At 56.1% G+C, this 56,504-nt stretch carries 57 protein-coding genes and 1 pseudogene (1 of these 58 only partly in view); 30 read left to right on the top strand and 28 right to left on the bottom strand.

Features of this window, described 5'->3' with window-relative positions:
- The first annotated feature begins 116 nt into the window (after window positions 1–116).
- The 5 genes from SERAS12_RS08295 to ltaE all read left to right on the top strand — a co-directional run bounded on the left by SERAS12_RS08295 (window position 117) and on the right by ltaE (window position 6,939).
- Window positions 117–1,013, top strand: coding sequence for a lysine exporter LysO family protein (locus tag SERAS12_RS08295; protein ID WP_013812270.1), 897 nt, complete (start codon window positions 117–119; stop codon window positions 1,011–1,013).
- 172 nt (window positions 1,014–1,185) lie between these two features.
- Window positions 1,186–2,835, top strand: a complete 1,650-nt coding sequence (gene hcp / locus SERAS12_RS08290) for a hydroxylamine reductase (RefSeq protein WP_013812269.1) — start codon at window positions 1,186–1,188, stop codon at window positions 2,833–2,835.
- A gap of 56 nt (window positions 2,836–2,891) precedes the next feature.
- The gene (gene hcr / locus SERAS12_RS08285; protein WP_013812268.1) at window positions 2,892–3,896 is read left to right on the top strand and encodes an NADH oxidoreductase; all 1,005 of its coding nucleotides are present in this window, start codon (window positions 2,892–2,894) and stop codon (window positions 3,894–3,896) included.
- 199 nt (window positions 3,897–4,095) lie between these two features.
- Window positions 4,096–5,817 (top strand): ubiquinone-dependent pyruvate dehydrogenase, encoded by a 1,722-nt coding sequence (gene poxB / locus SERAS12_RS08280; protein ID WP_013812267.1) that lies wholly within the window; start codon window positions 4,096–4,098, stop codon window positions 5,815–5,817.
- A 105-nt stretch (window positions 5,818–5,922) separates the two neighbouring features.
- Window positions 5,923–6,939, top strand: coding sequence for a low-specificity L-threonine aldolase (gene ltaE, locus SERAS12_RS08275; RefSeq protein ID WP_013812266.1), 1,017 nt, complete (start codon window positions 5,923–5,925; stop codon window positions 6,937–6,939).
- Window positions 6,940–6,975: 36 nt separating this feature from the next.
- On the opposite strand, the gene SERAS12_RS08270 is transcribed toward ltaE, so the two are convergent.
- On the bottom strand, window positions 6,976–7,323 hold the full coding sequence (locus SERAS12_RS08270) for a DUF1294 domain-containing protein (RefSeq protein ID WP_013812265.1): 348 nt from the start codon (window positions 7,321–7,323) through the stop codon (window positions 6,976–6,978).
- Between the two features lie 144 nt (window positions 7,324–7,467).
- On the opposite strand from SERAS12_RS08270, the gene SERAS12_RS08265 reads away from it, so the two are divergent.
- Both SERAS12_RS08265 and SERAS12_RS08260 read left to right on the top strand, forming a co-directional pair.
- Window positions 7,468–8,907, top strand: coding sequence for a DUF2867 domain-containing protein (locus SERAS12_RS08265; RefSeq protein WP_013812264.1), 1,440 nt, complete (start codon window positions 7,468–7,470; stop codon window positions 8,905–8,907).
- Between the two features lie 170 nt (window positions 8,908–9,077).
- Window positions 9,078–10,088, top strand: a complete 1,011-nt coding sequence (locus SERAS12_RS08260) for an NAD(P)-dependent oxidoreductase (RefSeq protein ID WP_013812263.1) — start codon at window positions 9,078–9,080, stop codon at window positions 10,086–10,088.
- Here SERAS12_RS08260 and SERAS12_RS08255 read toward each other — a convergent pair whose 3' ends face one another.
- A complete protein-coding gene (locus SERAS12_RS08255; protein ID WP_013812262.1) occupies window positions 10,089–10,925 on the bottom strand; it encodes an N-acetylmuramoyl-L-alanine amidase in 837 nt (278 codons plus the stop codon). It lies immediately after the preceding gene.
- Window positions 10,926–11,114: 189 nt separating this feature from the next.
- Between SERAS12_RS08255 and SERAS12_RS08250 the strand changes: the two genes are divergently transcribed.
- A complete protein-coding gene (locus tag SERAS12_RS08250; protein WP_013812261.1) occupies window positions 11,115–12,644 on the top strand; it encodes a DUF3300 domain-containing protein in 1,530 nt (509 codons plus the stop codon).
- A gap of 46 nt (window positions 12,645–12,690) precedes the next feature.
- On the opposite strand, the gene SERAS12_RS08245 is transcribed toward SERAS12_RS08250, so the two are convergent.
- Window positions 12,691–13,014, bottom strand: coding sequence for a heavy metal-binding domain-containing protein (locus SERAS12_RS08245; protein WP_004942542.1), 324 nt, complete (start codon window positions 13,012–13,014; stop codon window positions 12,691–12,693).
- 111 nt (window positions 13,015–13,125) lie between these two features.
- Window positions 13,126–13,548: a DUF2000 domain-containing protein gene (locus SERAS12_RS08240; RefSeq protein ID WP_041416022.1), complete on the bottom strand. Its 423-nt coding sequence runs from the start codon at window positions 13,546–13,548 to the stop codon at window positions 13,126–13,128.
- 167 nt (window positions 13,549–13,715) lie between these two features.
- Between SERAS12_RS08240 and SERAS12_RS08235 the strand changes: the two genes are divergently transcribed.
- The 7 genes from SERAS12_RS08235 (at window position 13,716) to artJ (SERAS12_RS08205) (ending at window position 18,947) form a co-directional block, all read left to right on the top strand.
- A complete protein-coding gene (locus SERAS12_RS08235; protein WP_013812259.1) occupies window positions 13,716–14,189 on the top strand; it encodes an Lrp/AsnC family transcriptional regulator in 474 nt (157 codons plus the stop codon).
- Between the two features lie 126 nt (window positions 14,190–14,315).
- Window positions 14,316–14,864, top strand: a complete 549-nt coding sequence (locus tag SERAS12_RS08230; RefSeq protein ID WP_013812258.1) for a lipoprotein — start codon at window positions 14,316–14,318, stop codon at window positions 14,862–14,864.
- A gap of 255 nt (window positions 14,865–15,119) precedes the next feature.
- Window positions 15,120–15,848, top strand: coding sequence for an arginine ABC transporter ATP-binding protein ArtP (gene artP, locus SERAS12_RS08225; RefSeq protein ID WP_004942535.1), 729 nt, complete (start codon window positions 15,120–15,122; stop codon window positions 15,846–15,848).
- Window positions 15,849–15,881: 33 nt separating this feature from the next.
- Window positions 15,882–16,613, top strand: a complete 732-nt coding sequence (artJ, locus tag SERAS12_RS08220) for an arginine ABC transporter substrate-binding protein (RefSeq protein WP_013812257.1) — start codon at window positions 15,882–15,884, stop codon at window positions 16,611–16,613.
- Window positions 16,614–16,622: 9 nt separating this feature from the next.
- Complete coding sequence (gene artQ / locus SERAS12_RS08215) at window positions 16,623–17,339, top strand: arginine ABC transporter permease ArtQ (protein WP_013812256.1); 717 nt, start codon at window positions 16,623–16,625, stop codon at window positions 17,337–17,339.
- Window positions 17,339–18,007 (top strand): arginine ABC transporter permease ArtM, encoded by a 669-nt coding sequence (gene artM / locus SERAS12_RS08210; RefSeq protein WP_004942528.1) that lies wholly within the window; start codon window positions 17,339–17,341, stop codon window positions 18,005–18,007. Before artQ ends, artM begins: the two co-directional genes overlap by 1 nt.
- A gap of 205 nt (window positions 18,008–18,212) precedes the next feature.
- Window positions 18,213–18,947 carry an arginine ABC transporter substrate-binding protein gene (gene artJ, locus SERAS12_RS08205; RefSeq protein ID WP_013812255.1) on the top strand — a complete coding sequence of 245 codons (735 nt, stop codon included), beginning with the start codon at window positions 18,213–18,215 and terminating at the stop codon, window positions 18,945–18,947.
- Between the two features lie 15 nt (window positions 18,948–18,962).
- Here the strand turns inward: artJ (SERAS12_RS08205) and rlmC are convergent, their stop codons facing one another.
- The 9 genes from rlmC to SERAS12_RS08160 form a co-directional block, all read right to left on the bottom strand.
- Window positions 18,963–20,126, bottom strand: a complete 1,164-nt coding sequence (gene rlmC, locus SERAS12_RS08200; RefSeq protein ID WP_013812254.1) for a 23S rRNA (uracil(747)-C(5))-methyltransferase RlmC — start codon at window positions 20,124–20,126, stop codon at window positions 18,963–18,965.
- A 70-nt stretch (window positions 20,127–20,196) separates the two neighbouring features.
- Entirely contained in the window at window positions 20,197–20,676 is a 480-nt protein-coding gene (locus SERAS12_RS08195; protein ID WP_004942523.1) for a YbjO family protein, read from the bottom strand.
- A gap of 102 nt (window positions 20,677–20,778) precedes the next feature.
- Window positions 20,779–21,624, bottom strand: a complete 846-nt coding sequence (potI, locus tag SERAS12_RS08190; RefSeq protein WP_013812253.1) for a putrescine ABC transporter permease PotI — start codon at window positions 21,622–21,624, stop codon at window positions 20,779–20,781.
- Entirely contained in the window at window positions 21,621–22,586 is a 966-nt protein-coding gene (gene potH / locus SERAS12_RS08185; RefSeq protein ID WP_013812252.1) for a putrescine ABC transporter permease PotH, read from the bottom strand. The genes potI and potH overlap by 4 nt, the downstream gene beginning before the upstream one ends.
- Window positions 22,587–22,610: 24 nt before the next feature.
- The gene (gene potG / locus SERAS12_RS08180) at window positions 22,611–23,744 is read right to left on the bottom strand and encodes a putrescine ABC transporter ATP-binding subunit PotG (RefSeq protein ID WP_013812251.1); all 1,134 of its coding nucleotides are present in this window, start codon (window positions 23,742–23,744) and stop codon (window positions 22,611–22,613) included.
- Between the two features lie 140 nt (window positions 23,745–23,884).
- A complete protein-coding gene (gene potF, locus SERAS12_RS08175; protein ID WP_013812250.1) occupies window positions 23,885–24,994 on the bottom strand; it encodes a spermidine/putrescine ABC transporter substrate-binding protein PotF in 1,110 nt (369 codons plus the stop codon).
- 408 nt (window positions 24,995–25,402) lie between these two features.
- Complete coding sequence (locus SERAS12_RS08170; protein WP_004942518.1) at window positions 25,403–25,882, bottom strand: YbjN domain-containing protein; 480 nt, start codon at window positions 25,880–25,882, stop codon at window positions 25,403–25,405.
- A 163-nt stretch (window positions 25,883–26,045) separates the two neighbouring features.
- On the bottom strand, window positions 26,046–26,948 hold the full coding sequence (gene rimK / locus SERAS12_RS08165) for a 30S ribosomal protein S6--L-glutamate ligase (protein ID WP_013812249.1): 903 nt from the start codon (window positions 26,946–26,948) through the stop codon (window positions 26,046–26,048).
- 56 nt (window positions 26,949–27,004) lie between these two features.
- On the bottom strand, window positions 27,005–27,319 hold the full coding sequence (locus tag SERAS12_RS08160) for a YbjC family protein (protein WP_013812248.1): 315 nt from the start codon (window positions 27,317–27,319) through the stop codon (window positions 27,005–27,007).
- A 239-nt stretch (window positions 27,320–27,558) separates the two neighbouring features.
- Here SERAS12_RS08160 and SERAS12_RS08155 point away from each other — a divergent pair, with 239 nt between their 5' ends.
- Complete coding sequence (locus SERAS12_RS08155; protein ID WP_004942515.1) at window positions 27,559–27,822, top strand: GrxA family glutaredoxin; 264 nt, start codon at window positions 27,559–27,561, stop codon at window positions 27,820–27,822.
- A gap of 43 nt (window positions 27,823–27,865) precedes the next feature.
- On the opposite strand, the gene SERAS12_RS08150 is transcribed toward SERAS12_RS08155, so the two are convergent.
- Complete coding sequence (locus SERAS12_RS08150; protein WP_013812247.1) at window positions 27,866–28,255, bottom strand: inner membrane protein YbjM; 390 nt, start codon at window positions 28,253–28,255, stop codon at window positions 27,866–27,868.
- 315 nt (window positions 28,256–28,570) lie between these two features.
- Here SERAS12_RS08150 and SERAS12_RS08145 point away from each other — a divergent pair, with 315 nt between their 5' ends.
- Both SERAS12_RS08145 and SERAS12_RS26025 read left to right on the top strand, forming a co-directional pair.
- Complete coding sequence (locus tag SERAS12_RS08145) at window positions 28,571–30,259, top strand: aspartate:alanine antiporter (protein WP_006320902.1); 1,689 nt, start codon at window positions 28,571–28,573, stop codon at window positions 30,257–30,259.
- A 426-nt stretch (window positions 30,260–30,685) separates the two neighbouring features.
- Window positions 30,686–30,844 (top strand): annotated as a pseudogene (locus SERAS12_RS26025) (Presumed portal vertex protein); the annotation flags it as partial.
- Between the two features lie 31 nt (window positions 30,845–30,875).
- On the opposite strand, the gene SERAS12_RS08140 reads toward SERAS12_RS26025, so the two are convergent.
- The 9 genes from SERAS12_RS08140 to SERAS12_RS08115 all read right to left on the bottom strand — a co-directional run bounded on the left by SERAS12_RS08140 (window position 30,876) and on the right by SERAS12_RS08115 (window position 37,339).
- Complete coding sequence (locus SERAS12_RS08140; protein ID WP_041416018.1) at window positions 30,876–31,109, bottom strand: hypothetical protein; 234 nt, start codon at window positions 31,107–31,109, stop codon at window positions 30,876–30,878.
- 59 nt (window positions 31,110–31,168) lie between these two features.
- Window positions 31,169–31,309, bottom strand: coding sequence for a toxin-antitoxin system HicB family antitoxin (locus SERAS12_RS25465; protein WP_256377446.1), 141 nt, complete (start codon window positions 31,307–31,309; stop codon window positions 31,169–31,171).
- A gap of 403 nt (window positions 31,310–31,712) precedes the next feature.
- Window positions 31,713–32,789, bottom strand: a complete 1,077-nt coding sequence (locus tag SERAS12_RS08135) for a fucose-binding lectin II (protein ID WP_013812246.1) — start codon at window positions 32,787–32,789, stop codon at window positions 31,713–31,715.
- A gap of 554 nt (window positions 32,790–33,343) precedes the next feature.
- Complete coding sequence (locus SERAS12_RS25460; protein ID WP_006324462.1) at window positions 33,344–33,574, bottom strand: helix-turn-helix transcriptional regulator; 231 nt, start codon at window positions 33,572–33,574, stop codon at window positions 33,344–33,346.
- A gap of 12 nt (window positions 33,575–33,586) precedes the next feature.
- Window positions 33,587–34,150, bottom strand: coding sequence for a DUF2975 domain-containing protein (locus tag SERAS12_RS08130; RefSeq protein ID WP_013812245.1), 564 nt, complete (start codon window positions 34,148–34,150; stop codon window positions 33,587–33,589).
- A gap of 188 nt (window positions 34,151–34,338) precedes the next feature.
- Window positions 34,339–34,578, bottom strand: a complete 240-nt coding sequence (locus tag SERAS12_RS25455) for a tail fiber assembly protein (protein ID WP_071880443.1) — start codon at window positions 34,576–34,578, stop codon at window positions 34,339–34,341.
- A 92-nt stretch (window positions 34,579–34,670) separates the two neighbouring features.
- The gene (locus SERAS12_RS08125; RefSeq protein WP_013812244.1) at window positions 34,671–35,639 is read right to left on the bottom strand and encodes a threonine/serine dehydratase; all 969 of its coding nucleotides are present in this window, start codon (window positions 35,637–35,639) and stop codon (window positions 34,671–34,673) included.
- A gap of 198 nt (window positions 35,640–35,837) precedes the next feature.
- The gene (eco, locus tag SERAS12_RS08120) at window positions 35,838–36,350 is read right to left on the bottom strand and encodes a serine protease inhibitor ecotin (protein WP_013812243.1); all 513 of its coding nucleotides are present in this window, start codon (window positions 36,348–36,350) and stop codon (window positions 35,838–35,840) included.
- 140 nt (window positions 36,351–36,490) lie between these two features.
- A complete protein-coding gene (locus SERAS12_RS08115) occupies window positions 36,491–37,339 on the bottom strand; it encodes a 5'-methylthioadenosine/S-adenosylhomocysteine nucleosidase (protein WP_013812242.1) in 849 nt (282 codons plus the stop codon).
- Window positions 37,340–37,491: 152 nt separating this feature from the next.
- Between SERAS12_RS08115 and SERAS12_RS08110 the strand changes: the two genes are divergently transcribed.
- Together SERAS12_RS08110 and ybjG are read left to right on the top strand one after the other, a co-directional pair.
- Window positions 37,492–38,226, top strand: a complete 735-nt coding sequence (locus SERAS12_RS08110; RefSeq protein ID WP_013812241.1) for a phosphatase PAP2 family protein — start codon at window positions 37,492–37,494, stop codon at window positions 38,224–38,226.
- Between the two features lie 5 nt (window positions 38,227–38,231).
- On the top strand, window positions 38,232–38,837 hold the full coding sequence (gene ybjG / locus SERAS12_RS08105; RefSeq protein ID WP_013812240.1) for an undecaprenyl-diphosphate phosphatase: 606 nt from the start codon (window positions 38,232–38,234) through the stop codon (window positions 38,835–38,837).
- A gap of 36 nt (window positions 38,838–38,873) precedes the next feature.
- Here ybjG and SERAS12_RS08100 read toward each other — a convergent pair whose 3' ends face one another.
- Entirely contained in the window at window positions 38,874–39,707 is an 834-nt protein-coding gene (locus tag SERAS12_RS08100; RefSeq protein ID WP_013812239.1) for a hypothetical protein, read from the bottom strand.
- Between the two features lie 226 nt (window positions 39,708–39,933).
- Between SERAS12_RS08100 and deoC the strand changes: the two genes are divergently transcribed.
- From deoC to SERAS12_RS08080, 4 genes are all read left to right on the top strand, one after another.
- Window positions 39,934–40,614 carry a deoxyribose-phosphate aldolase gene (gene deoC, locus SERAS12_RS08095; protein ID WP_006324456.1) on the top strand — a complete coding sequence of 227 codons (681 nt, stop codon included), beginning with the start codon at window positions 39,934–39,936 and terminating at the stop codon, window positions 40,612–40,614.
- Between the two features lie 146 nt (window positions 40,615–40,760).
- On the top strand, window positions 40,761–41,525 hold the full coding sequence (gene deoR, locus SERAS12_RS08090) for a DNA-binding transcriptional repressor DeoR (protein WP_013812238.1): 765 nt from the start codon (window positions 40,761–40,763) through the stop codon (window positions 41,523–41,525).
- Between the two features lie 967 nt (window positions 41,526–42,492).
- On the top strand, window positions 42,493–43,788 hold the full coding sequence (locus SERAS12_RS08085; protein WP_013812237.1) for an HAAAP family serine/threonine permease: 1,296 nt from the start codon (window positions 42,493–42,495) through the stop codon (window positions 43,786–43,788).
- Window positions 43,789–43,972: 184 nt separating this feature from the next.
- The gene (locus SERAS12_RS08080; RefSeq protein WP_013812236.1) at window positions 43,973–45,340 is read left to right on the top strand and encodes an L-serine ammonia-lyase; all 1,368 of its coding nucleotides are present in this window, start codon (window positions 43,973–43,975) and stop codon (window positions 45,338–45,340) included.
- Window positions 45,341–45,393: 53 nt separating this feature from the next.
- Here SERAS12_RS08080 and SERAS12_RS08075 read toward each other — a convergent pair whose 3' ends face one another.
- A complete protein-coding gene (locus tag SERAS12_RS08075; RefSeq protein ID WP_013812235.1) occupies window positions 45,394–46,599 on the bottom strand; it encodes a serine hydrolase in 1,206 nt (401 codons plus the stop codon).
- 466 nt (window positions 46,600–47,065) lie between these two features.
- Here SERAS12_RS08075 and SERAS12_RS08070 point away from each other — a divergent pair, with 466 nt between their 5' ends.
- On the top strand, window positions 47,066–48,433 hold the full coding sequence (locus tag SERAS12_RS08070) for a cystathionine beta-synthase (protein ID WP_013812234.1): 1,368 nt from the start codon (window positions 47,066–47,068) through the stop codon (window positions 48,431–48,433).
- Between the two features lie 13 nt (window positions 48,434–48,446).
- A complete protein-coding gene (locus SERAS12_RS08065; protein WP_013812233.1) occupies window positions 48,447–49,592 on the top strand; it encodes a PLP-dependent aspartate aminotransferase family protein in 1,146 nt (381 codons plus the stop codon).
- A gap of 276 nt (window positions 49,593–49,868) precedes the next feature.
- Here the strand turns inward: SERAS12_RS08065 and SERAS12_RS08060 are convergent, their stop codons facing one another.
- On the bottom strand, window positions 49,869–50,891 hold the full coding sequence (locus tag SERAS12_RS08060; RefSeq protein WP_013812232.1) for an isopenicillin N synthase family oxygenase: 1,023 nt from the start codon (window positions 50,889–50,891) through the stop codon (window positions 49,869–49,871).
- Window positions 50,892–51,186: 295 nt separating this feature from the next.
- Here SERAS12_RS08060 and SERAS12_RS08055 point away from each other — a divergent pair, with 295 nt between their 5' ends.
- Entirely contained in the window at window positions 51,187–51,843 is a 657-nt protein-coding gene (locus tag SERAS12_RS08055) for an HAD family phosphatase (RefSeq protein ID WP_013812230.1), read from the top strand.
- A gap of 101 nt (window positions 51,844–51,944) precedes the next feature.
- The gene (locus SERAS12_RS08050) at window positions 51,945–52,565 is read left to right on the top strand and encodes a glutathione S-transferase family protein (RefSeq protein WP_013812229.1); all 621 of its coding nucleotides are present in this window, start codon (window positions 51,945–51,947) and stop codon (window positions 52,563–52,565) included.
- Window positions 52,566–52,588: 23 nt separating this feature from the next.
- Here the strand turns inward: SERAS12_RS08050 and SERAS12_RS08045 are convergent, their stop codons facing one another.
- Entirely contained in the window at window positions 52,589–53,698 is a 1,110-nt protein-coding gene (locus tag SERAS12_RS08045) for a PQQ-dependent sugar dehydrogenase (RefSeq protein WP_013812228.1), read from the bottom strand.
- A 131-nt stretch (window positions 53,699–53,829) separates the two neighbouring features.
- Here SERAS12_RS08045 and SERAS12_RS08040 point away from each other — a divergent pair, with 131 nt between their 5' ends.
- Together SERAS12_RS08040 and SERAS12_RS08035 are read left to right on the top strand one after the other, a co-directional pair.
- Window positions 53,830–54,249: an N-acetyltransferase gene (locus SERAS12_RS08040; RefSeq protein ID WP_013812227.1), complete on the top strand. Its 420-nt coding sequence runs from the start codon at window positions 53,830–53,832 to the stop codon at window positions 54,247–54,249.
- Window positions 54,250–54,260: 11 nt separating this feature from the next.
- Window positions 54,261–55,241 (top strand): magnesium and cobalt transport protein CorA, encoded by a 981-nt coding sequence (locus SERAS12_RS08035; RefSeq protein WP_013812226.1) that lies wholly within the window; start codon window positions 54,261–54,263, stop codon window positions 55,239–55,241.
- Between the two features lie 22 nt (window positions 55,242–55,263).
- Here the strand turns inward: SERAS12_RS08035 and SERAS12_RS08030 are convergent, their stop codons facing one another.
- Window positions 55,264–56,504, bottom strand: partial view of a sodium:solute symporter gene (locus SERAS12_RS08030; protein WP_013812225.1) — the 3' portion only. Its footprint extends 142 nt past the window's final position; the window shows 1,241 of its 1,383 coding nt (coding positions 143–1,383); its start codon lies beyond the right edge, outside the window — the gene reads right to left on this strand; the stop codon is at window positions 55,264–55,266.

The following is a 56,504-nucleotide window of genomic DNA, read 5'->3' as shown; positions in this document are numbered from 1 at the left end:
AGGTCAAGCAGACTGCATCAAATCTGCCGCTTTACTCCGGCCATCGTTTTGGTTAGCGTGTGGGCCTCGTCGGTCATCCGCGCACCGCCCCCAGAACAAAGGACGTAAGCTTCACCATGTATTCAGGACTGTTGATTATTCTGTTACCGCTGATTGCCGGTTACCTCATCCCCTTGCGCAGCCGAACGTTACTCCAGGCCATCAACCGTCTGCTGAGCTGGATGGTTTACGTGATCCTGTTTTTTATGGGTATCAGCCTGGCATTTCTGGAGGATTTGAGCAGCAACCTGTTGCTGATATTCCAGTACGCCACGGTGTTTTTCCTGTGCATCTTGGCCGCCAGCTTGCTGATGCTGACGCTGCTGGAACGCAAAATGCCCTGGCGCAACAGCCATAAACAGGAACGGCTGCCTTCGCGCCTGCATATGGCGCTGGAATCATTCAAACTGTGCGGCGTAGTGCTCGGCGGTTTCCTGCTCGGTCTGACACAGTGGCAGTGGCTGCAGTTTGCCGGAAAGGGCAGTGAATATGCGTTGATTTTCCTGCTGCTGCTGGTGGGTATTCAACTGCGCAACAGCGGCATGACGCTGCGTCAAATAGTGATTAACCGGCGCGGCATGATGGTGGCGGTGGTGGTGACGCTCAGCGCACTGGCCGGCGGCGCGCTGGCGGCACAGCTGCTGGGGCTGCCGATCAAAGCCGGGCTGGCGATGGCTTCCGGTTTCGGCTGGTATTCGCTTTCCGGTATTCTGATCACCGACGCTTATGGTCCGGTACTGGGCAGCGCGGCCTTCTTTAACGATCTGGCGCGCGAGTTGGTGGCAATTATGCTGATCCCGACCCTGGTACGCCGCAGCCGTTCCTCGGCGCTGGGCCTGTGCGGCGCCACCTCGATGGACTTTACCCTGCCGGTGTTACAGCGCAGCGGCGGATTGGAAATGGTGCCGCCCGCCATCGTGCACGGGTTCCTGCTGAGCCTGTTGGCGCCGGTACTGATCGCCCTGTTCTCGTGATTTCTTCCGGGGGCTATGCCCCCGTAAAGCGTAATAATTCCCATCCGCAGGGTAAAATTGCGCTAAATCAAACTTGCCCACAGTAGTACCACAAAAGCCTTTTTAAGCCCCGGTTGCCGATCTATGCTCATAAACAAGCATTATAAATGCAACTTTAAAAAAGGAAGCGATTATGTTCTGTGTGCAATGTGAACAAACCATCCGTACTCCGGCAGGCAACGGCTGCTCGTATGCTCAGGGCATGTGCGGTAAAACGGCGGAAACCTCAGATCTGCAGGATCTTTTGGTAGCGGCGTTACAAGGGCTGTCCGCCTGGGCTCTGCTGGCTCGCTCGCTCGGGATTATCGATCACGAGATCGACAGCTTTGCTCCCCGCGCCTTCTTCTCCACTCTGACCAACGTTAACTTCGACTCTGATCGCATTGTCGGCTACGCGCGGGAAACCCTCCTCCTGCGTGACTCGCTGGCCACGCGCTGCCGGCTGCTGGATGCCGGCGCACACGTCGATCATCCGCTGGCCAGTCTGCAACTCGACGGCGACGACATGCCGACGCTGTTGCAGCAGGCGACGCAGTTCGCCCTCAACACCGACAAGGCCGAGGTGGGCGATGACATTCACGGCCTGCGCATGCTGTGCCTGTACGGCCTGAAAGGAGCGGCGGCCTATATGGAACACGCCCACGTGCTGGGCCAGTTCGACGACCAAATCTATGCCGATTACCACGCCTTTATGGCCTGGCTCGGCACCCAGCCGCGCGACGTGGATACCCTGCTGAACAACGCCATGGGTATCGGCAAAATGAACTTCAACGTGATGGCGATCCTCGATCACGGTGAAACCCAGGCCTATGGCGATCCGATCCCCAGTGCGGTGAATGTGCGCCCGGTAGCAGGCAAGGCGATTCTGATCTCCGGCCACGATCTGAAAGATCTGCGCATGCTGCTGGAGCAAACCGAGGGTCAGGGCGTTAATGTCTATACCCACGGTGAAATGCTGCCGGCGCACGGCTACCCGGAACTGAAAAAATTCAAACATCTGGTCGGCAATTACGGCAGCGGCTGGCAGAACCAGCAGATCGAGTTCGCCAAATTCCCCGGCCCCATCCTGATGACCTCCAACTGCATTATCGATCCGAACATCGGCAACTACGGCGATCGCATCTGGACACGCAGCATCGTTGGCTGGCCGGGCGTTAACCATCTGGAAGGGGAAGACTTCACCCGCGTGATCGCCCAGGCGCAGGGCATGAGCGGTTTCCCTTATACCGAGATCGAACATATGATCACCGTCGGCTTTGGCCGCCAGACGCTGCTCAACGCCGCCGATACGGTGATCGATCTGGTGGCGCAGAAGAAACTGCGCCACGTGTTCCTGGTCGGCGGTTGTGACGGCAGCCGCGATGAGCGCAGTTATTTCACCGACTTCGCCCGCAGCGTGCCGCAAGATTGCCTGATCATGACGCTGGCCTGCGGGAAATACCGCTTCAACAAACTGGACTTCGGCACGCTGGAAGGCCTGCCACGCCTGCTGGATGTCGGCCAATGCAACGACGCCTATTCCGCCATCATGCTGGCGGTCAAACTTTCCGAGACGCTTGGCTGCACGGTCAACGAACTGCCTCTCAGCCTGGTGCTGTCGTGGTTTGAGCAAAAGGCGATCGTCATCCTGCTGACGCTGTTGTCGCTGGGGGTAAAAAACATCGTCACCGGCCCGACCGCACCGGGCTTCCTGACCGACAACCTGATGGCGATCCTCTACGACAAGTTCGGCATGCGCCCGATCACCACCGTTGAGCAGGACCTGCAAGCCCTGCTCGGTTGATGCCGTTGTTTTTCGGGGCCGCGCCTATGCCGGCCCCTTTGCCTTTGAGGTGCTCTATGACCCAACCCACTCCCCTTTGCCCCAATCGCATGCAGGTACACTCTATCCGGCAAGAAACTGCCGACGTTTGGACGCTGAACCTGATCTGCGACGTTTTTTACCCTTATCAGGCCGGCCACTTTGCGCTGGTCAGCATCCGTAATACCGAAGAAACGCTGCGCGCCTATACGCTGTCTTCTTCGCCCGGCCAAAGCCGTTTTCTCAGCATCAGCGTGCGCTGCCTGCCGGACGGCGCGGGTTCGCGCTGGCTGACGCAGGAGGTCAAACCCGGCAACACCCTGTGGCTGTCCGATGCGCAGGGAGAATTCAGTTGCGAACGCCACCCGGCCGATCGTTACCTGATGCTGGCGGCCGGCTGCGGCGTTACGCCGATTATCTCCATGTGCCGCTGGCTGGTAGCCAACCGTCCGGCCTGCGATATTGCCGTGATCTTTAACGTACGCACCCCTGCCGATACGATTTTTGCCGAACAATGGCGCGAGTTGTGCGCCGCGCATCCTCAACTGCAACTGACGCTGATGGCCGAACAGGATGCTCAGCCGGGCTACCTCAACGGGCGGATAACGTTAGAAGCCTTGCGACAGGCCGCGCCGGATATTGTCGAACGTACGGTGATGACCTGCGGCCCCGCGCCTTACATGACGCAGGCGGAGCAGCTTTGCCGCCAGCTTGGCGTGCCGGCAGCCCGCTTCCACAAAGAACAGTTCCATACGCCGGCGGAAACGGACTCCGGGCAAGGCGAAGGGCTAACGCTGCGCGCCGCCCGGCCGCTGCGCGAGTTCCGCGTACCGGTCGGCAGCACGCTGCTGGCAGCGATGGAGGCCCACGCGCTGCCGGTCAACGCCGCCTGCCGCGCCGGGGTCTGCGGTTCGTGCAAAACCCGCATCCTCGACGGTGACTACACCACCACCAGCAGCATGACGCTCACCCCGGCCGAGATCGCCCAAGGGTATGTGCTGGCATGCAGTTGTCAGTTGCAGGGCGACATCACCCTCGCCTGATGCTTGCTGCCCCATCTCGCCGATGGGGCATTTATCGGCAAGCACGTCCCGTACACCCCTTCTACACTTTCCCCTGTTCCGTGCGTTTTATTACGTCCATCTGAAAAAGACTTAACGATTCATACCCACTGGATTTCAAGTCGCAGCCCACAACGCTGTGGCGTGAAAGATGACGGGTATCTTTATAATTGGGGGAACTATGAAGCAAACCGTAGCCACACTGGTCGCCAAAACGCTGGAGCAGGCTGGCGTGAAACGCATTTGGGGCGTCACCGGCGATTCGCTCAACGGCCTTAGCGACAGCCTGCACCGCATGGGCACCATCGAATGGCTGGGCACACGCCACGAAGAAGTGGCCGCGTTTGCCGCCGGCGCAGAAGCCCAGCTCACCGGCCAGTTGGCGGTTTGCGCCGGCTCCTGCGGTCCGGGCAACCTGCACCTGATCAACGGCCTGTTCGACTGCCACCGCAACCACGTGCCGGTATTGGCGATTGCCGCGCATATTCCCTCCAGCGAAATCGGCAGCGGTTATTTCCAGGAAACCCACCCGCAAGAACTGTTTCGTGAATGCAGCCACTACTGTGAACTGGTCTCCAATCCGGAACAGCTGCCCCGGGTGCTGGAAATCGCCATGCGCAAGGCGATCCTCAATCGTGGCGTGTCGGTGATCGTGCTGCCGGGCGACGTGGCGCTGCGCATGGCGCCGGAAGACGCCAGCATGGTCTGGCATACCCCGGCACTGCCGCTGGTACAACCGCCGATGAGCGAACTGAACAAGCTGGCGGCCATACTGAATCAGGCGAAGAACATCACGCTGATGTGCGGCAGCGGCTGCGCCGGCTCGCATGACGAAGTGGTCAGGCTGGCCGAGCTGCTGCAAGCGCCGGTGGTGCACGCACTGCGCGGCAAAGAGCATATCGAATGGGACAACCCGTACAGCGTCGGCATGACCGGGTTGATCGGCTTTTCGTCCGGCTACCACGCGATGATGAATGCCGATACCCTGGTGCTGCTCGGCACCCAGTTCCCGTACCGCGCGTTCTACCCGACCAACGCCAACATCATTCAGATCGACATCAACCCCGGCAGCATCGGCGCGCATTGCCCGGTCAACATGGCGCTGGTGGGCGATATCCACACCACCCTCACCGCCCTGCTGCCGCAACTGGAACCGAAGAGCGACCGCGCGTTTCTTGACAAGGCGCTGGAGCACTACCGCACTGCGCGCAAGGATCTCGATGGGCTGGCGAGCGCCAATGACGATCAACCGATCCACCCACAGTATCTGGCGCAGCAGATCAGCCAATACGCCAACGACGACGCTATCTTCACTTGCGACGTCGGCACACCGACAGTGTGGGCTGCACGCTACCTGAAAATGAACGGCAAACGCCGCCTGCTGGGTTCGTTCAACCACGGTTCGATGGCCAACGCCATGCCGCAGGCCATCGGCGCACAGGCCACCGAGCCGGGCAAGCAGGTGATCGCCCTGTGCGGCGACGGCGGATTTACCATGCTGATGGGGGATTTTCTGTCGCTGACGCAGTTGAAATTGCCGGTCAAGATTGTGATCTTCAACAACAGCGTGCTGGGTTTTGTGGCCATGGAAATGAAGGCTGGCGGCTACCTGACCGACGGCACCGATCTGCACAACCCGGATTTTGCGGCGATTGCCAACGCTGCCGGCATCAAGGGCATTCGCGTCGAGAAGGCTTCGGATCTGGACGCTGCGCTGCAAGAAATGCTGGCGCACCCCGGCCCGGCACTGCTGGACGTAGTGACCGCCAAACAGGAACTGGCGATGCCGCCGCAGATCAAATTCGAACAGGCCAAAGGCTTCAGCCTGTATATGCTGCGCGCCATTATCAACGGCCGTGGCGACGAAGTGGTCGAACTGGCGAAAACCAACTGGCTGCGCTGATCCTCTGTGGGCGCGGCAACCGCTGCGCCTGCCATTTTCCGCTTTTGCAACGCGATAATCCGGCTATGATGGAAGCCATTTTCCGGATTGATGCTGAGGAGTTGTATGCTTATCGATTTACGCAGTGACACCGTGACCCGCCCCTGCGCCGCCATGCGCCAAGCCATGGCGCAGGCCGAAGTGGGCGACGACGTTTATGGCGATGATCCCACGGTAAACGCGCTGGAGGCGGAAGCGGTTCGTCTGTCCGGCAAGGAAGCGGCGCTGTTTCTGCCGAGCGGCACCCAGGCCAACCTGGTGGCGCTGTTGAGCCATTGTCAGCGCGGCGATGAGTATATTGTCGGCCAGCAGGCGCATAACTATAAATACGAGGCCGGCGGCGCGGCGGTGCTCGGCAGCATCCAGCCGCAGCCGATTGAGGCGAACCCGGACGGCACCCTGCCGCTGGACAAAGTAGCGGCGGCAATCAAACCCGATGACATTCACTTCGCCAGAACCCGTCTGCTGAGCCTGGAAAACACCATCAGCGGCCGCGTGCTGCCGCAGGAGTACCTGCAACAGGCCTGGCAGTTCACCCGCGAGCATCAATTGGCGCTGCACATCGACGGCGCGCGCATCTTCAATGCCGCCGTCGCGCTGAACCTGCCGCTGAAAGAGATTGTGCAATACTGCGACACCTTCACCATCTGCCTGTCGAAAGGGCTGGGCGCGCCGGTAGGCTCGCTGCTGTGCGGCAGTGAAGCCTTTATTCAGCGCGCCGTGCGCTGGCGCAAAATGACCGGCGGCGGCCTGCGCCAGGCCGGTATTCTGGCGGCAGCGGGTTTGTATGCGCTGGAGCATAACGTCGAACGGCTGCGCGATGACCACGACAACGCCAAATGGCTGGAACAGCAATTGCAGGGGATGGGCGTGGAAATTGCTGAGCCGGGCGCACAAACCAACGTGCTGTACCTGCGCCAATCGCCAGAGCTGGCGGCAAAGCTGGGGCCGTGGATGCGAGAGCGTGGCGTGCTGATCAGCAGCGGGCCGCTGACGCGCATTCTGACCCATCTCGACGTCAGCCGTCAGGATCTGCAGCAAGTCGTCGATTTATGGTGGGAGTTCCTCCGGCAGCATGCCTGAATCCTGACCCGAACGGGGCGCCATTGCGCCCCGCCTTCAGATAATCCAGCGGCCGTAAACCCAGTACCAGATCCCCAGCGTCGCCACCAGGTTCAGCACCACGCTGAGGATGAACCAGGTTTTGAACGGCTGTTTCTGGGTTTTATGGCGAAACAGCTGCTGTGCGACTATCGCGCCAATCCATCCCCCCACCAGCCCAAACACCAACAAGGTGCTTTCCGGCACCCGTTGCCAACCCTTGCGCGCAGCAAACTTATCCGCGCCGTACACCAACAACGTCAGCAGGTTGGCCAACAGCCACCACATCCCAATCGGATGCAGGAAAAACAGGCTGGCGATTAAAGCCAGGCCCAACAGGGCATAACAAACAGCATTCAGTTTCATATCATCCGTCTTATCGCAGGCAAACGGCGCGTAGTGTGACCCCGCCTCTTGGCGGATGCAACTCCCTCATAACCACACAAAAAGTGCATTTAAACGCCAGATTTGGCATTCTGTCACCGACTTTCACTGCATAAGGCAGCGCTGATGACCCCCCAACGCGTATTGGTTCTCGGAGCCAGCGGCTACATTGGCCAGAACCTGATCCCTCACCTGATCGAGCAGGGACATACCATTACCGCCGCCGCGCGCCGTCTGGAATGGTTGCAAGAGCAGAACTGGCCGCAGGTTAACTGCCACTATGTCGACGTTTATCGCCCGGAAACCCTGGCCGCCGCGCTGTGGGATATAGATGCCGTTTATTATCTGATCCACGGTATGGGCGACGGTGATGACTTTATTGAAAAGGAACGCCAGGCGGCGGGAAATCTGCGCGATGCACTGCGCAGCTCCGGCGTCAAACAGGTCATTTTTCTCGGCGCCCTGCAGCCGGCCGGCGACAGTTCACCGCACCTGGTGGCACGCAAGCTAACCGGTGAGATCCTGCGCCAAAGCGGCATCCCGGTCACCGAATTGCGCGCCAGTATTATCGTCGGCCCAGGTTCGGCGGCGTTCGAAGTGATGCGCGATATGGTCTACAACCTGCCGGTGCTGACACCGCCGCGCTGGGTGCGCTCTAAATCTTCGCCGGTGGCGCTGGAAAACCTGCTGGTGTATCTGGCCGACCTGCTGGCGCATCCGGCGGAAGAAAACCGCATTTTTGACGTCGCCGGGCCGGAATATATCAGCTACCAGACGATGTTTGAGCGTTTCATCAGGATCAGCGGCAAGAAGCGCTGGCTGATCCCCATTCCCCTGCCCACGCGCTTTATTTCAGTCTGGTTTATCAGCCTGATCACCTCCGTGCCCACGTCCATCGCCAGCGCGCTGATTCAAGGCCTGAACCACGATCTGCCCGCCGACGGCAAACCGTTGCAAGCACTGATCCCGCAAACGCTGCAAACCTTCGATGAGGCGGTACGCGAAACCCTGCGCCGCGAGAACGAGGTGGTCGACTCCGCCGATTGGGGCTACGATCCGGAGGCGCGGGCGCGCTGGCGGCCAGGCTACGGTTTCTATCCCAAGCAGGCGGGTTGCACGCTGGAAACCCACGCGTCCAGCCAGGCCTTGTGGCACGTGGTGCAGCAATTGGGCGGCAAAGAGGGGTATTTCTATGCCAACCTCCTGTGGCAGATCCGCGCCCGCATGGACGATATGATCGGCAATCGGGTGGTGTATGGCCGCCCGCCGCGCGATACACTGGCGGTGGGCGATCTGGTCGACGGCTGGAAAGTGATCACCCACAAGCCGCTACGTCAACTGGCGCTCTTGTTCGGCATGAAAGCGCCCGGCCTGGGGCGTTTAACCTTCACTATCAAAGATCACGGCGATCTCCGCAGCCTTGATGTCCGCGCCTGGTGGCATCCCGCCGGTTTCAGCGGGTTACTGTACTGGTTCGCCATGATGCCCGCCCACCTGTTCATTTTTCGCGGCATGGCACGACGTATTGCGAAGCTGGCCGAAGAGCACGAACGCAATCGGCCGTGACCCGCGGCACGGCCGGATGTTCATTTGTCGATCAACCGCACAGTTTGCTGCTGCGGTTAGGCCCTTTCCGATTGCATAGCGCACGAAATCACGGAAGAATGGCATCTTATTTGCTGGGGTGCCGCTGACGGCCTTCAGCATTCTGATTTTTGGCGAGAATAGAGTTCGTTATGAAGGTATTGGTCACCGGTGCAACCAGTGGGTTAGGCCGTAACGCCGTTGAATATCTCCGCCGCCAGGGCATAAAAGTACGCGCCACCGGCCGTAACCAGGCCATGGGCAGTTTGCTGGAAAAAATGGGCGCGGAATTCATTCATGCCGATCTCACCAACCTGATCTCGTCGCAGGCCAAAGCGATGCTGGCCGAGGTGGACGTGCTGTGGCATTGCTCCAGTTTTACCTCCCCCTGGGGTACCGAAGAGGCGTTTGAGCTGGCCAACGTGCGCGCCACCCGTCGCCTGGGCGAATGGGCGGCGGCCTACGGCGTTTCGCAGTTTGTCCATATCTCTTCGCCGGCGATTTATTTCGATTATCATCACCATCGCAACATTACCGAAGATTTCCGGCCGGCACGCTATGCCAACGAGTTTGCGCGCAGCAAGGCCGCCGGCGAACAGGTGATCCAGCAACTGGCGCTGTCCAACCCGCAGACCCACTTCACCATCCTGCGCCCTCAGGGGCTGTTTGGCCCCCACGACAAGGTCATGCTGCCGCGCCTGCTGCAGATGATTAAGCGTTATGGCAATCTGCTGCTGCCGCGCGGTGGCGAAGCCCTGGTGGATATGACCTATCTGGAGAACGCGGTACACGCCATGTGGCTGGCGACCCAAAAAGAGGATACGCCGTCCGGGCGCGCCTACAACATCACCAACCAGCAGGCGCGCCCGCTGCGCAGCGTGGTACAGCAGTTGATCGACGAACTGGGCATGAAATGCCGGATCCGCTCGGTGCCCTACCCGATGCTGGATATGATGGCACGCGGCATGGAGAAGCTCGGCAGTAAAAGCGAGAAAGAGCCGGTGCTCACCCATTATGGCGTCGCCAAGCTCAATTTTGATCTGACGCTGGACACCACCCGTGCGCAACAGGAGCTGAGTTATCAGCCGATTGTTTCGCTGGATGAGGGCATTACCCGCACCGCCCGCTGGTTGAAAGAGCACGGCAAGCTGTACGGCCTGTAATCAACGCGCCGCACCGTACTTCTGCAGCAACGCATCGACAATCGCCTCGCTTTCAGCATCCGGCTCACCGCGAAAATCGCTGGGCCGGAAGTGCATCTGGAACGCCGCCAGCAGGTTTCGCTGTTGCCGCGCATCCCACTGCGCATCGACGCCATAACCGTAGCGCGCCAGTTTTTCCAGCAGTGGCGCCAGCGGCACCGCCGCATGGCGGTCACGCCCCGCCAATCGCCTTTGCACCTCTGCCGCGTCCGGCCAGGCGCCGATCCCCGCCTCTGCCAGTTGCTGCCAGGGAAAGAGCGGGCCGGGATCCTGCTTACGTTGCGGCGCAATATCGCTGTGCCCCACCACGTCGGGCGGCTGAATGCCGTAGCGCTGAATGATATCCCGGCTTAGCGGGATCAACAGCGCGGTTTGCTCTGGCGTATACGGCTGCCAGCGGGTAAACAGCATGCGGCGGCTGAACCCGCGATTGACGATCTCAATGCCTATCGAAGTGTCATTCAGGCTGGTACGACCGCGCCAATAGCTGGCCCCTGCGTGCCACGCGCGCAACGCTTCCGGCACCAGTTGAAAGGCAACCGGTTTACCCTGCTCCCGCAGCGGATGTGCCGGCAGCAGGTAATGTGCACTGACGTGTTCATCCGTCAGGGTTTTCAACGAAGAATGAAAATCTTCCGCAGTGTAGTGCATCACCAGAAAACGGATGCGCTGGTCGGCGCCTTGCGCCTGATGCAGAGTTTCAAGCTGGTAGCCGCCGCGATCGACGGTGGTACCCTGCGGTGCAGTTTGGCAGCCGGCAAGCAGCGTGGCGGCAATAATCCCTGGCCAAATTTTCACGTCGCCCTCCCCTGGTTCAGGTTCCCAAATTTGTAACTCAGGTTGATTAACTTGTATCCAATAATCAAGTTAATCAATAAATGATGACAGACCCGCCAGATGTGCAAGCGAGTATTGCTCAGCACTGGCAGCCCGCCCGACAGGTGTTAGCCTCATCATATTACCTGTGCTGAAATAAGCGAATAAACCATGCGCAAATCGAACTGTTTAACCGGGTTGATCTGTCTCGCTCTGCTGCCGCTCAGCGGTTGCGATCAGAAAAGTGTCGCCGGCGTAATGGGTGTAACCCAGCCCGCCGCGGCACCGGCCTATACGCCGCTAAGCGCCGATCAACTCTATCAGTTGGTGAGCCCGGTAGCGCTGTTCCCCGACAAGCTACTGGCCCAGGTGTTGGCCGGTGCGGGTTATCCCGATCAAATCAGCGCCGCAGATAATTGGCTGGCGCAGAACCGCAGCCTGCAACCGGCGGCGCTCGCCACGGCCGCTGACGCCCAACCCTGGGATCCCAGCGTTCGCAGCCTGGTGCAATTCCCTGACGTGCTGGACCAGATGGCGAAAAACCTTCCCTGGACCAGTGCGCTGGGCAATGCTTATGCCAATGATCCCACCGACGTAATGAACGCAATCCAGGTGATGCGCCAACGTGCGGCGAACAAAGGCACGCTGAAAAACTCCCCACAACAACGGGTGGTACTTGCGCCGGCTACCCACGCTCTCCAGCAGCAACCCTATCAACAAACCGTGGTCGCTGCGCCCGATCGGGTGATTGTGATTGAACCCAGCCAGCCGGATGTGGTTTATGTGCCGCGTTACGATCCCTGGGTGGCCTACGGAGAAACGGTGCCGAGCTACCCCGGCTATCGCTATCAACCGGCCTCTGGCTACAGCGGTGGGGATATGCTGGCGGCTGGCGTTATCAGCTTTGGTGTCGGCATCGCGGTCGGCGCCTTGATCAATCAGCACGACAACAGCTGGCATAACTGGGATGTGCACTGGGGCGATCGGCGTCAACCGGTGATTTACAACAATGCGCCTTATATATCGCACTCCACCACTGTGATTAATCGCGTTACCAATATCAATCAATACAATAATGTGAACCGCACCAATACAGTGAATAACTACAATACGCAGGTGAATCAGGCGCCGCATTTCGCTCCGACCATGCCAACGGCAGAGCACCCGGCACCGAATGTTGCCACCATGGCAAAACCGCACTTTGCCCCCCAGCAGGCGGGCAATGCGCATCCACCGGTAGGTATGCCGGCCTTCACCCATTCTGCGCCTCCGGCACCCCGCCCGGTAACGCAGCCCTCCGTCGTCCATCAGCCGATGAGCATGCCAAACTTTAACCATTCCGCCCCTGCGGCAATGCCACAACATCCGCGGACGGAAACGCCACCACCGCGTCAGGCGGATAACCGGGCAACGCATCAGCCTGCGCCATTGGCAGCGGCTCCTCATCCGGTCTACGCGCCGTCACCGGCACTCAGGCCGGTGAATCATGCTATTGCGCCACCGGTAATGAATCGACCGACGCCGATGCAACAGCATCAACCCCCGTTGCGTCAACCTCAGGAGCAACACCCAATAGCCGCGGCAAAACCACAGGAACAGCATTTGATACCCGCGGCAAAACCGCAGGAACAGCATTTGATACCTGCGGCAAAACCGCAGGAACATCGCCCGCTGAAGCCTGAAGAACACAAGGTGGGATAAATAAACTGCGCCCCGACGGTTGCCGGGGCGTTTCATAAAATGGGGGTTAGCGGCTGACTTTCACTGCGGTGCCGCTGACGGTCACCATCAGCATGCTGCTGTCTTTGCCCACGGTTTCATAGTCGATATCAATGCCGACCACCGCGTTGGCGCCCAGCTCTTTCGCCTGCTCTTCCAGTTCCTGGAAAGCGATCAAGCGGGCTTTACGCAGTTCTTTCTCGTAAGCACCGGAGCGGCCGCCGACGATATCGCGCACGCCGGCGAAGAAGTCACGAAAAATATTGGCGCCGAGGATCGCCTCGCCGGTGACGACACCGCAGTATTCGGTAATGGTAAACCCTTCCAGGGTCGGGGTGGTTGAAAGCTGCATCAGAACTCCTTGTTTGATTCGCTGATTACGCTTCTAAGACCACAAGTTTACTCATATGTTCTTAATATAATATGCAATAAACACATTACTCATGCGCATACCCAAGCGCCTCTATTTAAACAAGGGCAAATTGCCGGTCAGCCTGGTGATTTTTTTCTTCGGCCCGACCAGCCCAATCGCCACCAGCTCAATATGTTCGCTGTCAACGGCTGAGATCCGCTCACCATATTCGTCATAGGTCCGGCACGATTGAGCCAAGGCGCTGAATGGCATGCTGTAAATGTCTTCATCGTCACCCGCGCTGTTCAACAATGCCTGAATCGTGGCATTGGACGCACGCAAGACCGGCAGCGGCGCATAAATGACACCGGGATAGCGCACGCCATCGCCGCTGGATAAATCCGGCCCGACCAAATTCTCAAACGTCTTGCCAAAACTGATGCCAATCACGCTGGCGGCGTTCATTGCCAATCCTACCGCCAACGCTTCATCGATCACGATGGTGCATTTATGTCTGGACGCGTCAAACTGCATACTCTCCCCCATAAAATCAACTCGCCTGAATGGCAGCCCTCTCTGGAATAGCTCACTTCTCGGCAAATATTATGCCACTTCAGGGGAGGAAATAATGACCTGCTTGCGTTGAAGAAAGGCACGATTAAGGTAAAATTTACCTACTTAGCATCATTTAAAGAAATAAAATTAACAAAAATCCGCTATCTCAGACAGACATTAGAATTCTCGCTGCCCTGCAACAGGACGCACGCATCACTAACCAAACCCTGGCCGATGAGCTGGGCATGTCCGCGTCGCCCTGCTGGCGAAAAGTACGGAAACTGGAAGACGACGACGTTATCCAGGGGTATCGGGCAGTGCTGGATCGACGCAAAATCAGGCTGGGGGTGATGGTGTTTATCCGCGTAAGCATCGACAGCCACAGCGAGGCGGAAGCGAGAAAATTTGAACGAGAAGTCATCGAATTAGAAGACGTGGTGGCCTGCTACAGTATTGGGGGAGATGCCGACTTTCTCCTGCAAGTTGTCGCCGGCGATCTGGATACCTATGCCGACTTTTCCATGTCGGTGATCCGTCGTCTGCCTGGCATCAAAGAGATGCAGAGCATGTTTGTGCTCAAGGAAATCAAACCCTTTGTGGCGTTCCCGATCAAGAAATAAAGCGGCACGACGGCAGGAAAGTGCAGCATCTGATAAACCGCCAACCTATTTTGGTGATAAAGTTTTCTGCGTATAAACTGTAAGTTATCGTTCTTCATGGTAGAGACTTTCACATAAGGTAATGAGATGAAAACAAAAACGATTGCGGCTGTTTTTCCCTTAGCGCTGTTATTGAGTGCCTGTACCACCGTCGATCCGGCATTCAAGGATATCGGCACCCGTACCGGCGGTTGTGTGGAAGGCGGCCCGGATACGGTCGCACAGAAATTTTACGATCTGCGCCTGCAACAGGGCCCTGCGGCTTCCCTGCCGGACAGCAACCGTCTGGCACAGTTGCAGCCTTACCTGAGTAAGGTGCTGTACCAGGATCTGGTCACCGCCAACCAAAACCCGGGCAAGCATCAGGTAACCGGCGATCTGTTCTCCGGCAATGCACAGGGTGCGACCAGCGCCACCGTTGCCAGCTCGTCTACCATTCCTAACACCGATGCGAAAAATATCCCCCTGCGCGTTCAACTGAGCCACCAGAAGGACGGCGGCAGCGCGGTCAACTGGCAAGATGAAGTGCTGATGGTGCGTGAAGGCACCTGTTGGGTCGTGGATGATATCCGCTACCTGAACGTACCGCCGCACGCCGCCAGCGGCACATTGCGCCAGGTGCTGGAAAACCAGTAAGCCCCCCGCCACCGGCGCTCTTCGGCGTCGGTGGCCAAATGCCTTGATTGCGCTCAACGTTTGCTCAACTTAAGAAATTTCGCTACATACCTCACAGCATGCACGACAAATCCCCCCTTCGAACCTGAGTCGCGGTATCTTGTGCTATTCTTTTACTATTCTGCCGCGCAGTAATAAATTTTAACGCACAAAGATTGCATAAGTATTCTGTGGAAGTTAACATTCGCGGCATCAATATCTATTCAATTCTGGCGCATGAGCATTCAACTTAACGGTATCAACTGCTATTACGGCGCACATCAGGCGCTGTTTGACATCACGCTGGATTGCCCAGCAGGGGAAACTTTGGTGCTGCTTGGTCCAAGCGGCGCCGGGAAGAGCTCATTGCTGCGGGTGTTGAACCTGCTGGAAATGCCGCGTTCGGGGCAATTGCAGATCGCCGGTAACCAATTCGATTTCAAACAGGCTCCGGGCGAAAAAGCCATTCGCGAGCTGCGTCAGAACGTCGGCATGGTGTTCCAGCAATACAACCTCTGGCCACACCTCACCGTGGTGCAGAATCTGATCGAGGCGCCATGTCGCGTGTTGTGCCTGTCCAAGGCGCAGGCGATGGAGCGCGCGGACAAACTGCTGAAGCGTTTGCGCCTGACCGACTTTGCCGATCGTTTCCCGCTGCACCTTTCCGGCGGCCAGCAGCAGCGCGTGGCGATTGCCCGTGCGTTGATGATGGAGCCACAGGTACTGCTGTTCGATGAACCGACCGCCGCGCTGGATCCTGAAATTACCGCCCAAATCGTCAGCATCATTCGCGAATTGGCCGGCACCGGGATCACCCAGGTGATTGTGACCCACGAAGTGGAAGTGGCGCGCAAGACCGCAAGCCGCGTGGTGTACATGGAAAACGGTCGCGTGGTGGAACAGGGCGACGCCAGTCATTTTGCACAGCCGCAGACCACCGAGTTTGCTAATTACTTATCACACTAATAATTTTACTTGCTGTAATTTGGGGAGTTTGCGATGAAAAAACTAATAATCGCCGCCGTTCTGGCCGGCATCAGCGTTTCCGCCTCTGCAGCTGAAACGATCCGTTTCGCTACCGAAGCCTCATATCCTCCATTTGAATTTATTGACGCCGGCAACAAGATCCAGGGTTTTGACGTCGATCTGGCCAACGCGCTGTGTAAAGAGATCCAGGCCGAATGTACCTTCACCAATCAGGCCTTCGACAGCCTGATCCCAAGCCTGAAATTCAAGCGCTTCGATGCGGTCATGGCCGGTATGGACATCACGCCTGAGCGTGAAAAACAGGTGCTGTTCACCAAGCCGTATTACGACAACTCCGCCCTGTTCGTCGCGCAGAAAGGCAAAGTGGCTGACGTTGCTGCGCTGAAAGGCAAAAAAGTGGGCGTGCAAAATGGCACCACCCATCAAAAATACCTGACCGACAAACACCCTGAAATCACTACCGTGCCTTATGACAGCTATCAGAATGCCATTCTGGATCTGAAAAATGGCCGCGTTGACGCGGTATTCGGTGACACTGCGGTGGTCAACGAATGGCTGAAACAGAATGCAGCGCTGGCGGCGGTAGGCGATAAAGTGACGGACAAAGACTACTTCGGTACCGGTCTGGGCATTGCCGTGCGTCAGAAAAATACCGAGTTGCAGGGCAAGTTCAATGCGGCTCTGGACAAAATCAAGCAGGATGGGACTTACGAAACCATCTACAAAAAATGGTTCCAGCAGTAATCAACCCCGATGAATGAAATTCAACCTCTAGCAAGCGCCGCCGGGATGACCGTCGGCCTTGCCGTTTGCGCCCTTATCCTCGGGCTGATCCTGGCGATGCTGTTTGCCGTCTGGGAATCGTCACGCTGGAAAGTGGTCAGCTGGCTCGGCACTGCCTGGGTGACGCTTCTGCGTGGCCTGCCGGAAATTCTGGTGGTGCTGTTTATCTATTTCGGTTCGTCGCAGTTGCTGTTGATGCTGTCCGACGGCTTCACCCTGAATTTCGGCCTGTTCCAACTGCCTATCCAACTGGCGATCGATAACTTCGAAGTCAGCCCGTTCCTGTGCGGCGTGATCGCGCTCGCCCTGCTCTATTCGGCTTATGCATCGCAGACGCTGCGTGGAGCATTGAAGGCCGTGCCGCAGGGCCAATGGGAATCCGGGCAGGCGCTCGGGATGAGTACGGCAGCCATTTTCTTCCGCCTGATCATGCCGCAGATGTGGCGCCATGCACTGCCCGGCCTCGGCAACCAATGGCTGGTATTGCTGAAAGATACCGCGTTGGTGTCATTGATCAGCGTTAACGATCTGATGTTGCAAACCAAAAGCATCGCCACCCGCACCCAGGAGCCTTTTACCTGGTACGTCATTGCGGCGGCTATCTACCTGGTCGTCACCCTGTTCAGTCAGTACGCTCTCAAACGTATCGAACTGCGTACCACGCGTTTTGAGCGGGGGCCTGTCTGATGCTTGAGTTCTTGCCGGAAATTATCAAAGGATTGCACACCAGCCTGACGCTGACCATCACCGCGCTAATTGTGGCGTTGGTGTTGTCGCTGCTGCTGACGGTGATCCTGACGCTGAAAACGCCGATCCTGACGCCGCTCGTGAAGATCTATATCACGCTGTTCACCGGTACCCCGCTGCTGGTGCAGATATTCCTGATCTACTATGGCCCCGGCCAGTTCCCGGCGATCCGTGAGTATCCGTGGTTATGGAACCTGCTGTCGCAGCCGTGGCTGTGCGCGATGATCGCGCTGGCGCTGAACAGCGCGGCCTACACCACCCAGCTGTTTTACGGTGCGGTGCGGGCGATCCCGGCCGGTCAATGGCAATCCTGCGAAGCGCTGGGCATGTCACGCTCACAGTCGCTGCGCATTCTGCTGCCCTTCGCCTTCAAGCGTGCGCTGTCGTCCTACTCCAACGAAGTGGTTCTGGTGTTCAAAAGCACCTCGCTGGCTTACACCATTACCTTGATGGAAGTGATGGGCTACAGCCAACTGATGTACGGCCGTACCTATGACGTGATGGTATTTGGCGCAGCCGGTCTGGTGTATCTGTGCGTCAACGGCCTGCTGACGTTGCTGATGCGTATCGTCGAGCGGCGTGCGCTGGCGTTCGAACGCCGCAACTGAGTGCTCTGCCAGTCAGTCTAAAAGCCCTGCCTACGCGCAGGGCTTTTTATTTTCGCTGTACTTTTTAATCATTTATATTGCATATCAATTCATTAAATGGCAGGGTAAACGCCAGCGACCACCGCGAGAACCTTTGGGTTATTTTCAGTAAAATCAAGCGGTGGCGAGATAAAAACACGCAGACTTGCAGACAGGAGCTTTACGCATGAAAAAACTATTACTTGCCGCGACGGTGCTGGCCGGGATCGCCTTCAACGCCAGCGCTGCCGACACCATTCGCTTCGCCGCTTCCGCCACCTATCCGCCGTTCGAATCACTGGATGCCAGCAATAAAATCGTTGGCTTTGATATCGATCTGGCTAACGCGCTGTGCAAACAAATGAAAGCGGAATGCACCTTCACCAACCAGGCGTTCGACAGCCTGATCGCCGCGCTGAAATTCAAAAAATACGATGCGGTGATCTCAGGTATGGATATCACGCCGGAGCGCAGCAAGCAGGTCGCCTTCACCCAGCCGTACTACGCCAACTCGGCGATTGTGATCGCCGAGAAAGGAAAATTCAGCTCGCTGGCCGATCTGAAAGGCAAGAAAGTGGGTATGGAGAACGGTACTACTCACCAGAAATACATGCAGGACAAGCACCCGGAGATTAACACTGTCTCTTACGACAGCTACCAGAATGCCATTCTCGAGCTGAAAAATGGCCGTATTGACGGCGTATTCGGCGATACCGCCGTGGTGAACGAATGGCTGAAGAATAACCCTCAGTTGGCGCCGGTAGGCGAGCATGTCACCGACGCGCAGTACTTCGGCACCGGTCTGGGCATTGCGGTGCGTCCAGACAATAAGGCGCTGCTGGCCAAGCTGAACGCCGCGCTGGACGCCATCAAAGCCGACGGGACTTACAAGGCCATCAACGACAAGTGGTTCCCGCAGTAAGACCTAAAAACGACATTAATCTGTAAACAAGACCCGGCTATCCGGGTCTTTGCAGTTACGTACAAGCAGCGTCAGCACTTCGTAATGGGCGGTATGCGGGAACATATCGAACAGCTGCACACGCTCAATGCGATAATCCGGCAGCCCTTCAATGTCTTTCGCCATGCTCTCGGCATTGCAGCTTGAATACAGAATGTAGCCTGGCGCCATCTGGTTCAGGTAGTCGCACAGCGCCTGGCCGATACCGCGCCGTGGCGGATTGACCAGCACCAACTGCGGCACGCTGCCTTCCGTGGTGGCAAAACGCGTGGAGTCCAGTGCCTGGAAATTAACATGTTGCAAACCCAGCGTTTCCGCCGACTGGCGTGCACAAGCAATGGCTTCGGCGCTGATTTCAATGCCGGTGAGCCGGGTTTCCGGCTGTGCGCAGTGCAGGCCAAACCCACCCACGCCGCAGAACAGATCCCACATGCTGTCGATACCCAGCGCTCGAACCCAATCGCGGGCGGTAGCGTACAATTTGCCTGCCACCAGAGGATTGGTCTGGAAGAAGCTTTGCGGGCGGATATACAGCGGCACCTGATTAAACTGCTCCTCCAGCGCCTGTTGCTCGGTCAGCGGGATCTCGCGTTCCCCTTCCATAATCGCCATATGCACCGGCTGAATATTGGCGGAAATTACCCTGAGCTGCGGTAACTGTTGCTGCAACCACGGCAACGCAGCGCGAAGTTGCGCCAGTTTGCTATCCGAACGCAGTACAAAGCGCAGCATTACGCCGCCGCTGTGGGTGCTTTCGGTCAACAACAGGTACTTCAATTCGCCGCGTTTGCGCGCCACGTTATACGGCGTCAGGCCGGCGCGGGCGATAAAACTTTTCAACACCACGAACATGGGTTCAAAACTGGCGGGATACAACGGGCAAGCCCCCAGATCGACCGGCGTGCCGTCGCGATGCAGCATGCCGAGCAGCGGGCGCTCTACGCTGCCGCTAACCACCATTTTGGCTTTATTGCGAAACGCGCTCTGCTCGCCGGCAAACGGCTCCAGCCACTGGGCGACATCACGCCCGGCCAGCAGCGATTGCAGGTGATGCTGTTTGTCCGTCAGTTGCTGCGGGTAAGGTTTTTCCAGCCACTGACAGGAACGGCAGGTTCCCGCCGTATACAAAGCGCAATGCATAAAGATGACCCTGTAAGTTCGGGGTGAATAATTAAGGGCGCAGAGTTTATCACTCTGCGCCCTTAAAGTCTTAATCGCGCGCGGCGAAATACCGGCGGCTGGTGACGGGAACAAACAGTAATGCCAGGATAACCGCGTCGGGAATTTTTTGCAGGATCAGGACATGCAGGATCTGGCTGCTGGTTTCCCCTTCAACGGTAAAAACCTCCGGCAGAAAGCTGCCGATGGTCGCCAACAGCAAATAACCGACCACCAGACACTGGCAAATCACGTAGCCCCAGCGCCCCCAGTTACGACCGCGCATCACCGCAAATCCACAACTGATTTGCAGGCACAGCAACAGCAGGCCGGCCAGAAAAATAAACGTGGAATCCCAGGCCTGAGCGCTGGTACTGACAAACTCCTGAGTGCCATCGACACCCAGCTCCCCCAACAGCAACAGCACGCTGATGCATTTGATAGCCACCATTGCCGTTCCGGCCACCATCACCGGTACTGGCGCATCTGAAGTCGATCTCATTCCCTGCCTGCTGTTCAGCATGTCTGACATATCCGTGTATACAACCAAACGCCGCCTATTCAGGCGGCATATATAAAGTCAGGTAATCAATTGCAATACCAATAATTGCAAAAATAGCAGGTTTGAACCGAATCAGCTACGGGCGGCCTTTTGTAATTCGCGCGATCGCTGTTTTTCCGAGCGCGCCATAAACCACCAGGCAATCAAGCCGATAACTCCCACCACCAGCAGAATCAAACTCGCCAGGGCGTTGATTTCCGGATTTACCCCCATCCGTACGCTGGAGAACACCAGCATCGGCAAGGTAGTCGCGCCCGGCCCGGCAACGAAGCTGGCAATCACCAGATCATCCAACGACAGCGTGAATGCCAGCATCCAGCCGGCAACCAGCGCCGGGGCAATCATCGGCAGCGTGATCACGAAGAACACTTTCAGCGGCGTCGCGCCCAGATCCATTGCCGCCTCTTCGATCGAGCGGTCCAGCTCACGCAGGCGCGAACTGATCACCACCGAGACATAGGCGGTACAGAAGGTGACGTGCGCCAACCAGATGGTGAACATCCCGCGCTCCGACGGCCAGCCAAACGCGTGCCCCATCGCCACAAACAGCAGCAGCAGCGACAGGCCGGTGATCACGTCCGGCATGACCAGCGGCGCAGTCAGCATAAAGGCAAACCCCGTTGACCCGCGGAAACGGCCGAAACGCACCATCACCACGGCGGCAATCGCCCCCAACACCACCGCAGCGGTCGCCGAAGCGGCCGCTATCGTCAAGCTCAGCCCAACGGCGCTGATCATCGCCGAATCATGGAACAGCTCGGAATACCAGCGCGTCGACCACCCGGCCCATACCGTCACCAGCTTGGAGCTGTTGAACGAGTAAATGACCAGCATCAACATCGGCGCATACAGGAAGGTGAAACCTATCACCAGAATGGCGATACGCCACGGTGAACGCACTACCGGCAAGTTGTTCATCCCTGCCCCCCCATTTCCTTGTTCTGGTGCTTGTGGAACCAGAGAATCGGTACGATCAACAACAGCAGCATGACGGTAGCAACCGCCGAGGCCACCGGCCAGTCGCGGTTGTTGAAGAACTCCTGCCACAGCACGCGGCCGATCATGATACTGTCCGGCCCGCCCAGCAGTTCCGGGATCACAAACTCGCCCACCGCCGGGATAAACACCAGCATCGAGCCGGCGATAATACCGCCGCGCGTCAGCGGCACAATCACGCTAAAGAAGGTTTTCAACGGTTTGGCGCCCAGATCCAGCGAAGCCTCAACCAGCGAGTAATCCAGCCGCGTCAGTGCGGTATAAATGGGCAATACCATAAACGGCAGGTAGGAATACACCACGCCGATATACACCGCCAGATTGGTATGCAGGATCACTAACGGATGATCGATAACCCCCAACCACAACAAGAAATTGTTGAGGATACCGTTGTTTTTCAGGATCCCCATCCAGGCGTAAACGCGGATCAGAAACGAGGTCCACGACGGCAGGATCACCAGCAGCAGCAAAATATTGCGGGTTGAAGATTTGCTGTGCGCCACCGCCCAGGCCAACGGGTAACCGATGATCAGGCAGCAAATCGTCGATACCGCCGCCACCTGCAACGATTGCAGATAGGCATCCAGATACAGCGGATCGTCGGTCAATTGCAGGTAGTTGGCAAAGTTGAGCGCGATATCCAGCTTGCCTTCCGCCCAGCTCATCAGATCGGTGTAAGGCGGAACGGCCAACGCCAGCTCCGACAGGCTGATCTTGAACACAATCAAGAACGGCAGCAGGAACAGCAACATCAGCCACAGCAGCGGCACCGCAATCACCAGCTTGCGGCCGTGGGCCATTTGCAGGCGCTGGAAAAACACTTTGAGCGGGCCGGGGCCGTTGGCCGGCGGTTCCGGCGGCGTGCGTTCAGAAAGCATTGTCATAACAAGTACTCCTCACCTTCTCAACTACACCGTCAACACTACGCAGCTGTCGGCTTCCCAACACAGGCGCACTTCATCGCCCCAGGTCGGCATCCCTTTGCGGAAACGGTGGCCGTTCTGCAACTGGGCGCTGAGCATCTGGCCGCTGAGCAGCTTCACGTGGTAGATCGACAAATCGCCGAGGTAAGCGATATGCACCACTTCCCCCACCGCAAAGTTGCAGCCGTCTTGCGGCACCTCTTCGCACAGCATGATTTTTTCCGGCCGCAGCGCAACCTGGATCGGCACGCCGTCCACCACCGACGAATCCGGATCCACTTTTAGCGCATGACGCAGGCCGGGGCTTTGCAGGATCAGCGCATCGTCATGACGTTCCTGCAGCACGCAGTCAAAGACGTTGACCGAGCCGATAAATTCGGCGCTGAAGCGGCTGTTCGGATGCTCGTAGATCTCTTCCGGCTCACCGATTTGCACAAACTTACCGCGGTTCATGATGGCGATGCGTCCCGCCATGGTCATCGCTTCTTCCTGATCGTGTGTGACCATTACGCAGGTCACGCCTACACGCTCAAGAATATCCGTCACTTCAAGCTGCATGCGGTCACGCAGTTTTTTATCCAGCGCGCCCATAGGTTCATCGAGCAGCAACAGCTTCGGCCGCTTGGCCAGGCTACGCGCCAGCGCCACACGCTGACGCTGGCCGCCGGACAACTGATGCGGCTTGCGTTTGGCGAACTCTTGCATGTGCACCAGCGACAGCATTTCCGCCACCCGCTCGGCGATTTCCGCACGCGGCATCTTGTCCTGCTTCAGGCCGAAAGCGATATTCTGCTCAACCGTCATGTGCGGGAACAACGCGTAAGACTGGAACATCATATTGATTGGCCGCTGGTAAGGCGGCACATGCGACATGTCCTGCCCGTCGAGCATAATCTGCCCTTCCGTTGGCTGTTCAAAGCCGGCCAGCATGCGCAACAACGTAGACTTGCCGCAGCCGGACGGCCCCAGCAGCGCAAAGATTTCGCCCTTGTAGATAGTCAGACTGACGTCTTCGACCGCGTTTTGGCCGTCAAAGGTTTTAGTGAGGTTACGGATTTCCAGCAGAGGGGTGAAAACCTTCTGCGACTTGGCTTGAGGACGAGGAATGACGTCGTTCAATCGGGGTGCTCTCCGGTGTAAAGCAGTGCAAAAAACCACGGCGATTGCCATGGCCCAAAATGGCAACGCAGGCGGGGATCACCCGCCTGCTGGTCAGAACACGACTGAAAACCGGGCTCAGAAAGCTGAGCCCTTCCGTATTACTTCCCGCTTTTAACTTTAGTCCAGGCACGGGTAATGACACGGTCCAGCTTCGGCGATTGCACGTTCAGCGTGAACAGCTTGGCGCGCAGATCGGCCGGTGGATACACGTTCGGGTTGTTGCGAATGTCAGCGTTCACCAGCGGGGTAGAATCCTTCACCGCGTTGGCGTAATACACGAAGTTGCTGATGCCCGCCATCACGTCCGGCTTGAGCAGGAAGTTCAGGAATTGGTAAGCAGCGTCCTTGTTTTTGGCATCCGCCGGCATGGCGAACATGTCAAAATAGGTCAGCGCCCCTTCTTTCGGGATCGCATAGGCCACGTTCACCCCGTTCTTCGCTTCTTTGGCGCGGTTAGCCGCCTGCATCACGTCGCCGGACCAGCCGATCGCCACGCAGATGTCACCGTTCGCCAGATCGTTGATGTACTGGGAAGAGTGGAAATAACGGATGTTCGGCCGCAGTTTGAGCAGCAGATCGTTCGCTGCGCCGGTGTAATCTGCCGCGTTGGTGCTGTTGGGATCTTTGCCCAGGTAATGCAACACGGTCGCGTAGACTTCGCTAGGTGCATCCAGGAAGGAAACGCCACAGCTCTTCAGCTTTTCAAGGTTTTCCGGTTTGAGGATCAGATCCCAACTGTCGACCGGCGCATCTTTACCCAGTACCGCTTTCACCTTGTCGACGTTGTAGCCGATGCCGGTGGTCACCATCAGGTATGGAATGCCGTACTTGTTGTCCTTGTCGTTATGCGCCACCAGTTTCAGCATATCGGGATCAAGGTTTTTGTAATTCGGCATTTTGCTCTTGTCGAGCGGCTCAAAGATACCGGCCTTCGACTGGCGCTCAAGGAAGTTGGACGAAGGTACCACCAGGTCATAACCGGTGCTGCCCGCCATCAATTTGCCTTCCAGCACTTCGTTGGAGTCAAAGACGTCGTACACCACTTTGATGCCGGTTTCTTTCTGGAATTTAGCTAAGGTGTCCGGCGCAATATAGTCGGACCAGTTATAGACGTGCAGCGTTTTTTCATCGGCTGACGCGGTGACGGACGCGGCCATCAGCAGGCCGGCAACAACACCCGATAACCACTTTTTACGTTGGGTGACCATCCGTAACTTCCTCCAAAACAGGGGTGAATCATAGAATTGAACTTGTATCCCAAAATGATACAAAACCTTTCCTGATCGAGCGCAATCGTTGCAACCGCGAATTGAATGGCTATGCATTTGATTGCATACGCCTTTTTCAGCTGTCCAGCTCACGTGATTACAAGGGGAATCGCAAGCCCTTAGCAGAATCAGCAGCATAACCGGTGTTGCCGGAACGCACCAGCCTTCAGGGTCAAAAACGCCTTTTATCGATTTTTTATGCAGTTTCTCTCTATGTGATACGCCATTAATGGCATAAACGGCGAGAAATATCTGGCAACAGAGGGTAAAACGCAGAATATATTATTGCGGAAGGAAATAAGGGCAGCATGCCGACGGAGGTGCGGCATGCATCATCTACAGCGGCGATCAGTGCAACATTGGCTGGCGGTCAGCGGCAGCCGGGTTCTCTTCTTCGTCACCCATAAACAGCAGATCGTTCGCCCGCGCCTCGAGGATCACCATCGAGATCTGTTCTTCACCCTGCTGCATAAAGTGGGTGAACTGCTCCAGCGTCACGCCCACGGCGATGCTCAGCGATTGACAGACGATCAGTTTCGGCAGGTTGTCGTCCTGGATATCGACAAACGCCTTGATGGTCAGCGAACTGGCGTTGATCTGGCTGAGATCGGCCACCAGCGGGATCAGAGCGGTCGGCTTCACCTCGGCTAATGCGGAGAACAAGATCACGTTGTCTACCAAATCGATCTTGGCGTCGAACACGCCGTCGAAGTTTTGCATGTGCGGCAGGTGCAGCGCCTGACAGGAATCGCACTCAAAGAATGAAATGCCCGATTGATCCAGCCAACGTCGCAACAACGCCAAATCAGGGACAATGAGTGAATCCATATTACCAGCCTCACAATATTCAAAACGCGAAAAAGGCGCATAGCTTACGGAATATTGCCCCAATACGCCACGATCAAAGCCGCTTAATTCGCTATTAGGATAAATATGGGCGAGAAAAGGTCACAGCACCAGCCGCAAAGCCGGAATCTTTGCCGCCGGGCATTCAGCCGCCCGATTTCAGGCGAAACCCCGGCCGCGCGCGCTGTTCAATGTATTCGATCATCATGCCGGCGATATCCAGCCCGGTGGTTTTCTCCACCCCTTCCAGTCCCGGTGAAGCATTGACTTCCATCACCAGCGGGCCGCGCGCCGCGCGCAGGATATCCACCCCTGCGACAGCCAACCCCAGCGTAGTCGCTGCCTTCACCGCAACCGCACGTTCTTTGGCGGTTATGCTCACTTTACGGGCGGTACCGCCACGGTGCAGATTGGAACGAAACTCCCCGGCCTTGGCCTGTCGCTCGATAGCGGCCACGACCTTGCCACCCACCACCAGACAGCGCACGTCCCTGCCCTGCGCCTCGCGAATGAACTCCTGCACCAGAATATGGGCATTGAGGCCGCGGAAGGCGTCAATCACGCTCTCCGCCGCCTGACGCGTTTCCGCCAATACCACGCCGATGCCCTGAGTGCCTTCGACCAGTTTGACCACCAGCGGCGCACCGCCGACCAGCTCGATCAGATCGCCGGTATCGTCAGGCGAATGGGCGAAACCGGTGATCGGCAGGTCTATCCCCTGGCGCGCCAGCAATTGCAGCGAGCGCAGCTTGTCGCGCGCCCGGGTGATCGCCACCGATTCATTCAGCGGATAGCTGCCCAACAGCTCAAACTGCCGCAGCACTGCAGTGCCGTAAAAAGTGATGGCGGAACCGATACGCGGGATCACCGCGTCATAAGGGTCCAACTGACGACCACGATAGTGGATAGTCGGCGCGGCGGGGTTGATGTTCATATAACAGGAGAGTGGATCGATAATATCAATACTGTGCCCGCGCTGTTCCGCCGCTTCCAGCAGACGTTTGCACGAATACAGCGTTCCATCGCGCGAAAGAATGGCAATTTTCACTCGTCACCCCAAAAAGCAATTACCTGCCAAGCAGGCATCTTATCGGCGGCCGGCGCTCAGGCGCGCGGCTCACGGTCATTTTTATCGTCCGGTGCGTTTTTCGGATCGGGCTTGTGCCGATCGTTTTCCGGCGGCAGACCGCCACGCATCAACGGGCCAAAGCCCTGTGCCACACGCCAGACCAAAAACGCCGCCGCCGGCACCATCAACGCCACACCGAGAAAGATCATCGCCACCGCCGCCTGCTGTGAAGCCAGCCAACCCGGCAGGTGGACATGATCGTGAATACTCAGATAGGCCAGCACCAGCAGCACCATACCCAGGCCTTCCAATACCAGCACCGGGCGCGGTAAGTCACCGAACGAACGCATATTTTTTTCTCCAGAGGCACTGTCCCCAGTGTAGTTAATTCCCCACGACGGCGACAGCCCCGGTGGCTTAATCGGTTACGTGAATCAGATTAACAGGTAATTCCTGCTTTTTTTTCGCCAAGCCAACGGGCATAGTAACCGGTATCAACGCAGGTAATGCGCAGACTAAGGCTTTTTTGGCTGACAGAATGTCGTTGCAGTAGCGATTAAATAATTGAATATCAACTAAGGAGTGATGCATGTTTGCAGTGATCTTCGGGCGCCCAGGCTGTCCTTATTGTGTCCGTGCGAAAGAGTTGGCGGAAAAACTGACTGAAGACCGTGACGATTTCAACTTCCGTTACATTGATATCCACGCTGAAGGCATCACCAAGGCCGACCTGGAAAAAACCGTCGGCAAGCCGGTAGAAACCGTACCGCAGATCTTCCTTGATGAAAAACACGTTGGCGGCTTCACCGATTTCGAAGCCTACGCCAAAGAAAACCTGAATCTGTTCCAGTAACCCCTCAGGTTTAACGACGAAAAGGCGCTTAGAGCGCCTTTTTTTATTGCCGTTCGCGACGGTGGCATTGCTGAAACGCCTGTAGCAGGCTGCGCGCAAACAGCGCCAGCATGGCACCGAATACGCACCAAAACACCGCGCTGGTGGCATAAGCCAGTTCCTGCCAGAACGAATAAAACGGCGTCAGCCAAAAATGGCGGATCGTCAGGCACAGCGGCAGTGCATACAGCGCGCCCAACAACGGGCAGAGGATCCGCTTTTTGCTCGACAAATAGCTGGCTATCATGCCGGGTATCACAAACAGCAGCAGGCCGGTTTCACCGTGATGCTCGTGATCCGTGCTGCCGAACGCCCCGCTCTGCTGGCCGAGAAACACCAGGCTGAACAGCAGAGAACAGCTTAAAATGCCCACCCAATACCGATAATTCGCCATGCGGAGACTCCCCTTTAGCGTCGTCACTACCCCGTAGAAATCAGCCGTGTCACGAAACAGGTGACGCCTTGCCGTAAACGACAACGCTGAGCTGAACTTTTTCCTTGGTCTAAAGAGAGTTAAATGCGTTCGGCAGCGCAGGAACACAGCTTAATGCTGGCTGTCACGCGCCATAGCGACTAGAATATACGCCGCCGATCGATGGTTCGGATCGCCTTCCGCTGGTTAGTTATTTATGACGTCATTTTCCGACTGAATTTATATCTTATAGTCATCTACATCAAGCACTTACTGGTAAACAATAAGTTATCCTCCGTGAACATAAACGTCGCTAGTTTGTTAAACGGTAACTACATCCTGTTACTGTTTGTGGTACTCGCACTGGGGCTGTGCCTCGGTAAAGTTCGTCTGGGCTCCGTTCAACTCGGTAATTCCATTGGCGTTTTGGTGGTTTCGCTGCTGCTGGGCCAACAACATTTCGCCATTAACACCGAAGCGCTGAATCTCGGCTTTATGCTGTTTATTTTCTGCGTCGGCGTGGAAGCCGGGCCAAACTTTTTCTCAATTTTTTTCCGCGATGGCAAAAATTACCTGATGCTGGCGTTGGTGATGGTCGGTTCCGCGATGGTGATCGCTATCGGTCTTGGCAAGTTGTTCCATTGGGACATCGGGCTAACCGCCGGCATGCTGGCCGGATCGATGACCTCGACCCCGGTGCTGGTGGGCGCAGGCGATACGCTGCGTAACACCATCGTCAACGGCCCGGCGCTGCTGGCGGCGCAGGACCATCTGAGCCTCGGCTATGCCCTGACCTACCTGATTGGCCTGGTGAGCCTGATCTTCGGCGCGCGCTACCTGCCCAAGCTGCAACATCAGGATCTCTCCACCTCCGCCCAGCAGATCGCCCGCGAGCGCGGTCTGGACACCGACAGCCAACGCAAGGTTTACCTGCCGGTCATTCGCGCCTACCGCGTTGGCCAGGAGCTGGTGGCCTGGGCCGATGGCAAAAACCTGCGTGAGCTGGGCATCTATCGCCAGACCGGTTGCTATATAGAACGCATCCGCCGCAACGGCATTCTGGCGAACCCGGACGGCGACGCGGTGCTGCAGGTGGGCGACGAGATTTCCCTGGTCGGCTACCCGGACGCCCACGCGCGGCTGGACCCCAGCTTCCGCAACGGTAAAGAAGTGTTCGACCGGGATCTGCTGGACATGCGCATCGTCACCGAAGAGATCGTGGTCAAAAACAGCAATGCGGTAAACAAGCGCCTGAGCCAGTTAAAGCTGACCGATCACGGCTGCTTCCTCAACCGGGTGATCCGCAGCCAGATTGAAATGCCCATTGACGACAGCATAGTGCTCAACAAAGGCGACGTGCTGCAGGTCAGCGGCGACGCACGCCGGGTGAAAAGCGTGGCGGAGAAGATCGGCTTTATCTCTATCCACAGCCAGGTGACCGATCTGTTGGCCTTCTGCTCCTTCTTCATCATCGGGTTGATGATTGGCCAGATCACCATCCAGTTCAGCAATTTCTCGTTCGGCATCGGCAACGCCGCCGGCCTGCTGATGTCCGGCATCATGCTGGGCTTCCTGCGCGCCAACCACCCGACTTTCGGTTATATCCCGCAGGGCGCGTTGAACATGGTGAAAGAGTTTGGCCTGATGGTGTTTATGGCCGGCGTAGGCCTGAGCGCCGGTGCGGGCATCGGCCACAGCCTCGGCGCCGTCGGTGGCCAGATGCTGATCGCCGGGTTGATCGTCAGCCTGGTGCCGGTGGTGATCTGCTTCCTGTTTGGCGCCTATGTATTGCGCATGAACCGCGCCCTGCTGTTCGGCGCGATTATGGGGGCGCGTACCTGTGCGCCAGCAATGGAAATCATCAGCGACACTGCACGCAGTAACATCCCTGCGCTGGGCTACGCCGGAACCTACGCCATAGCTAACGTGTTGTTAACCCTGGCAGGCTCGTTGATTGTGGTGTTGTGGCCGGGGATACTCGGTTAACCGATAAGCAGCAAAGATGAATCAGTGGCAAATATATTTTGAAATTTTTATCGCCGGCGAGAACTTTCCTTTCCGGGGGTAGTCTGAATTAGTGCCACTGCTTTTCTTTGATGTCCCCATTTTGTGGAGCCCGTTAGTCCCGCCTTTTTAGGTTCAAGACTATCGGGTTTTTTGTTGCCTAAAACCCTCCGCCCTTACAATACGGACGCTCCCGCACGGCCCTGTTTCGCGGATGGCGACAAAGTGGCGACAGCCATTTGGCAGGAACAAAAAACCTGTTTTCGCAGGCTTCTTGTTAAATCCAAAGAGATCCCTGATTGTTCCTTGTGGGATGCGGTGGAGCAATATCAATTTTACCCGGTGATACAATCTGCCGTTGGATATCACGGCTCATGCCAAGGTATCTAACACTGTTCATGTCGGTTTATCCCGAACAACACCGGCGGTTTCGGTGACGTGAAAAAGGCCGCTCAGGTGTTTGTGTGCAACGAACTGACGCCGCTGCAGGAACGCATGAAGGAGGTGAACGAGTGGCTCGGGGAGAAAGTGATTAAATTCTCGCCATATGAACTACCGGGCGAATAAGCAAGAACCGCCAGTAATTGGCGGCATTTTGTTAAAAGAACAATGCAATAAACTGCAAAATAAATGAAATACCAACCAGCAACATAGCAATATCTTTTACTTTTCTGCTCTTAAATCCGCGCTCTTTCATTTCCTGAATTAGTTGGTTGTTGGCATAAGGAGTGAGACCGCCGCCTTCATTGCGGCCGGGCCACCAAGCAATAATTGCCCCGCATGCCCCAACAAGATAAGAAACAGCATTGATGATGGTTGCGATGCAGCTCATTTACACCCCCATAGCATTATTGGCAAGCCGCCTGTTAAAAGCGGCCTGCATAGATACATTTAAGAATGTTTTTCGATAACCAAATCAACGCCTTCATTCAGTAGCTCATTGATTGACTGCCCGGTGGCCTGTGCCGCTATCGCTAACGCCTGATGACGTTCTGGCGACAGGCGGGTGGTCACTTTGCCGCTGTATGAGATGAATTATACAACGCTGTAAACGCCTGAGAGCCGCTACAGCATCAAGATCTAAAACTAGGTGGATGTTTAGTTATCGTGGTTAATCGTCGTGACAGGCCGCTGGCTGTGATAATGGAAATGGTTTAACACCGCTTGCGCGCAATGCTATCCCCGCCTCGCCTGCCCGTTTCGTGTGTTGCTTTTCATGCAGGTGCATGATCCGGCGCGATCCGCGCCAGTGTTGGTGCTGCGGGGATAAAACTCACACCGGATCATCATGCAAACTCATGCACTTAATGCATGATGCATGCATGGCCTGAAAACGTAAAAACAGCGCAATAATGGCATCAAAAACCGGCATTATGGCTGCAATGCCGTTCACTTAAGGAATATAAGCTCGTTTTTACGGGAGATACTTACTTTATTAGGTCAACGGCCAATTCAGAACGACAACGCTATCATTGTAATCGTCGTCACTACCACTCTCTGCACCTATGGTCGCAAAACCAGGCTTCCCATCAAGTGTGTTATCTGAATAGTGCAGCTTGCATGGCTTACCGTCCCCCTCAACCTGAACACAAACATTGCCCGCGCCTGAATGGTAAACCTTGGTATTTTTACCATCACTGTTATTCATAGGCGTGTTGTTCAAGCCCTTACCGTTATAGGTATCAACCAAATTGTCGTCGATATACAGTTTGACGGTTTGTTTGTGGGCGTCGGTATTGGCGTATGCTGTCAGGCCAAAGGTGGTATTTGGTGGTAGTTTGAAACAATGCTTGCCAGAATTATCTTCACCGCATGAACCTTTGCAGCCACAGTTTGGATCATCTTTGTGACATGGGTCATCTTTATGACACGGGTCATCTTTATGACAAGGATCTGGCTGTGGCGAAGGTACCAGGCACGGATCCGTTACGTGATTCATTCTCCACAACCCGGTGTTGTATTTTCTGCTCTCCTCAATTGAAGTGTATACTAAGTATAACTCACCGTCATAATGGGCATTATAAGCAGTATCAAGGAAACTTGTACCCGGTGTATATTGGTTGATAAGAACAATGGGGTCACTCTCTCTGATTTTTCCATCTTGAGAGGCGGTTTGCATTACTATTTTCCAACGAAGAGCTGGTGCCGCTGAGGGATCAAGATTAGAGGTATTTGCTCTATAATATACATGTGGGGTCTCACACTGGTTAACATCACCATACACAGCTAACAGGCCACCATCACACTCATTCAATCCCTTTAAAACAACAATGTCATTATTCTTAACTTCTGTGCCCGCTGATTTCCCCTCACAAGACAACACTCGCCAAAATCCAACCGCACTCTTCAGAACTTTCTCGCCACGAAGAGAAGGAGTCGTCACTGTGACAGTATTAAAGCGTGATCCAGGCGTTTTATCAGGGTTGGAAGTAGCCAAATAACCACCCGACCAGTTTTGACAATGATTTTGTAATGAAATTGCATCGCCATACTTAATTACCAGATTGCTCATGTGCAGCCTCTTTTTGTCTTGATATTTTTAAACAAATTATGTTATTCGGAGATTAACCATTAATACCCATTCAATCCACAAGGACTTTACACATATCAACCTGTGTTTAACTTTTATTTTTATTAAAATGTGACATTCACGCCAATATGTAAAAATATAATAATTAAATATTTTCTTGTGCTAGATTCTCGACGTTATGGTAAATATGGCGTTGAGGAAGACAGGCCAGACAACAAGTGATACCTGCCGGGGCGGTTTTGAGGAAATGACGATCGTTTTCACCGATCAATAATGGCTCATTGATCTACGCAATCAATGGGACGGAGTTTAGTCGGGCGGGGTAGGGTCAATAAAAAAATGCGGCAACATCAGGGAAAGCCGCAAACACAAAACCCGCATTGCTGCGGGCTTTTTCTTATTAACTTTCTACACTTCCAGTCTCATGCGTTGTGCATGCGCCCGGACGGTTAAAATGCAACCAGAGATACGCCTTCATTCATTGAGCTGTTTCTCTTTACCTAACGTAAAGGCACTTCATCTTAAAATAGAAAGTCTCACACTGAATCTTCGTGAAAAAACTCATCTTGACAGTAAATTAATATGTCACCGGGCTGACATTCAAGATAGTGGCAAATTGCATTTAACGTGGAGAAACGCAATCCCTTTATTTTTCCCTGTTTAAATAACGAAAGATTTTGCTCGGTAATACCAATGGCCGAAGCCAAATCTTTTGATTTAATTTTACGACTAGCTAAAACCACATCTAGCTTTACGATAATCGACATATCAAAATAACCTTAAACAAACTGCTGATTTTCTTCATGTAGATCGCTGGCCTGTTTCAGTATGTGTGCAATTACCATGACACAAGCTGCGATAAATAAAGACATAACATCTTGCGGCGTGAAACTGAAAGTGACCATTCTATGTTCATAAGGCTCTCGCATCGTTCCCCAGATACTGAGTAATGGGCCACATATCAGATTTAGCAAAGTCCAAATGGCAATTGAGCGGCCAGTTTTCCCGAGATGTATACTGGCCGCGGCAGAGAAGTAAGCTCGTTTCGCATAGGTTTGAAAGAGCAAACGTAAATGGTAAAGGCCAAAAGCGAGAGCCAGGAGCGGGATACAGGTCAGAATAATCGCGCCAGCAATTTGCCACCAAGGGAATAAACTCAAGTCAGCTGCACTTTCTTTAACAAATTGTGCAGTAAGCGAGAAGCTGAAACCATATCCCCCTTCGCGTGAAATCATCACGGGGAAAAGCCACCCAGCGACATTCAGTAATATGATTATGATTAGAAACATAAGTGTGATTGTGGCCATGCGCTGGCTCAGGATTGAAATCCGTTCGGTAGACATAGTGACCTCGATTCTTAAGAGTAGAAAACGGAAGAATCCTACCGCGCAAAACATCACTAAACAACAATTTTTTATCGTTTTACGATAATTTATTGCCGCATAACGATGACAATTAACTCGACAGCGATTGAATTTCGAGCCGTAAGGATAGTGACTTATTGGTGCTGCCTTTCATGGTATTCACCTTTTTAGCTACTGGGCGCTGGTAGCCAGCCAATGCCAGGCGCGTCTGAAATATCCAGGTGATTTAGCATCACAGGGTATCTTTTCCATTCGTCCAACCTAACTTGCCCCGTCTTGCTCGCTATATCCAAATCCACTGCATCCTGTAGTGGCGCGATCATCCTGGCGGCTGATGCAATGCGGATGCACTGCTCAGAACGCCGCCGAACATAAAATAGATGGGTCGAAACCGCACGGCCCGCCAATGAAGACGGTCGTGAGGCCCCGAATACCGATGATGAAAACGGGAAGGCTGCGGATTTTATCAGGCATCCGTCACCGTGCCCGCAGGCCTAAATCACAGCTCTTGCGAGTAAGCGACCCATTTGGCCATGTCGTGATGCGAGATATTCCCGCCGCACACCACTATCCCGATAACGGCATCAGCGGGCAACCTGGGTGCGGTGGCAATGACTGCAGGTATAAGCGCCCCGGATGCAAGTTCAACCCATAATTTTGCCTGTTCGCCAAAGGCGAGCATGCCGCCAATCGCCTCCTTATCCGAGACAACAACTATATCCTCGGCATAGGCTTGAGCATGGGCCAGCATCATTTCATCAATAATCGGCACCCCAAGGGTAGAGATGATCGAGGTGACATCAATGTTTACCGGCTTTCCGGCACGCAACGCCTGATGCATTGAACTGGCACCTGCGGTCTCAACGCCCCAGATTCGGATATCCGGCTTAATGGCCTTTAGCGCCGTAGCCGCACCTGCCAACATTCCACCGCCACCCACGGCAATGAAAACATCGGTTAACTCCGGGCAATCGGCAATAAACTCAAGCGCCAGGGTTCCATGCCCTTCAGCTATCAGCGAATCGTTGCAGTCGTCGATGACGACATATCCCTCGTCAGCCATCACTTTGGCGCGCTCAAATGCAGCGTGGACATCGGATTCGATGATGACGGAACTGCCCAAGTCCCGGACCCGGTCGACAGAGGTCGCCGGCGCGTTCGGGGGCATGATAATAGTGACGTTGGCACCAAAGATCTTCGCAGCCTCGGCAATAGCGATACCAAAATTACCGCCGCTCACCGCGACAAATCGGGTCTTTTTGAAATCGCCTTTCAGGCTCAGAAACTTGTTAAGTACCCCACGCGCTTTAAAGGAACCGCCAAGCTGAGTATTTTCAAGCTTCAGGAAAACCGGTCTCTGAATCTTTTCGGCCAATCTCGAGCCAGCAATGGTTGGCGTACGGATGACCTTCCCTGCTAACCGCTCCGCCGCCGCGAGGACCGCGTTAAATTCGATTAATGTTGTCATTTTTGCCCAGTCAGGTAGATGTTGTTGAATCAAGTGTTTGGCAAATTATCCCGACTGAGAATAGAGTTCTGCGGGCAGGGTTGCAACAGGCGTACATATGGGTTTTAGCCACAAAAAAACCCGCCTGCGGGCGATTGCCAACTGCGCAATCCACTCTCCAGACGGGTTCGTTTCGTGTAATGGCCTAGCCGTGCTGCATTACTTTTGTTCGGCGCTGCTCAGGGTGTCTTCGGCTTTCCACACGCGGTATTTCACTTCCACGTCTTTCGGCACGTAAACCACGATCGGCAGGCGGCTGTTGTAGCGCTGCATGGCGGCATCGCCCAGGTTAGCGGCGATGAACTTCTGCTGCTTGGCACCGTCCGGGCAAGCCATCATGGTGGAGGCAGGTGCAGACAGTTTATCCAGCACCAGGTAGTCGTAGCCCCAACCGGAAAGGGTTTTGCTCTCCAGCGTGCCGCCCATCATGTGGCGGTTACAGTCCACTTCCAGCGTTTTCCCGATCAGCAGCTCAACCTTGAAGTTTTCTTCCTGCTCCTGCTTCGGCAGATAAATTACCTGGCGGCTCATGCCTTTTTCCGCTTTCGGATATGGCGCGATCTTTTCCAGCGGCTGTTTGCTGATATCGGCGTCAGAGGCCGGGGTGGCAGCAATAGCGCTGGCGGAAACGGCCATCAGCAGGCCGGAAAATACAACGGATGCCTTGTTCATGTTTTATCCCTACAATTTATAAGATGCTCCGGCCATAAACTAATACACTACCGCCAGCCTGGCTATAGGTTTAATCTTCTTTACAATAGCCAGTATTCAGGTACAAAAACCAATCACCAGCCATTGACCGGAATAAAACCTCAGTGGGTTGCGGTTTTGGCGATATAGGCCTTCACCACCTGATAAACATAGTCCTGGCATGCCAGCCCGGTTTGCGGGTCGTATTTGCCCTGATTGGTAATATTGTTGGACAGCACCCGGATGCCGATAAACGGAATAGCGAAAGAAGCGGCGATCTGCGCAGCAGAAGCCGTTTCCATCTCTTCAACCGAGGTGTGATAACTTGCCCGGAAATGGCTAATACGGTCCAGTTCGCTGTTCCACACGTCGGCGGAACCAATCACGCCCTCAACCACATTGCCCCGGGTGTAGCTTGCTTTAACGCCTTCCGCTATCGCCAGCAGTTTGGCGTCTGCCGGGAACTGGCGAATGCTGTGGACATTTTTATCCTCACCCGCACTGCCTTTCGAAGCCAGCAGGTCCATGGGTTGCCATTGCCGTGAGTCGCTGCCTTCCCCTGCCGCCTTCTTCGGTGTTTTAAACGCGCCCAGGCTGACTGAATACTTGCCCAGCACAATATCGTAGACCTTGAGCGCCGGATCGTGGCCGCCTGCGGTTCCCTGGTTGATAATCGCTACCGGCTGGAAGCGGGTGGCGGCAATCGCCGTGGCCGCCGCTGCATTGGACATACCTTTCTGGGTTTCCGAGACCACTACCGGATAGCCGTCCACGGTGCCATGCCAGAAACGCCAGCCGCCAATCTGTTCCTCACGCGGGTTATCCAGACGTTGGGCGAAGCGTTCCGCCTCCACCGGCATTGCGCCTTGCACCACAATCGGCCCGGCGGTATGGCCTTGCTGCGCCAGTGCTAACGGGGAAAATGTCACGCCACAGGCGGCCAACAGCATAAAGCTCAGTTTTTTCGTCATCACCACAGCATCCCGATAAAAAGCAAAGGATTACCTTAGCCGAAAGGCGAAATCCCGCCTATCGCTTTCTCGCAGGTCTGCCGAAGGGTTAAGGTTTTCTTAAGACAGAATTATTACAGTGGCATAATTCCTCACTGCCACCGAGCCTGCGCGTGAACCCAAAACCTTCATTAAATCAATCCTCAACGACACCACAAATTCAGACTAACGCCCTTTACTCCCTACCGGCATCCTTTTACCTTTGGCAGGTTTTTGGGTTGATAGTCAGTGGGTTGTTGTTCCTTTGGCTGTCACGCAATGAACAACTGGATTGGGCAATCAGCAATTACTGGTTCGACGCCGCCAGCGGTCATTTCCCCTGGCAGAACAATCATTGGCTGGATCTGATCAACCATCGTTTGCTGAAAATCAGCGTGATTAGCGGTGCGGTGCTGGCGCTGTTTTATGGGATTTACCGCCGCAACCCGCGCATGATCGTCACCATGCTGTTGATCGGTATCGGGCCGTTGGTGGTCGGGATCCTCAAAGCCACCAGCGCGCATTCGTGCCCGTGGGATCTGATCGAATACGGCGGTAAAGCGATGTCCTATCCACTGTTCGGCGTGGTGCCGGCCGAACCGGGGCCGGGCCGTTGCTTCCCCGGCGGCCATGCTTCCAGCGGTTTTGCGGTGATGGCGCTGTTTTTCCTGTTTTATCCGCAACGCCCGCGCCTGGCTTACTGGTGCTGGTTCGGCGGCATTATGCTCGGCATGCTGATGGGGTTTGGTCAGGTCATGCGCGGCGCACATTTTCTTACCCATAACCTGTGGGCAGGTTGGTGGGTTTGGCTCAGCCAACTGGCTGTTTATTGGATGGTGAGCGGGTATTTCCGCCGCAAGACAAGGTAAATATTATGGAGCAGTTGAATTATCTTCTTTTCGCCTGGATCAACGCGACCCCGGCGTCCCCCGAGTGGTTAATCGATGTCGCGACCTTCCTGGCGCGCGATCTGATCGCCATCGTGCCTGTGCTGATCGTCGGGCTATGGCTGTGGGGGCCGCAGAGCCAACTGGTATCGCAACGTGAAGTGGTGGCCAAGACGACGATTGCTCTGCTATTCGCCATGCTTTCTGCCGCGACCATCGGCATGTTGCTGCCGCACGAGCGGCCGTTCGTCGCCGGTATCGGCTACACCTTCCTGGCCCATGCGCCGGACAGCTCATTCCCCAGCGATCACGGTACCGCCATCTTTACCTTTGCCCTGTCCTTCCTGTTCTGGCACCGGGTTTGGTCCGGCATTTTATTGCTGATCGTCGCGGCCGGCATCGCCTGGTCACGCGTGTACCTTGGCGTGCACTGGCCGCTGGATATGGTCGGCGGCTTCCTGCTCGGCCTTGTCGGCTGCTTGTTCGCGCAGCTGGTGTGGAACCTGTTTGGCGATGCCATCGCCGCTACACTGACGCGCCTGTACCATTTCCTGTTCGCCTTTGCGATCCGCAGGGGCTGGGTAAAAGAATAATCGCGCATAATGGCAGGGGCGGCACCGTCCCTGCCATTACACCACCCCGGTGGTGACACGAAACTCCCGCATCTTTCCTCCCCCCAACATCTTCACCGCAGCCCCGTCGGGCATATATGGGCTGCAGGTAGCCGGCTGAACAAACCTGAACAAGCGTTGACTGCCTTGTTGCGTGATGGGCCGCAGGCCGTAATTGAACTGGGCGGTAGAAAAACGTGTTACGTACCGCCTGCCCTTTGACGCCAACATAAAGAACTCGGCCTGATCGACATACAGTGACAGATCGTCTGAGCACAGCATCTCTTGTTCGGCCACGTTCCCGTGCGGAGCCAACGCCGGAGCCGGCAGATTCTGACGGAAGACCGCATCCGGAATGCAACCATAGTTAAGGTGGCAAACGTAGTTCAGCGGCAGCGGCTCATCAGCAAGGTTGGTGATCTGCATCTCGATGGCAAATTGTGCGCTGTCCGCCGTTAAACGCAATGCCGGACGTACCCGGCAACGTGGGTGAGAAAGTTCTCCGCTACCGTAAAGCGCCAATGTATCGCCTTCCACCTGCAACCCTATCCGTTGCATCCCTGCCAACAAACTGTCTTGCTGCAGCCAGGGTGAATGAAAAGCAACGCCGCCAACCGGTTTACCCTTGCCCGCTCGGGCGCTGCGACGCCCCGATTTCAGCGAGTAACCGTCAAACTCGGCATCCCAAATCGTCAGGCCGCGGTAAGGCAATACCGTCAGAGTGCCACGGCGGTTCGCCAGCGTCAGCACCTGGCCGGCCTCTTCACAGGTAAAAGCCGTGACCACAAAATCCGCATTGCGGAAAACTTCATCCGGTTGCATCCCAAACTGCTCAGGTGCCAGATTTATCATCATGTTCCTCCTTTTCCCCTGGGTGTTTCGCTCGTAAACGCTCAGCTCGCACTCTAAATGTTACTTAAATAACATAACACCCTTCCTTATGTTATACACCTAACAGCCCAAAAAACGATGATCTCCGTGTCATTTTTAAAATCTCGCTAGGTTTACCGCTCGCGTAATGTTATTATTCTAACATTATTCACATCTTGCTTTGTTTAAACCTCAATAAGGAATAGAGATGACTACCGAAAACATTGATTATGCCCGTTATGTCGATCACACCCTGCTGGCCATGGACGCGACCGAAGCGCAAATCGCCAAACTCTGTGAAGAAGCGCAGCAGCACAATTTTTACGCCGTGTGCGTAAACTCCGGTTACGTACCGCTGGCGGCACACCTGCTGCAAGAAAGCGAAGTAAAAATTTGTTCCGTGATCGGTTTCCCTCTGGGTGCCGGCCTGACCGTAACGAAAGCCTTCGAAGCTAAAGCGGCGATTGCGGCCGGCGCGCAGGAAATTGATATGGTGATCAACGTAGGTTGGCTGAAAAGCGGCCTGCTGGATGAAGTCAAAGCCGACATCGCCGCAGTGCGCGAGGTTTGCGCGGCGATCCCGTTGAAGGTAATATTGGAAACCTGCCTGCTCAGCGATGCTCAGATCGTTCAGGTTTGTGAAATGTGTCGCGAACTCGATGTGGCCTTCGTCAAAACCTCAACCGGCTTCAGCACCGGCGGCGCTCGGGAAGAGCACGTTAAACTGATGCGAGCCACTGTGGGCAGTGAAATGGGTGTGAAAGCATCCGGCGCCGTGCGCGATCGCGCAACCGCCGAGAAGATGATCAAAGCAGGTGCCACTCGTATCGGCACCAGCTCTGGCGTAGCAATCGTTTCCGGTGATCAGGCTGCCACCGGCAGTTACTGATAACCTGAGGCGCCCCAGTACCGGGCGCACGCCGTGATAATCTGATGCGGGGCAATACGTCCAGCCAATAGGCTGAGTGCGTATTGCCCCGCATTTGTGTGTTCGGCCCTAGAGATTGGCTATTAACCCTGTGGGAAGACAGACTGATGGAAACGCGGCGCGAAGAACGTATAAACCGGTTAGTGCAGGCGTTAAAGCGCTCTGACAAAATCCACTTAAAAGAAGCCGCCGTGTTGTTAGGCGTTTCAGAAATGACCATTCGCCGCGATCTCAGCGCGGAGCCGGCCGCCGTGGTGTTGCTCGGCGGCTATGTGGTGGCCGATCCACGCAGTAACGGCGTGACTCACTATTTTGTTTCCGATCAAAAAGCCAAGCAAGTCACGGAGAAGCGGCGTATCGGCCTGCTCGCCGCTGCGCTGATCGGCGAAAACGACACGGTATTTTTCGATTGCGGCACCACCACCCCGGCGATTATCGACGCTATTTCCGATGAATTGCCCTTCACGGCGGTGTGCCACTCGCTGAATACCTTCTTAGCATTGCAGGACAAACCGAACTGCAAAGTGATCCTGTGCGGTGGCGAATTCAAACCGAACAACTATATTTTCACCGCCGTCGGCAGGCACAACGAACTGGATCATATCTGCCCGAATGTCGCCTTTATCTCCGCAGCCGGCCTGAGCCTTCAACATGGCGCCACCTGTTTTAACTTCGACGAACTGGAGATGAAGCACCGGGCGATGGCGATGGCGCAGCAAAAGATCCTGGTCGCTGACCACAGCAAGTTCGGTAAAACCAAGCCTGCGTGCATCGGCCCGCTGACCCAGTTCGATCGGGTGATTACCGATCGTCAGCCCGACCCGCTATTTGTCGATTTTTTCAACGAAAACGCCATCGCCATTCGTTTTTAAACCGCCTCATACCGTCGGCCCCGACCGACGGTGCCCTTCATTGGCCGGTTCAGCGCCTCCGCAAACAGGACAAATAATGCGCAGTTGATGCATTTATTTTTTTAACCGCACTCTAGATCAGGTTAATAAATCGCAACAACCTATCCGGCATATTCCCCCACTTCAGCAAAATCCGACGAAATATCGACGAATCATCCGGCTTGACGACGCTTTTATATGATAAATAGCGGCAACGTCGATGCGATAAATATCAACAAACATGCAACCATAACGCTCTAAATATGCCCAAATTAATTTATTTATATGATGAATGGTTAAGCATTTTTATTCGCTATCCGGTTAACTAGTTTACCTGCGTTACTAGCGGGGTATTTTCAATTAAATTGATAAAAATCATAAATTTAATTATGATTTTACTTAAAAATACAATGTGATCTGCGTCACTAAAACTGCTTAATGCGGGTTTTTAGCTAGATCCAAACCTGCGCTTAAAATATATTGCTCGGCTTGCTGGCAACAATAGCGTTTTATCTGGTTAAATATTGTTCGAACCGAATAAACGTTGAAATACACTTGAGAGCGTTCTCAGCGCGAAATCTTACACAACTGCGCAACACATGCGTGAAAAACCAATAAAAAGCAGTTATACGCACACATTACGCATTTGAGAGCATGATCACGGTTGTTTCAACTGTAAATCGTTATCTTGCCGCCAACAAAATCGGCAGGCACGGACCTTCCGGCAGCAGTACCGACGTAATGCCCCGATTCGGCGGAACGTCATTTGGTTAGTTATCCGACGCCTGCGCAAAAAGATAATTAGCATAATAAACAACCAGGGGGACGCCAGTTATCCCCGCAAGCAACACCTGATTCTTACCGATGCCGTATCTGAATTACGCCATTCGGTTTTAACCTTAAGTTTTGCCTTTAATTTTAAATTATCGTGTTCACTTCGGAGATATTTATGGACACTACACAGACCGGCACTATTGCCTCTGCGGCTTCTGGCTCCACCAGTACCTGGCGTAAAACGGACACCATGTGGATGTTGGGCCTGTATGGCACCGCCATCGGCGCGGGCGTTTTGTTCCTGCCAATTAACGCCGGTATCGGCGGTTTGATTCCTTTGATCATCATGGCCATCATTGCTTTCCCGATGACCTTCTTCGCCCACCGTGGCCTGTGCCGTTTCGTACTCTCCGGCAAAAATGCCGGTGAAGACATCACCGAAGTCGTTGAAGAACACTTCGGCATCAGCGCCGGTAAGCTGATCACCCTGCTCTACTTCTTCGCTATCTACCCAATCTTGCTGGTTTACAGCGTGGCGATCACCAATACCGTCGACAGCTTCATTACCCACCAGTTGGGTATGACCTCACCACCGCGCGCCATTCTGTCGCTGATTCTGATCGTCGGCTTGATGACCATCGTGCGTTTCGGTGAGCAAGCGATCGTGAAAACCATGAGCATCCTGGTGTTCCCGTTTGTCGCCGTGCTGATGCTGCTGGCCGTGTATTTGATCCCGAACTGGACTGGCGCCATCTTCGAGAACGTCTCTCTTTCCGGTGCAGGCACCGGCATGGGCCACGGTCTGGTGATTACCCTGTGGCTGGCGATCCCGGTCATGGTGTTCTCCTTTAACCATTCGCCGATCATCTCCGCCTTTGCCGTAGCCAAGCGTGAAGAGTATGGCCAGGAAGTTGCCGAGAAAAAGTGTTCTCGCATTCTGGGTTACGCCCACATCATGATGGTGCTGACCGTCATGTTCTTCGTGTTCAGCTGCGTACTGAGCCTGTCTCCGGAGAACCTGGCGGAAGCCAAGGCGCAGAACATCTCGATTCTGTCTTACCTGGCCAACCACTTTAACAACCCGATGATCGCCTACATCGCGCCGGTTATCGCCTTTATCGCCATCACCAAGTCGTTCCTCGGTCACTACCTGGGCGCACGTGAAGGTTTTAACGGCCTGATTGCCAAATCGATGAAGAGCCGTGGCAAAACCATCAGCACCAACAAGCTGAACCGCATCACCGCCATCTTCATGCTGATCACCACCTGGATTGTCGCGACCCTGAACCCAAGCATCCTGGGTATGATCGAAAACATGGGTGGCCCAATCATCGCCATGCTGCTGTTCCTGATGCCGATGTACGCTATCCGCAAAGTGCCTGCAATGCGCAAATACAGCGGCCACATCAGCAACGTATTCGTCGTCGCGATGGGCCTGATTGCCATCTCCGCTATCTTGTACAGCCTCTAATCAAGCTCCGCCGGCGCCCCGTGCGCCGGCTTCTCTGCACTGCCCCCCTTCATTAAAAGCGCCTATACGCTATAGCTAGTCCCCAAGAGCTTACTTAGGTAAGTGAATGGGGTGAGTGCGTGCAGGCAACAACGCTGTGGCTTGAAAGATGAAGGGTATAACACCTGAAGAAGGAGGCTAGACCATGGTCAGCGTTTTCGATATTTTCAAAATTGGTATCGGCCCATCGAGCTCCCACACCGTCGGCCCGATGAAAGCCGGCAAGCTGTTCACCGATGATTTGATTGCCCATCAACAGTTGATGGATACCACCCGCGTGGTAGTGGATGTGTACGGTTCGCTGTCTCTGACCGGCAAGGGTCACCACACCGACATCGCGATTATCATGGGGCTGGCGGGCAGCCTGCCGCATGACGTGGACATTGACGGCATCGCCGGTTTTATCCGCGACGTAGAACAACGTGGTCGCCTGCTGCTGGCTAACGGCCGCCATGAGGTGGATTTCCCGTTGCAAGGCGGCATGAACTTCCACAGCGATAACCTGCCGCTGCACGAAAACGGCATGCGGATTCGCGCCTTTGCCGGTGAACAACTGCTGCACAGTAAAACCTATTACTCTACCGGCGGCGGCTTTATCGTCGATGAAGAACATTTCGGCCAACCCGCGACAAATCAGGCTCAGGTGCCCTACCCGTTCCGATCGGCGCGTGACCTGCAGCAACACTGCAAGGATTCAGGCCTGTCGCTATCCGGCATGGTGATGCAAAACGAGCTGGCGCTGCACAGCAAGGCCGAGATCGACGCCCACTTCGCCGACGTCTGGCAGGTGATGCGCGCCGGCATCGAACGCGGCATGAACAGCGAAGGCCTGTTGCCCGGCCCGATGAAAGTCCAGCGCCGCGCCGCCGCCCTGCGCCGCATGCTGGTCACCGGCGACAAAAACAATATCGACCCGATGAACGTGGTTGACTGGATCAACATGTTCGCTTTCGCCGTGAACGAAGAGAACGCCGCCGGCGGCCGCGTGGTGACTGCGCCGACCAACGGTGCCTGCGGCATCATCCCGGCGGTGCTGGCCTATTACGACCAGTTTATTCGCCCGGTGAATCCGAATTCCTATACCCGTTATTTCCTGGCCTCGGGCGTGATTGGCGCGCTGTACAAGATGAACGCGTCGATTTCCGGCGCAGAAGTGGGTTGCCAGGGGGAAGTGGGCGTCGCCTGCTCAATGGCGGCTGCGGGATTGGCGGAGCTGATGGGCGGTAGCCCGGCGCAGGTTTGCATTGCGGCGGAGATCGCCATGGAGCACCATCTGGGGTTGACCTGCGATCCGCTGGCCGGCCAGGTTCAGGTGCCTTGTATCGAACGTAACGCGATTTCTGCGGTGAAGGCGGTCAATGCCGCACGCATGGCGCTGCGTCGCACCAGCGAGCCGCGCGTGTGCCTGGATAAGGTGATTGAAACCATGTATGAGACGGGCAAAGACATGAACGCCAAATACCGCGAAACGTCGCAAGGCGGCCTGGCGATCAAGGTTGTGGCCTGTAACTGATAAAAGCGAGGGCGCAATGTTTTCCATTGCGCCCTCTTTCATTATTATTGCCGTTAACCGAAGACGCTACCGAACCACTGGGTCAGCTTCATCATCACCATGTCCCAAATGCGGCTGAAGAAGTTGCCTTCTTTCACTTCCTGCATCACCACCAGTGGGTATTGCTCAATGGTTTTACCGTCAAGCTGGAAGTCAATGGTGCCCACCACCTGGTTTTTCACCAGCGGCGCTTCCAACGTGGGCTGATTCAGTTTGTAACTGGCTTTCAGATTTTTCATCTGCCCTTTCGGGATAGTGACCGCCGCATCTTTGGCGACGCCCAGCGGCACGTCGTTGATTTCACCGAACCACACGCGCTGGGTGACAAACGGCTTGTCGGTCTTGATCGGCGTGGCCGTTTCGTAGAAGCGGAAACCCCAGGTCAGCAGTTTTTCACTTTCGCTGAAACGAATACGGTCACTCGGCGCGCCCAGCACCACCGAGATCAGGCGCATCGGGCCGTCGGTAGCGGATGCCACCAGGTTATGGCCGGCACCACCGGTGTAGCCGGTTTTGATGCCGTCGACATTCAGGTTGGAGCTCCACAGCAGGCGGTTGCGGTTAACCTGACGGATCTTGTTGAAGGTGAAATCTTTTTCCTTATGCAGCGCATACTCATCCGGCACGTCACGGATCAGCGCCTGGCTCAGCAGCGCCATATCACGTGCGGTGCTGTACTGCCCTTCCGCATCCAGGCCATGCACCGTCAGGAAATGGGTATTCTGCAAACCCAGTGATTTGGCGTAGTTGTTCATCAGGCCGACGAACGAATCCTGGCTGCCTGCGACATAATCGGCCAGCGCGATGCTGGCATCATTGCCCGACTGAATGACGATGCCCTTGTTCAGTTCCATTACCGGCACCTGATCGCCCGGTTTGATAAACATCAGCGAAGAGCCGCGCAGCGCCGGATTGCCGGTTGCCCAGGCGTCCTTACCGACGGTGACCATGTCCTCCGGCTTGATCTTGCCGGCCTTGATGGCCTGGCCAATCACATAGCTGGACATGATCTTGGTCAGGCTGGCGGGATCGAGCCGGGTATCGGCATTGCCCTCCGTCAGGATTTTGCCGCTGTTGTAATCCATCAGCACAAACGCCTTGGCGTCAACCTGCGGGGCCGCCGGCGCTTCGGCTGCCTGGAGCGCAGGTGTAGCCAACAACAAAATGCTGACGCTAAAGGTCAATTTCTTCAGGGAGGTGGATAAGTTTTTTTTCATCATGACGTCGCCAGAGTGTCCATTCAAATCATTGAAATAGCGTTAACTTTCAAACATGTTCACGTTTTCAGCCAACCAGCGAGAGTGGCTCGGCGCGCGTTTGCCAACCGCAGACTCCCTGCGGCCCCCCAACGGGGTGAGCGGCGCACCAAAAATGCCCTTGCTGTGAGTTTATTAGATTTATCTTATTTTTGCAGGGTTTAGCATGAATTTTCATCATTTTTACATAACTGTACGCTCTGTCGCGCAATTTGGATGAAAAGCCAGCCATCGGATGTTTTTTTATACCACTAACGGCTATACGGCTGCACATCTGAACCGCCGCACATCTGCGCTTCCATACGTCCAAATCAGACTAATATATTCCAAAAATGCATATTGAACGGTTATTTGTTCTTTTTAATGCGCTTATTTACAGCGCTATCATCCAGATAACGGTTTTTAAACCGAATTATCCTGGAGATTACCCATGGCAATACCGCACTCCGTCATCGACATGATCGGCAATACCCCGATGCTGGAACTGACCCAGTTCGATACCGGCCCCTGCCGGCTGTTCGTCAAACTGGAAAACCAAAACCCCGGTGGCTCGATCAAGGATCGCGTGGCGCTGTCGATGATCGAGCAGGCCGAACGTGACGGCAGCCTGCTGCCCGGCGGCACCATCATTGAAGCCACCGCCGGCAATACCGGCCTGGGGCTGGCGCTGGTGGCAGCCCTGAAGGGCTATAAACTGCTGCTGGTGGTGCCGGACAAGATGAGCCGCGAGAAGATTTTCCATCTGCGTGCGCTGGGGGTTGAGGTGGTGCTGACGCGTTCGGACGTGGGCAAAGGCCACCCGGCTTACTATCAGGATTACGCCAAACGGCTGGCGGATGAGATCCCCGGTGCGTTCTATATCGATCAGTTCAACAATCCGGCCAACCCGGCGGCCCATACCCGCACCACTGCGCCTGAGCTGTGGCAGCAGATGGAGAATCAGGTGGACGCCATCGTGGTCGGCGTCGGTTCCGGCGGCACGCTGGGCGGCCTGAGCCGGTATTTTGCCGACGTGTCGCCGCAAACCGAGTTTGTGTTGGCCGACCCTGCAGGCTCGATCCTGGCGGACTATCTCGATAACGGCCAGATCGGCGAAGCCGGCAGTTGGCTGGTGGAAGGCATCGGCGAAGATTTCATTCCGCCACTGAGTGACTTCAATCAGGTGCGTAACGCTTACCGCATCGGTGATGCCGAAGCCTTCACCACCGCACGCGATCTGCTGCGCAAAGAAGGCGTGCTGGCCGGTTCATCCACCGGCACCCTTTTAGCCGCCGCGCTGCGCTATTGCCGGGCGCAGACCGAACCAAAACGCGTGGTCACCTTCGTTTGCGACAGCGGCAACAAATACCTGTCCAAAATGTATAACGATCACTGGATGCTGGAACAGGGCCTGTTGAGCAAACCGCAGCACGACGATCTGCGCGATCTGATCGCCTACCGTCACGACGAGGGCGCAGCGGTGTCGGTCGTGCCGGAAGATACTCTGGCGATCGTCCATGCCCGCATGCGGCTGTATGACATTTCGCAACTGCCGGTATTGGAGGGCGATCGCGTGGTCGGTCTGATCGATGAGTGGGATCTGCTCAATGCGGTTCAGGCAGACGCCAGCCACTTTAGTCTGCCGGCCACCCGCGCCATGACCCAATCCGTCAACACCTTGCAAAAAGAGGCCAGCTATCAGGATTTGCTCGCCACCTTCAATCACGGCCACGTTGCGGTGGTGCTCGACGGCGAGCGCTTCCTCGGCCTGATTACCCGGACAGACGTGCTTAACGCCTGGCGCCAAAAATTACGTTAATAAGGATTATTGTATGGCCAAGTTCGATACGTTGACCGTTCATGCCGGATACACCCCGGACGCCACCGGCGCAGTGATGCCGGCTATCTATGCCACCTCGACCTACGCCCAACCGGCGCCGGGCGAGCACACCGGCTACGAATATTCACGCAGCGCCAACCCTACGCGCACCGCGCTGGAAAGCGCCATCGCCGAGCTGGAAGGCGGCAGCCGCGGCTACGCCTTTGCCTCCGGCCTGGCGGCCTGCTCAACGGTGCTGGAGCTGCTCGATCAGGGCAGCCATCTGGTGGCGGTCGACGATCTGTACGGCGGCACCTACCGCCTGCTGGAAAAAGTGCGCAGCCGCACCGCCGGTTTACGCGTCACTTATGTTTCCCCGGCGGACATCGCCGCGCTGGAACAGGCGATAGAGCCGGAGACCAAAATGATCTGGGTAGAAACGCCCACCAACCCGCTGTTGAAGCTGGCCGATCTGAGCGCCATTGCCGCTATCGCCAAAAAACACGGGTTGATCAGCGTGGCGGACAACACTTTCGCCTCGCCGTATATTCAGCGACCGCTGGAGCTGGGATTCGATGTGGTGGTGCATTCCGCCACCAAATACCTTAATGGACATTCCGACGTGGTGGCCGGGGTTGCCGCCGTGGGCGATAACGCAGAGTTGGCGGAACAGCTGGGCTTCCTGCAGAACGCCGTGGGCGGCATCCTCGATCCCTTCAGCAGCTTCCTGACGCTACGCGGCATCCGTACACTGGCGCTGCGCATGGAGCGCCACAGCAACAGTGCATTGCGTATCGCCCAGTGGCTGGAAACCCAGCCGCAGGTGGAGGAGGTTTATTACCCAGGCCTGCCGAGCCACCCGCAGCACGCACTGGCGGCGAAGCAAATGAGCAGCTTCGGGGGCATGATTTCGGTCCGGCTGAAAGGTGATGACGCCTTTGCGCGCCGGGTCATCAAGCGTTCGCAACTGTTCACCCTGGCGGAAAGCCTGGGCGGCGTTGAAAGCCTGATCAGCCAGCCATTCAGCATGACCCATGCGTCGATCCCGCTGGAGCAGCGGCTGAAAACCGGCATCACGCCGCAGCTGCTGCGCCTGTCGGTGGGGATTGAGGATGTGGAAGATTTGATCGCCGATCTGCAACAGGCGCTGGCGGAATAATCCCCCGTCATGAACAAGAAGGCCTGGCTTACTGCCAGGCCTTGAGGTTGATGCCAAAGTTGCCTTTGAGCCCGAGATACCCGGGCCTAGCGCACCGAGGGGCCATTATGGGACACATCCCTGTGTCCCACCCTGCGGGCCGACATGAAGTCGTTCCCATTTGCTCCCGGCAAATGGGTCGGCGGGCAAGCCGCTACGACCCCTTCGGCACGCTCTCCCTAATAACGGGCTTTGTCAACAGCCTGAAGGCATGGTTTATTGCCAAGCCTTCCGCAGTCAAACGCCGACGACATCCTGATAGTGGCGCTGCGCCACATCGGGGTGGGAACGGATCCGCCCCTTCAGATAGTTAAAGCCCACGTCGCGGAACAGCGGATTATGCGGATCGCTGGCCGGGCCGCGCGCCTCTGCCGCCAGTTGCGCAGGCAGTTGATACAATGGCACCACGGCGTCTAACCGTGCCCCCAGGAAGAAAGCGATCGACAGCCTGTCGCTTCCCGCCGGCGGCGTCTCCACCCGATGCACCGTAGCGCGCAAATAGCCGTTGGTCGCCAATTCCAGCAATTCGCCAATGTTGACCACGAAGGTCTCCTCCCGCGGCTCGGCGTCGACCCAGTTCCCCTCGCTGACTTCGACCTGCAAACCTTTCTGCCGGTCTTGCAGCAGGAAGCTGAGAAAACCGGAATCCTTATGGGCACCTACCCCCTGCCCGCTGGCGGTCGCTTCGCGCCCCGGGTAACGGATCAGCTTGATGTGTTCATTCGGCTTCTCGCCGTAGAGCGGGTCAAACGCCTGCTCCGGCAACGAAAGCGCCAGCGCAAAAGCGCGCAGTAACCGCAACGACATGCCGGTCATCGCTTGCTGCCATTGCAACAGCAGCGGTTTCAGCTCGGGCAGCGCCTCTGGCCATTGATTCGGCCCCTGCAATCGTGCCCAGCGCGGCGTTTCTTCGGCCAGTTGCAACGCCGGGCGTTCCGCGCCGATATCAAACTGCTCGCGCCAGTCCGGCTGGCCGCGGGTCAACTCCGCTGCCGCACGGTTATAACCGCGAAAGTGCGGCGAATGGACCATCTGCACAGCCAGCTTGTCCGCTTCCGGTAACGCGAAAAATTGCCTTGCCCGCCGCTGCAATTGCGCATTCAGCCGGGTATCAACGCCGTGTCCGCGCAGATAAAAGAAACCTACGTCACGCGCCGCCGCACGCAAGCCATCGAGAAACGTCTGCCGCTGCTGCGCATCACCGTCAAGCTGCGAAAGATCCAACAGCGGCAGCGTCTTCAGCGTCAGTGGTGGTGTCATTGTCCTGTTCCTCGTCATCCCCAACAAAAACCGGGCCGGTATAAAGGCGAATTATCAACATTTTCAGCTCCTGAATGGCCTGTGCATGCCCCTATAGTTATCATCCGGCCTGACGGGCGAGCCAATATTGTTGCGTTCTAAGATATGCAAAGGTTCAACAAAATGACGTAAAACTGTCATCAATGTTTCTTATGCTCTGCGCAATTTCGTCGCCGCCGCTGGCTGGCGGCATAGGGTATCCGCTATTGTTGTATTCAACCCCCCGTTTCCCTCCCTGCCTGCCGGAGAAATACTGATGGATTTAGCCTTGTTCGACCTGGATGAGACCCTGATTGATGATGACAGCGCCAGCCTGTGGATCCGTTGGCTGGTGGCGGAAGGGTTCGCGCCGGCGGAACTGGAACAGCAGGAACAACAGCTGATGCAGCTCTATTATCAGGGTAAGCTGTCCATGGAGGACTACATGCAGGCCACCCTGACGCCGCTGACCGGCTTAAGCACCCAGACGGTGGCCGGTTGGGTACAGCGCTATATCCGACGCGATATCCTGCCGCGGGTTTATCCCGCGGCACGTGAGCGATTGCTGTGGCACCGCGAGCGCGGCGACTGCATTCTGGTCATTTCCGCCACCGGCGAACATCTGGTCGCGCCGATAGCCGAACAGCTCGGTGCCGACGGTGCGCTGGCGATTGGCGTCTCCATTGAAGACGGACGCTTCACCGGTGACACCTACGGCACCATGACCTATCAAAAAGGCAAGGTGATCCGCCTGAAACAGTGGCTGGCGGAACACCCGGAGCTGAGTTTCGAACACAGCCACGGTTACAGCGACTCGCTGAACGACAAGGCGATGCTGGAATATGTCGACAGCGCTACGGTGATTAACCCAGACAGCGAGCTGCATGCGTTGGCGGTCGAACACGGCTGGGAAGTGTGCCGCTGGGAACGCTGAAAGCAGGCAAAAAATGCCATCCGGATGTGACAAAAACAAAATTATGGCGTAAGAATAATCACTTAGGTTTGTTAATCCGCTGAAGTTTAAAGAGGCGCGCTATGTTGACCATCTGGGGTCGTGAGAATTCAAACAATGTCCGGAAAGTGCTGTGGTGCGCCGCAGAGCTGGAGTTAAGCTACACCCATATCAATGCCGGCGGCGCATTCGGTAAGGTGAACGAAGAGCTCTATCGTTCGTTAAACCCGAATGGCCTGGTGCCGTTGCTGCAAGACGATGACTTCGTGCTGTGGGAATCGAATACCATCGTGCGTTATCTGGCGGCGAAGTTTGGCAGCGAGCCGTTCTACCCGCAGGATCTGCAGGCGCGAGCCAGCGCAGAGAAGTGGATGGACTGGACAACCTCCACTATCGTCGCGTCCTTCTCCATCGTGTTCTGGGGACTGGTGCGCACTAAACCGGAACTGCGCGACATGGCGAAAATCGAAGCGGCTATCGCCACGCTGGAAAAACATTTCGATGTGGTGGAAGCCACTCTGGGCAGCCAGCCTTATCTGTCCGGCGAAGCCTTCGGTTTCGGCGACATTACGCTCGGCAGCTTTGCTTACGCCTGGTTCTCCATGCCGATTGAGCGCCGTCCGCGCCCGAACATGGAGCGCTGGTACCAACGGTTGACCGAACGCCCGGCCTATCAACGCGCCGTGATGAGCGAGTTAACCTGAGTGTTGCGCGCCCCGTTGGGGCGCTATGATTTCTCCGTCAGCCCGACACGCAACAGCTTGCCGTTATCCGCATCGGTTAACAGATAAATATAGCCATCCGGCCCTGTCCGTACCTCGCGGATCCTTTCCCCTCGATCCTCCAGCAACCGCTGTTCGGCGATCACCTTGTCGCCCTGCAACGTCAAACGAATCAATGCCTCCTGCGCCAGCGCGCCGATAAACAGCGAGCCCTGCCATTCCGGGAAACGGCTGCCGTTGTAAAACGCCATGCCGCTGATGCCCGGCGATACTTGCCAATAATGCAATGGCTGTTCGGTGCCGGCCACTTTCTGCCCTTTCGCCTCCGGGATCGCCAGACCTGAGTAATTGATGCCGTAGGTGGCGATAGGCCAGCCGTAGTTTTTGCCCGCCCGAGGAAGATTGATCTCATCGCCGCCGCGCGGGCCGTGCTCGTGCTCCCAAAGTGCCCCGTTCCACGGGTTCAGCGCCAGTCCTTGCGGGTTACGGTGACCATAAGACCAGATTTCCGACCGCTTGCCGGCCTGGCCGACAAACGGATTATCCGGCGGCACCGCGCCATCGGCAGTTAAGCGCACCACCTTGCCCTGCAGCTTGTCCAAATCTTGTGCCGTCGGCCGTTGGTTATTTTCACCCAACGCGATAAACAGATAGCCCTGACGATCGAACGCCAACTTGCCGCCAAAATGGTTGCCGACCGACAGCTTCGGCTGCTGGCGGAAAATCACCTTGAAACCGTCCAGCCGCCGGTTGTCGGCGCTCAGCCGCCCATAGCCCACTGCGGTGCCCGCCTTGCCGTTATCGCCCGCTTCGGCAAAGCTGAGATAGATCCTTCGGCTGTCGGTAAAATCTGGCGCCAACAGCACTTCCAACAGGCCGCCCTGCCCTTCGGCATACACCTGCGGCACACCGGTAATCGGCGCTGACAGCCCTTTGCCCTGCTGCCATAACCGCAAACGCCCCGGCCGTTCGGTAATTAACATCCCTTGTTCACCGGGCAAAAACGCCAGCGACCACGGGTGTTCCAGCTTGTCTTGCAATAGCGTTACCGCCGGTGCGGCCTGCAGCAGGCCACTGAATAACAGCAAACCGGCCATCATGGTCAATCGGTGCATGGCATCCTCCTGGACAAAAAACGACCCATTCAGTGTAGCCCAGCAGGTCGATTCCGACGTTTGTTTTAAATTTCAATATGTTGAATTTTAGCCAAACTGAGCTTAAGTTAACGGATTACTCAGGAGGAAATATGGATATCACCGTAACCGATACACTCAATGAAGACACCCTTGACGCCATCCGACAAGGTCTGAGGGCCCATAACAGCCCGTACATTGATGCCAGCCAGCGCAAACCGCTTGGCGTCTATACCCGGGATGCTTCCGGTCAGGTTGTCGCCGGGCTGACCGCAGAGACCTGGGGCAACTGGCTCAGTGTCGACTGGCTATGGGTGGCGGATTCGCAGCGTGGCACCGGGCTGGGCCGCAAAGTGCTGCTGGCCGCCGAACAGGAAGCTATCGCCCGTGGCTGTCGTTACGTTCGTTTAGATACCTTCAGTTTCCAGGCGCGGCCGTTCTACGAGAAACTTGGCTACCAACTCCAGATGACGCTACAGAATTACCCGGTGGAGCATGAATGTTATTTGCTCACCAAAACCCTTATTGAATAACAGGTGGCCTGATGGAAACCACAACCATGGTTGTGAACAGCGTGGCGTACAAAGCCGGTAAACGGCTGGGTGAAGTGACCATTGATGACATCAGCGACGTGGTCAAACAGCCGGACACCTTCGTCTGGCTCGGGCTTTGGCAGCCGGAGGACGCCTTTATGCGCAAGGTGCAGGAAGAGTTTGGCCTGCATGATCTGGCGATTGAGGATGCGCTGTGCGCCCACCAACGGCCCAAGCTCGAAGCCTACGGCGATTCGCTGTTTATCGTGGTCAAAACCGCGCAATGGGGCGAGAACGAAGTCGAGTACGGTGAAACCCACTTCTTCGTGGGTAAAAACTTTTTGGTCACGGTGCGCCACGGCGCGTCACCCAGCTATGCGCCTATCAGAGCCAAAGCGGAGGAGAACCAGAAGCAGCTGTGCCACGGCCCCGGCTTTGCGCTGTATTCGGTACTGGACTTTGTGGTGGATAACTACCGCACCGTAGTGGCCAAATTCGAGGCGAGCATCGAGGGCATCGAAGCCAACATGTTCAAATCGGAGTTTGATCAAGCCGCCATTGAAAACGTCTATACCCTGCGGCGGCACTTGCTGGCGCTGCGCAATGCCGCATGGCCGATGGACGAAATCTGTAATCAACTCATTCGCCTGCATGAAGAGGTGATCCCGAAGGAGCTGCGTGCCTACGTGCGGGACGTTCAGGATCATGCACGTCAGGTGGTCAGCAATATCGACGATATGCGCGAAATGCTGACCAATGCGATGCACGTGAACCTGGCGCTGGTCACCGTTAAACAGAACGAAGTGGTGAAACGGCTGGCCGGCTGGGGGGCTATTCTGGCGATCCCGACCGTGGTTTTCAGCCTGTACGGCATGAACTTTTCCGACATGCCTGAACTGAAACTCCCCTGGGCCTACCACGCCACCCTCGGGGTAACCGTCGCCGGCTGTTTCTTCCTGTATCAGAAACTGAAGAAATCCGGCTGGTTGTAAACGGCAACCCCGTTTTTCCAAATTACTCGGACTGTACCTGCGGTTGCGGGCTTTGCCGGGTCAACAGACTACCAACCACAAAGGCTACACCGCCCGCCAGCAGCCCGCCGTAGATCGGGCTGTTGGCCTCAATGCCGTGATAATACATCAGCCCCAACACGCACAGGCTACCGGCCAACATGCTCGCGATAGCGCCGGTGCTGGTGGCACGCTGCCAGAAAATCGCCCCGACCAGCGGGATCAGCATGCCGCCCACCAGCAGATTATAGGCCAGCGTCAGTGCCGCCATGACATCCCGTACCAGAAACGCCAGCCCCAGCATAATCACGCCCATGATCAGGGTGGTCAATCGTCCGGCCGCCAGCCCGCCCGAAGGCCGCTTGCAGATCGCCGGCAAAACGTCTTCCAACGCGATGGTGGATGAAGCCAACAGGCATGCGCTGGCAGTTGACATCAGCGCAGCCAGGGCGGCGGCGGCCACCAGCCCGCTAATGCCTGCCGGTAATACCGCCTGAGCGATGGCGGCAAAGGCACCGTCGGTGTTGGCCAACTGCGGCAGAACAATCTTGCCGGCCATGCCGATCAACGCACCTGTGACGCCATACAGCACACAGTACAGCCCGGCCCCCAGGCCGGCATAGCGCGCAACATTGGCGCTGCGGGCGGTGAATACCCGCTGCCAGATATCCTGGCCAATCAGGATGCCGAAGAAGTAGATCAGGAAAAACACCAGTATGGTGTCCAGACCGATGGACGACAGCTGATAGTAACCGGCCGGCAACAGGTTGCTGAAGGCTTCCCAGCCGCCGGCCTTGACGATACTCATCGGCATCAGCACCAGCATCATGCCGACGGTCATGATGATAAACTGGATGATATCGGTGAGCGTCAGTGACCACATGCCGCCCAGCGTAGAATAGAGCACCACCAAACCGCCCCCCAGCAGAATCGACGTGGCGAAAGGCAGCTCAAACATCACCTGCATCACGCTGCCGATGGCGATAATCGAGGTCACCGCAACCATCAGATCATACGCCAACATGATGGCGCCGCTGGTGACCCTGGCGGCCGGGTGATAGCGGCGCGCCAGCACCTGGCTGACGGTATACAGCTTTAACTGGAGCAGCGGCTTGGCCAACACCGTGCTCAATACCACAATGCCCGCCCCCAGTGCGCCGCACAGCCACGCGCCGGATATGCCATAGGTGTAACCCAGTTTGACGCTGCCGATGGTTGACGCGCCACCGAGCACCACGGCGGACA

It is taken from the genome of Serratia sp. AS12, assembly GCF_000214195.1.
In the GTDB taxonomy this organism is placed as follows: Bacteria; Pseudomonadota; Gammaproteobacteria; order Enterobacterales; family Enterobacteriaceae; genus Serratia; species Serratia plymuthica.
The sequence above is the reverse complement of the archived record's forward strand: the minus strand, read 5'-3'. Positions and strand labels throughout refer to the sequence as shown.

Excerpts from the sequence above, each read along its gene's own strand:
- SERAS12_RS08295 (WP_013812270.1), top strand. The coding sequence starts at position 117 with ATGTATTCAGGACTGTTGATTATTCTGTTACCGCTGATTGCCGGTTAC.
- hcp (WP_013812269.1), top strand. The coding sequence starts at position 1,186 with ATGTTCTGTGTGCAATGTGAACAAACCATCCGTACTCCGGCAGGCAAC.
- hcr (WP_013812268.1), top strand. The coding sequence starts at position 2,892 with ATGACCCAACCCACTCCCCTTTGCCCCAATCGCATGCAGGTACACTCT.
- poxB (WP_013812267.1), top strand. The coding sequence starts at position 4,096 with ATGAAGCAAACCGTAGCCACACTGGTCGCCAAAACGCTGGAGCAGGCT.
- ltaE (WP_013812266.1), top strand. The coding sequence starts at position 5,923 with ATGCTTATCGATTTACGCAGTGACACCGTGACCCGCCCCTGCGCCGCC.
- SERAS12_RS08270 (WP_013812265.1), bottom strand. The coding sequence starts at position 7,323 with ATGAAACTGAATGCTGTTTGTTATGCCCTGTTGGGCCTGGCTTTAATC.
- SERAS12_RS08265 (WP_013812264.1), top strand. The coding sequence starts at position 7,468 with ATGACCCCCCAACGCGTATTGGTTCTCGGAGCCAGCGGCTACATTGGC.
- SERAS12_RS08260 (WP_013812263.1), top strand. The coding sequence starts at position 9,078 with ATGAAGGTATTGGTCACCGGTGCAACCAGTGGGTTAGGCCGTAACGCC.
- SERAS12_RS08250 (WP_013812261.1), top strand. The coding sequence starts at position 11,115 with ATGCGCAAATCGAACTGTTTAACCGGGTTGATCTGTCTCGCTCTGCTG.
- SERAS12_RS08245 (WP_004942542.1), bottom strand. The coding sequence starts at position 13,014 with ATGCAGCTTTCAACCACCCCGACCCTGGAAGGGTTTACCATTACCGAA.
- SERAS12_RS08240 (WP_041416022.1), bottom strand. The coding sequence starts at position 13,548 with ATGCAGTTTGACGCGTCCAGACATAAATGCACCATCGTGATCGATGAA.
- SERAS12_RS08230 (WP_013812258.1), top strand. The coding sequence starts at position 14,316 with ATGAAAACAAAAACGATTGCGGCTGTTTTTCCCTTAGCGCTGTTATTG.
- artP (WP_004942535.1), top strand. The coding sequence starts at position 15,120 with ATGAGCATTCAACTTAACGGTATCAACTGCTATTACGGCGCACATCAG.
- artJ (WP_013812257.1), top strand. The coding sequence starts at position 15,882 with ATGAAAAAACTAATAATCGCCGCCGTTCTGGCCGGCATCAGCGTTTCC.
- artQ (WP_013812256.1), top strand. The coding sequence starts at position 16,623 with ATGAATGAAATTCAACCTCTAGCAAGCGCCGCCGGGATGACCGTCGGC.
- artM (WP_004942528.1), top strand. The coding sequence starts at position 17,339 with ATGCTTGAGTTCTTGCCGGAAATTATCAAAGGATTGCACACCAGCCTG.
- artJ (WP_013812255.1), top strand. The coding sequence starts at position 18,213 with ATGAAAAAACTATTACTTGCCGCGACGGTGCTGGCCGGGATCGCCTTC.
- rlmC (WP_013812254.1), bottom strand. The coding sequence starts at position 20,126 with ATGCATTGCGCTTTGTATACGGCGGGAACCTGCCGTTCCTGTCAGTGG.
- SERAS12_RS08195 (WP_004942523.1), bottom strand. The coding sequence starts at position 20,676 with ATGTCAGACATGCTGAACAGCAGGCAGGGAATGAGATCGACTTCAGAT.
- potI (WP_013812253.1), bottom strand. The coding sequence starts at position 21,624 with ATGAACAACTTGCCGGTAGTGCGTTCACCGTGGCGTATCGCCATTCTG.
- potH (WP_013812252.1), bottom strand. The coding sequence starts at position 22,586 with ATGACAATGCTTTCTGAACGCACGCCGCCGGAACCGCCGGCCAACGGC.
- potF (WP_013812250.1), bottom strand. The coding sequence starts at position 24,994 with ATGGTCACCCAACGTAAAAAGTGGTTATCGGGTGTTGTTGCCGGCCTG.
- SERAS12_RS08170 (WP_004942518.1), bottom strand. The coding sequence starts at position 25,882 with ATGGATTCACTCATTGTCCCTGATTTGGCGTTGTTGCGACGTTGGCTG.
- SERAS12_RS08160 (WP_013812248.1), bottom strand. The coding sequence starts at position 27,319 with ATGCGTTCGTTCGGTGACTTACCGCGCCCGGTGCTGGTATTGGAAGGC.
- SERAS12_RS08155 (WP_004942515.1), top strand. The coding sequence starts at position 27,559 with ATGTTTGCAGTGATCTTCGGGCGCCCAGGCTGTCCTTATTGTGTCCGT.
- SERAS12_RS08150 (WP_013812247.1), bottom strand. The coding sequence starts at position 28,255 with ATGGCGAATTATCGGTATTGGGTGGGCATTTTAAGCTGTTCTCTGCTG.
- SERAS12_RS08140 (WP_041416018.1), bottom strand. The coding sequence starts at position 31,109 with ATGAGCTGCATCGCAACCATCATCAATGCTGTTTCTTATCTTGTTGGG.
- SERAS12_RS08135 (WP_013812246.1), bottom strand. The coding sequence starts at position 32,789 with ATGAGCAATCTGGTAATTAAGTATGGCGATGCAATTTCATTACAAAAT.
- SERAS12_RS25460 (WP_006324462.1), bottom strand. The coding sequence starts at position 33,574 with ATGTCGATTATCGTAAAGCTAGATGTGGTTTTAGCTAGTCGTAAAATT.
- SERAS12_RS08130 (WP_013812245.1), bottom strand. The coding sequence starts at position 34,150 with ATGTCTACCGAACGGATTTCAATCCTGAGCCAGCGCATGGCCACAATC.
- SERAS12_RS08125 (WP_013812244.1), bottom strand. The coding sequence starts at position 35,639 with ATGACAACATTAATCGAATTTAACGCGGTCCTCGCGGCGGCGGAGCGG.
- eco (WP_013812243.1), bottom strand. The coding sequence starts at position 36,350 with ATGAACAAGGCATCCGTTGTATTTTCCGGCCTGCTGATGGCCGTTTCC.
- SERAS12_RS08115 (WP_013812242.1), bottom strand. The coding sequence starts at position 37,339 with ATGACGAAAAAACTGAGCTTTATGCTGTTGGCCGCCTGTGGCGTGACA.
- ybjG (WP_013812240.1), top strand. The coding sequence starts at position 38,232 with ATGGAGCAGTTGAATTATCTTCTTTTCGCCTGGATCAACGCGACCCCG.
- SERAS12_RS08100 (WP_013812239.1), bottom strand. The coding sequence starts at position 39,707 with ATGATAAATCTGGCACCTGAGCAGTTTGGGATGCAACCGGATGAAGTT.
- deoC (WP_006324456.1), top strand. The coding sequence starts at position 39,934 with ATGACTACCGAAAACATTGATTATGCCCGTTATGTCGATCACACCCTG.
- deoR (WP_013812238.1), top strand. The coding sequence starts at position 40,761 with ATGGAAACGCGGCGCGAAGAACGTATAAACCGGTTAGTGCAGGCGTTA.
- SERAS12_RS08085 (WP_013812237.1), top strand. The coding sequence starts at position 42,493 with ATGGACACTACACAGACCGGCACTATTGCCTCTGCGGCTTCTGGCTCC.
- SERAS12_RS08080 (WP_013812236.1), top strand. The coding sequence starts at position 43,973 with ATGGTCAGCGTTTTCGATATTTTCAAAATTGGTATCGGCCCATCGAGC.
- SERAS12_RS08075 (WP_013812235.1), bottom strand. The coding sequence starts at position 46,599 with ATGATGAAAAAAAACTTATCCACCTCCCTGAAGAAATTGACCTTTAGC.
- SERAS12_RS08070 (WP_013812234.1), top strand. The coding sequence starts at position 47,066 with ATGGCAATACCGCACTCCGTCATCGACATGATCGGCAATACCCCGATG.
- SERAS12_RS08065 (WP_013812233.1), top strand. The coding sequence starts at position 48,447 with ATGGCCAAGTTCGATACGTTGACCGTTCATGCCGGATACACCCCGGAC.
- SERAS12_RS08060 (WP_013812232.1), bottom strand. The coding sequence starts at position 50,891 with ATGACACCACCACTGACGCTGAAGACGCTGCCGCTGTTGGATCTTTCG.
- SERAS12_RS08055 (WP_013812230.1), top strand. The coding sequence starts at position 51,187 with ATGGATTTAGCCTTGTTCGACCTGGATGAGACCCTGATTGATGATGAC.
- SERAS12_RS08050 (WP_013812229.1), top strand. The coding sequence starts at position 51,945 with ATGTTGACCATCTGGGGTCGTGAGAATTCAAACAATGTCCGGAAAGTG.
- SERAS12_RS08045 (WP_013812228.1), bottom strand. The coding sequence starts at position 53,698 with ATGCACCGATTGACCATGATGGCCGGTTTGCTGTTATTCAGTGGCCTG.
- SERAS12_RS08040 (WP_013812227.1), top strand. The coding sequence starts at position 53,830 with ATGGATATCACCGTAACCGATACACTCAATGAAGACACCCTTGACGCC.
- SERAS12_RS08035 (WP_013812226.1), top strand. The coding sequence starts at position 54,261 with ATGGAAACCACAACCATGGTTGTGAACAGCGTGGCGTACAAAGCCGGT.